The 54644-nt window shown below is 68.8% G+C and carries 54 protein-coding genes (2 of these 54 running past the window's edge); 29 read left to right on the top strand and 25 right to left on the bottom strand.

Going from position 1 to position 54644, the window contains the following annotated elements:
- The 3 genes in view from VPH43_RS17060 to VPH43_RS17070 are tightly spaced (each overlapping or abutting the next) and all read left to right on the top strand, a layout consistent with a single transcriptional unit that may run on beyond the window.
- Window positions 1-1270: the 3' portion of an alpha/beta fold hydrolase gene (locus tag VPH43_RS17060; protein WP_328578928.1), read on the top strand. The gene continues 245 nt to the left of window position 1, outside the view; 1270 of the gene's 1515 nt are visible here — the last part of the coding sequence; its start codon lies beyond the left edge, outside the window; its stop codon occupies window positions 1268-1270.
- The gene (locus VPH43_RS17065; protein WP_328578929.1) at window positions 1267-2061 is read left to right on the top strand and encodes an ABC transporter ATP-binding protein; all 795 of its coding nucleotides are present in this window, start codon (window positions 1267-1269) and stop codon (window positions 2059-2061) included. The genes VPH43_RS17060 and VPH43_RS17065 overlap by 4 nt, the downstream gene beginning before the upstream one ends.
- Window positions 2058-3221, top strand: coding sequence for an ABC transporter permease (locus VPH43_RS17070; RefSeq protein ID WP_328578930.1), 1164 nt, complete (start codon window positions 2058-2060; stop codon window positions 3219-3221). The genes VPH43_RS17065 and VPH43_RS17070 overlap by 4 nt, the downstream gene beginning before the upstream one ends.
- Before the next feature lie 114 nt (window positions 3222-3335).
- Here the strand turns inward: VPH43_RS17070 and VPH43_RS17075 are convergent, their stop codons facing one another.
- Entirely contained in the window at window positions 3336-3770 is a 435-nt protein-coding gene (locus VPH43_RS17075) for a hypothetical protein (RefSeq protein ID WP_328578931.1), read from the bottom strand.
- Window positions 3771-3891: 121 nt separating this feature from the next.
- Here VPH43_RS17075 and VPH43_RS17080 point away from each other — a divergent pair, with 121 nt between their 5' ends.
- Window positions 3892-4605 carry a helix-turn-helix transcriptional regulator gene (locus VPH43_RS17080; RefSeq protein WP_328578932.1) on the top strand — a complete coding sequence of 238 codons (714 nt, stop codon included), beginning with the start codon at window positions 3892-3894 and terminating at the stop codon, window positions 4603-4605.
- 345 nt (window positions 4606-4950) lie between these two features.
- Here VPH43_RS17080 and VPH43_RS17085 read toward each other — a convergent pair whose 3' ends face one another.
- On the bottom strand, window positions 4951-5223 hold the full coding sequence (locus VPH43_RS17085; RefSeq protein ID WP_442909305.1) for a YkgJ family cysteine cluster protein: 273 nt from the start codon (window positions 5221-5223) through the stop codon (window positions 4951-4953).
- A gap of 125 nt (window positions 5224-5348) precedes the next feature.
- On the opposite strand from VPH43_RS17085, the gene mnmG reads away from it, so the two are divergent.
- The 5 genes from mnmG to VPH43_RS17110 are packed head-to-tail and all read left to right on the top strand — an operon-like array spanning window position 5349 to window position 10256.
- Entirely contained in the window at window positions 5349-7313 is a 1965-nt protein-coding gene (gene mnmG, locus VPH43_RS17090; protein WP_328578934.1) for a tRNA uridine-5-carboxymethylaminomethyl(34) synthesis enzyme MnmG, read from the top strand.
- Window positions 7300-7992 (top strand): 16S rRNA (guanine(527)-N(7))-methyltransferase RsmG, encoded by a 693-nt coding sequence (gene rsmG, locus VPH43_RS17095; RefSeq protein WP_442909306.1) that lies wholly within the window; start codon window positions 7300-7302, stop codon window positions 7990-7992. The genes mnmG and rsmG overlap by 14 nt, the downstream gene beginning before the upstream one ends.
- Before the next feature lie 38 nt (window positions 7993-8030).
- On the top strand, window positions 8031-8648 hold the full coding sequence (locus tag VPH43_RS17100; protein ID WP_328578935.1) for a LysE family transporter: 618 nt from the start codon (window positions 8031-8033) through the stop codon (window positions 8646-8648).
- Between the two features lie 37 nt (window positions 8649-8685).
- Window positions 8686-9462, top strand: coding sequence for a ParA family protein (locus VPH43_RS17105; RefSeq protein ID WP_328578936.1), 777 nt, complete (start codon window positions 8686-8688; stop codon window positions 9460-9462).
- Window positions 9463-9467: 5 nt separating this feature from the next.
- Window positions 9468-10256 (top strand): GNAT family N-acetyltransferase, encoded by a 789-nt coding sequence (locus VPH43_RS17110; RefSeq protein ID WP_328578937.1) that lies wholly within the window; start codon window positions 9468-9470, stop codon window positions 10254-10256.
- A gap of 4 nt (window positions 10257-10260) precedes the next feature.
- On the opposite strand, the gene argC is transcribed toward VPH43_RS17110, so the two are convergent.
- Window positions 10261-11202, bottom strand: a complete 942-nt coding sequence (gene argC, locus VPH43_RS17115) for an N-acetyl-gamma-glutamyl-phosphate reductase (protein ID WP_328578938.1) — start codon at window positions 11200-11202, stop codon at window positions 10261-10263.
- 55 nt (window positions 11203-11257) lie between these two features.
- On the opposite strand from argC, the gene VPH43_RS17120 reads away from it, so the two are divergent.
- The 5 genes from VPH43_RS17120 (at window position 11258) to VPH43_RS17140 (ending at window position 17963) form a co-directional block, all read left to right on the top strand.
- The gene (locus tag VPH43_RS17120; protein WP_328578939.1) at window positions 11258-11788 is read left to right on the top strand and encodes an RBBP9/YdeN family alpha/beta hydrolase; all 531 of its coding nucleotides are present in this window, start codon (window positions 11258-11260) and stop codon (window positions 11786-11788) included.
- Window positions 11789-11802: 14 nt separating this feature from the next.
- Window positions 11803-12699: a ParB/RepB/Spo0J family partition protein gene (locus VPH43_RS17125; protein ID WP_328578940.1), complete on the top strand. Its 897-nt coding sequence runs from the start codon at window positions 11803-11805 to the stop codon at window positions 12697-12699.
- A 427-nt stretch (window positions 12700-13126) separates the two neighbouring features.
- A complete protein-coding gene (locus tag VPH43_RS17130; RefSeq protein WP_328578941.1) occupies window positions 13127-15052 on the top strand; it encodes a PrkA family serine protein kinase in 1926 nt (641 codons plus the stop codon).
- Between the two features lie 35 nt (window positions 15053-15087).
- A complete protein-coding gene (locus tag VPH43_RS17135; RefSeq protein ID WP_328578942.1) occupies window positions 15088-16374 on the top strand; it encodes a YeaH/YhbH family protein in 1287 nt (428 codons plus the stop codon).
- On the top strand, window positions 16371-17963 hold the full coding sequence (locus VPH43_RS17140) for a SpoVR family protein (protein ID WP_442909307.1): 1593 nt from the start codon (window positions 16371-16373) through the stop codon (window positions 17961-17963). Before VPH43_RS17135 ends, VPH43_RS17140 begins: the two co-directional genes overlap by 4 nt.
- Before the next feature lie 22 nt (window positions 17964-17985).
- Here VPH43_RS17140 and VPH43_RS17145 read toward each other — a convergent pair whose 3' ends face one another.
- The gene (locus tag VPH43_RS17145; protein ID WP_328578943.1) at window positions 17986-18975 is read right to left on the bottom strand and encodes a hypothetical protein; all 990 of its coding nucleotides are present in this window, start codon (window positions 18973-18975) and stop codon (window positions 17986-17988) included.
- Between the two features lie 110 nt (window positions 18976-19085).
- A complete protein-coding gene (locus tag VPH43_RS17150; protein WP_328578944.1) occupies window positions 19086-20507 on the bottom strand; it encodes an FAD-binding oxidoreductase in 1422 nt (473 codons plus the stop codon).
- Between the two features lie 111 nt (window positions 20508-20618).
- Here VPH43_RS17150 and VPH43_RS17155 point away from each other — a divergent pair, with 111 nt between their 5' ends.
- Together VPH43_RS17155 and VPH43_RS17160 are read left to right on the top strand one after the other, a co-directional pair.
- A complete protein-coding gene (locus tag VPH43_RS17155) occupies window positions 20619-20756 on the top strand; it encodes a hypothetical protein (RefSeq protein WP_328578945.1) in 138 nt (45 codons plus the stop codon).
- A gap of 30 nt (window positions 20757-20786) precedes the next feature.
- A complete protein-coding gene (locus VPH43_RS17160; RefSeq protein WP_328578946.1) occupies window positions 20787-21362 on the top strand; it encodes a cob(I)yrinic acid a,c-diamide adenosyltransferase in 576 nt (191 codons plus the stop codon).
- A gap of 53 nt (window positions 21363-21415) precedes the next feature.
- On the opposite strand, the gene VPH43_RS17165 is transcribed toward VPH43_RS17160, so the two are convergent.
- The 3 genes from VPH43_RS17165 to tldD form a co-directional block, all read right to left on the bottom strand.
- Complete coding sequence (locus tag VPH43_RS17165) at window positions 21416-21730, bottom strand: EF-hand domain-containing protein (protein WP_328578947.1); 315 nt, start codon at window positions 21728-21730, stop codon at window positions 21416-21418.
- Window positions 21731-21879: 149 nt separating this feature from the next.
- Window positions 21880-22998, bottom strand: coding sequence for a 3-deoxy-7-phosphoheptulonate synthase (locus VPH43_RS17170; protein WP_328578948.1), 1119 nt, complete (start codon window positions 22996-22998; stop codon window positions 21880-21882).
- A gap of 276 nt (window positions 22999-23274) precedes the next feature.
- Entirely contained in the window at window positions 23275-24738 is a 1464-nt protein-coding gene (gene tldD / locus VPH43_RS17175) for a metalloprotease TldD (protein ID WP_328578949.1), read from the bottom strand.
- A 172-nt stretch (window positions 24739-24910) separates the two neighbouring features.
- Between tldD and VPH43_RS17180 the strand changes: the two genes are divergently transcribed.
- A complete protein-coding gene (locus VPH43_RS17180) occupies window positions 24911-25249 on the top strand; it encodes a hypothetical protein (protein WP_328578950.1) in 339 nt (112 codons plus the stop codon).
- A gap of 8 nt (window positions 25250-25257) precedes the next feature.
- Here the strand turns inward: VPH43_RS17180 and rsmI are convergent, their stop codons facing one another.
- Window positions 25258-26181 carry a 16S rRNA (cytidine(1402)-2'-O)-methyltransferase gene (rsmI, locus tag VPH43_RS17185; protein ID WP_328578951.1) on the bottom strand — a complete coding sequence of 308 codons (924 nt, stop codon included), beginning with the start codon at window positions 26179-26181 and terminating at the stop codon, window positions 25258-25260.
- On the opposite strand from rsmI, the gene VPH43_RS17190 reads away from it, so the two are divergent.
- From VPH43_RS17190 to VPH43_RS17200, 3 genes are read left to right on the top strand one after another with little or no spacing between them, the layout of a single operon-like run.
- On the top strand, window positions 26174-26566 hold the full coding sequence (locus tag VPH43_RS17190) for a YraN family protein (protein ID WP_328578952.1): 393 nt from the start codon (window positions 26174-26176) through the stop codon (window positions 26564-26566). The two genes, rsmI and VPH43_RS17190, sit on opposite strands and share 8 nt — an antisense overlap.
- Before the next feature lie 51 nt (window positions 26567-26617).
- Window positions 26618-27214, top strand: a complete 597-nt coding sequence (locus tag VPH43_RS17195) for an SIS domain-containing protein (RefSeq protein ID WP_328578953.1) — start codon at window positions 26618-26620, stop codon at window positions 27212-27214.
- Window positions 27211-27852 (top strand): BON domain-containing protein, encoded by a 642-nt coding sequence (locus VPH43_RS17200; RefSeq protein ID WP_442909308.1) that lies wholly within the window; start codon window positions 27211-27213, stop codon window positions 27850-27852. The genes VPH43_RS17195 and VPH43_RS17200 overlap by 4 nt, the downstream gene beginning before the upstream one ends.
- 54 nt (window positions 27853-27906) lie before the next feature.
- Here the strand turns inward: VPH43_RS17200 and VPH43_RS17205 are convergent, their stop codons facing one another.
- The 3 genes from VPH43_RS17205 to VPH43_RS17215 form a co-directional block, all read right to left on the bottom strand.
- Entirely contained in the window at window positions 27907-28794 is an 888-nt protein-coding gene (locus VPH43_RS17205; RefSeq protein WP_328578954.1) for an NAD(P)-dependent oxidoreductase, read from the bottom strand.
- A gap of 213 nt (window positions 28795-29007) precedes the next feature.
- A complete protein-coding gene (locus tag VPH43_RS17210) occupies window positions 29008-30144 on the bottom strand; it encodes a PilT/PilU family type 4a pilus ATPase (protein WP_328578955.1) in 1137 nt (378 codons plus the stop codon).
- Between the two features lie 147 nt (window positions 30145-30291).
- Entirely contained in the window at window positions 30292-31335 is a 1044-nt protein-coding gene (locus tag VPH43_RS17215; protein ID WP_328578956.1) for a type IV pilus twitching motility protein PilT, read from the bottom strand.
- Between the two features lie 26 nt (window positions 31336-31361).
- Between VPH43_RS17215 and VPH43_RS17220 the strand changes: the two genes are divergently transcribed.
- Window positions 31362-32075, top strand: a complete 714-nt coding sequence (locus VPH43_RS17220) for a YggS family pyridoxal phosphate-dependent enzyme (protein WP_328578957.1) — start codon at window positions 31362-31364, stop codon at window positions 32073-32075.
- Here VPH43_RS17220 and VPH43_RS17225 read toward each other — a convergent pair.
- Entirely contained in the window at window positions 32062-32967 is a 906-nt protein-coding gene (locus tag VPH43_RS17225) for a DMT family transporter (RefSeq protein ID WP_328578958.1), read from the bottom strand. The two genes, VPH43_RS17220 and VPH43_RS17225, sit on opposite strands and share 14 nt — an antisense overlap.
- A 101-nt stretch (window positions 32968-33068) precedes the next feature.
- Here VPH43_RS17225 and VPH43_RS17230 point away from each other — a divergent pair, with 101 nt between their 5' ends.
- Entirely contained in the window at window positions 33069-33992 is a 924-nt protein-coding gene (locus tag VPH43_RS17230; RefSeq protein ID WP_328578959.1) for a helix-turn-helix transcriptional regulator, read from the top strand.
- Here the strand turns inward: VPH43_RS17230 and VPH43_RS17235 are convergent.
- Entirely contained in the window at window positions 33929-34933 is a 1005-nt protein-coding gene (locus VPH43_RS17235; RefSeq protein WP_328578960.1) for a pyridoxamine 5'-phosphate oxidase family protein, read from the bottom strand. The two genes, VPH43_RS17230 and VPH43_RS17235, sit on opposite strands and share 64 nt — an antisense overlap.
- Window positions 34934-34945: 12 nt before the next feature.
- On the bottom strand, window positions 34946-35566 hold the full coding sequence (locus VPH43_RS17240) for a glutathione S-transferase family protein (protein WP_328578961.1): 621 nt from the start codon (window positions 35564-35566) through the stop codon (window positions 34946-34948).
- A 99-nt stretch (window positions 35567-35665) separates the two neighbouring features.
- Between VPH43_RS17240 and VPH43_RS17245 the strand changes: the two genes are divergently transcribed.
- The 3 genes from VPH43_RS17245 (at window position 35666) to VPH43_RS17255 (ending at window position 39265) form a co-directional block, all read left to right on the top strand.
- The gene (locus tag VPH43_RS17245; protein ID WP_328578962.1) at window positions 35666-36583 is read left to right on the top strand and encodes a LysR family transcriptional regulator; all 918 of its coding nucleotides are present in this window, start codon (window positions 35666-35668) and stop codon (window positions 36581-36583) included.
- A 181-nt stretch (window positions 36584-36764) separates the two neighbouring features.
- Window positions 36765-37895, top strand: a complete 1131-nt coding sequence (locus VPH43_RS17250; protein WP_328578963.1) for a branched-chain amino acid ABC transporter substrate-binding protein — start codon at window positions 36765-36767, stop codon at window positions 37893-37895.
- A gap of 302 nt (window positions 37896-38197) precedes the next feature.
- A complete protein-coding gene (locus VPH43_RS17255) occupies window positions 38198-39265 on the top strand; it encodes a hypothetical protein (RefSeq protein ID WP_328578964.1) in 1068 nt (355 codons plus the stop codon).
- Between the two features lie 9 nt (window positions 39266-39274).
- On the opposite strand, the gene VPH43_RS17260 is transcribed toward VPH43_RS17255, so the two are convergent.
- A complete protein-coding gene (locus VPH43_RS17260) occupies window positions 39275-39736 on the bottom strand; it encodes an Lrp/AsnC ligand binding domain-containing protein (protein WP_328578965.1) in 462 nt (153 codons plus the stop codon).
- Between the two features lie 101 nt (window positions 39737-39837).
- Window positions 39838-40353, bottom strand: a complete 516-nt coding sequence (locus tag VPH43_RS17265; protein ID WP_328578966.1) for an Lrp/AsnC ligand binding domain-containing protein — start codon at window positions 40351-40353, stop codon at window positions 39838-39840.
- 96 nt (window positions 40354-40449) lie between these two features.
- Between VPH43_RS17265 and VPH43_RS17270 the strand changes: the two genes are divergently transcribed.
- On the top strand, window positions 40450-44064 hold the full coding sequence (locus VPH43_RS17270) for an L-glutamate gamma-semialdehyde dehydrogenase (protein ID WP_442909309.1): 3615 nt from the start codon (window positions 40450-40452) through the stop codon (window positions 44062-44064).
- Window positions 44065-44073: 9 nt separating this feature from the next.
- Here VPH43_RS17270 and VPH43_RS17275 read toward each other — a convergent pair whose 3' ends face one another.
- Window positions 44074-44454 carry a tautomerase family protein gene (locus VPH43_RS17275; RefSeq protein ID WP_328578967.1) on the bottom strand — a complete coding sequence of 127 codons (381 nt, stop codon included), beginning with the start codon at window positions 44452-44454 and terminating at the stop codon, window positions 44074-44076.
- 91 nt (window positions 44455-44545) lie between these two features.
- On the opposite strand from VPH43_RS17275, the gene VPH43_RS17280 reads away from it, so the two are divergent.
- Window positions 44546-45385, top strand: a complete 840-nt coding sequence (locus VPH43_RS17280; protein WP_328578968.1) for a LysR family transcriptional regulator — start codon at window positions 44546-44548, stop codon at window positions 45383-45385.
- A 48-nt stretch (window positions 45386-45433) separates the two neighbouring features.
- On the opposite strand, the gene VPH43_RS17285 is transcribed toward VPH43_RS17280, so the two are convergent.
- Both VPH43_RS17285 and VPH43_RS17290 read right to left on the bottom strand, forming a co-directional pair.
- Window positions 45434-46402, bottom strand: a complete 969-nt coding sequence (locus VPH43_RS17285; RefSeq protein WP_328578969.1) for a Bug family tripartite tricarboxylate transporter substrate binding protein — start codon at window positions 46400-46402, stop codon at window positions 45434-45436.
- A 66-nt stretch (window positions 46403-46468) separates the two neighbouring features.
- Window positions 46469-47743, bottom strand: coding sequence for a Glu/Leu/Phe/Val family dehydrogenase (locus VPH43_RS17290; protein ID WP_328578970.1), 1275 nt, complete (start codon window positions 47741-47743; stop codon window positions 46469-46471).
- A 201-nt stretch (window positions 47744-47944) separates the two neighbouring features.
- Between VPH43_RS17290 and proC the strand changes: the two genes are divergently transcribed.
- On the top strand, window positions 47945-48760 hold the full coding sequence (gene proC, locus VPH43_RS17295) for a pyrroline-5-carboxylate reductase (protein ID WP_328578971.1): 816 nt from the start codon (window positions 47945-47947) through the stop codon (window positions 48758-48760).
- Window positions 48761-48790: 30 nt separating this feature from the next.
- Here the strand turns inward: proC and ubiA are convergent, their stop codons facing one another.
- The 3 genes from ubiA to VPH43_RS17310 all read right to left on the bottom strand — a co-directional run bounded on the left by ubiA (window position 48791) and on the right by VPH43_RS17310 (window position 51911).
- On the bottom strand, window positions 48791-49672 hold the full coding sequence (gene ubiA / locus VPH43_RS17300; protein ID WP_328578972.1) for a 4-hydroxybenzoate octaprenyltransferase: 882 nt from the start codon (window positions 49670-49672) through the stop codon (window positions 48791-48793).
- 20 nt (window positions 49673-49692) lie between these two features.
- Window positions 49693-50145 (bottom strand): DUF2214 family protein, encoded by a 453-nt coding sequence (locus VPH43_RS17305; RefSeq protein WP_328578973.1) that lies wholly within the window; start codon window positions 50143-50145, stop codon window positions 49693-49695.
- A gap of 134 nt (window positions 50146-50279) precedes the next feature.
- A complete protein-coding gene (locus VPH43_RS17310) occupies window positions 50280-51911 on the bottom strand; it encodes a peptide chain release factor 3 (RefSeq protein ID WP_328578974.1) in 1632 nt (543 codons plus the stop codon).
- 101 nt (window positions 51912-52012) lie between these two features.
- On the opposite strand from VPH43_RS17310, the gene VPH43_RS17315 reads away from it, so the two are divergent.
- Window positions 52013-53896, top strand: a complete 1884-nt coding sequence (locus VPH43_RS17315; RefSeq protein ID WP_328578975.1) for a SagB/ThcOx family dehydrogenase — start codon at window positions 52013-52015, stop codon at window positions 53894-53896.
- A 10-nt stretch (window positions 53897-53906) separates the two neighbouring features.
- On the opposite strand, the gene VPH43_RS17320 is transcribed toward VPH43_RS17315, so the two are convergent.
- Together VPH43_RS17320 and VPH43_RS17325 are read right to left on the bottom strand one after the other, a co-directional pair.
- Window positions 53907-54533, bottom strand: coding sequence for a DJ-1/PfpI family protein (locus VPH43_RS17320; RefSeq protein WP_328578976.1), 627 nt, complete (start codon window positions 54531-54533; stop codon window positions 53907-53909).
- Window positions 54534-54540: 7 nt separating this feature from the next.
- Window positions 54541-54644, bottom strand: the 3' end of a protein-coding gene (locus VPH43_RS17325) for a Dps family protein (protein WP_328578977.1). 379 nt of this gene lie beyond the right edge of the window; 104 of the gene's 483 nt are visible here — the last part of the coding sequence; its start codon lies off the right edge, out of view; it ends in the stop codon at window positions 54541-54543.

Below are 54644 nucleotides of genomic sequence, written 5' to 3' on the forward strand. Positions count from 1 at the left end.
CGGGCCGGGGCAGAGTGCGATCGAGCTGGCCGGGCCGCTGGCCGCGGCGCATTCGCGCTTCCTCAACCGGCGCGACCTGGTGCTGGTGGACCAGCGCGGCACCGGCCGCAGCGCGCCGCTGAAGTGCGACGATGACGATGCCGGCCGCCCGCTGGCCCAGGCGCTGGACCCGGCGCAGCAGCAGCGCCAGCTTGCCGCCTGCCGGGATGCACTGCAGCGCCTGCCGCATGGCGACCTGCGCTTCTACACGACCACCCTCGCGATGCAGGATGCCGACGCGGTGCGCCAGGCCCTCGGCGTGGAGCGTTTCAACGCGATCGGCGCCTCCTACGGCACGCGCGCGGTGCTGGAGTACATGCGGCAGTTTCCGCAGCGGGTGCGGCGGGCCGTGATCGATGGCGTGGCGCCACCCGACATGGTGCTGCCGGCCGCGTTTTCCACCGACAACCAGGCTGCGCTGGACAGTGTGTTCAGTGCCTGCGAGGCCGACCCCGCGTGTGCGGCGCGTTATCCGCAGCTGCGCGCGCGCTGGCACGGGCTGCTGGAGAGCCTGCCGCGCGCGGTGAGCTTTCCCCAGCCGCTCACCGGACAACGGGAGACCGTGCTGCTGCAGCGCGACCTGCTGCTGTCCATGGTGCGCCAGCCACTCTACGTGCCGGCGCTGGCCGCCGGCCTGCCCAACGCCATCGCCGAGGCTTCGGCCGGGCGCTTCGATGCACTGGCGGCACTGGCAAGTGCCTTGCAGGGCCGGCACAAGGCCATGGCGATGTCCGAGGGCATGCACTTCTCTGTCGTGTGCGCCGAGGATGTGCCGCGGCTGGATGCCGCCACCGACTCACCGGGCGCGGACTTCCGCACCGGCTTTGCGCAGCTGTACCGCCAGGTGTGTGCGCAATGGCCGCGCGGCGAGGTTCCGACGGCCTTCTACCGCATGCCGGTGGCACGGGGCGCGACCCTGCTGCTGTCGGGCGCCAGCGATCCGGTCACGCCGCCGCGGCATGCCGAGCGGGCGGCCAAGGCGCTGGGCCCCAAGGCGCGCCACCTGGTCGTGCCGCATGCCGGCCATGGGGTGATGGGCATCGGCTGCCTGCGCGACGTGGTGTACCGCTTCGTGGACGCCGAGACCGACGATGCCGCGCTCAAACTCGATGCACGCTGCGTGGGCGAGCTGCCGCGTCCGCCGGCCTTCATGCCGCTGCTGCCGCCGGCACCCGCCGCCTCGGCGGCCACCGTGACACCGGTGGCACCCGCCGCCCGGAGGCAGCCATGATCGAGGTGCAGCAACTGGCCAAGCGCTTCAGCCACGGGCGCGGCCGCAAGGCCGGCACGGTGCGTGCGGTGGATGGGGTGTCGTTCACCGCGCCCGACGCGTGCATCACCGGGCTGCTGGGCCCCAACGGCGCCGGTAAGACGACCACGCTGCGCATGGTGGCCGCACTCGTGCGGCCGGACGCCGGCCGCGTCGTGGTGGACGGCATCGACGTGGCTGCCCGCCCGCGCGAGGCGCTCGCCCGCATGGGCGTGCTCAGCGACGCACGCGGGCTGTACCCGCGCCTCACCGCACGCGAGAACATCGTCTACTACGGCCGCCTGCACGGCATGCGCGACGAGGCCGCACAGGCGCGTGCACAAACGCTGGCCGACATGCTGGAGATGCGTGCGCTGCTGGACCGCCGCACCGAGGGCTTCAGCCAGGGCGAACGCATGAAGACCGCGCTGGCGCGCGCGCTGGTTCATGACCCCGCCAACATCATCCTCGACGAGCCCACCAATGGGCTGGACGTGCTGGCCACCCGCAGCCTGCGCGAGGCCTTGCGCAGGCTGCGCGACGACCATGGCAAGTGCATCGTGTTCTCCACCCACATCATGCAGGAGGTGGAGCGCCTGTGCGATCAGGTGGTGGTCGTCTCGCATGGGCGCACGGTGGCGCAGGGCACGGTGGCCGAGCTGTGCGTGCGCGCCGGCCATGACGACTTTGAAGAGACCTTCGTGCGCCTGGCCTTCACGCCGCAGGAGCAGGCCGAAGGCGGCGCCGTGGTTGCGATGGGGAGCAAGGCATGAAGGCCGCCTGGACCGTGTTCTGCAAGGAGCTCATCGATGCGCTGCGCGACCGCCGCACGCTCATGATGGTGATGCTGTCCTCGGTGGCGATGGGGCCTGTGCTGCTGGTGGCCTTGTCGGCGCTGGTGGCGCAGATGGAAGAGCGTGCCGAGCAGCGCCAGCTGCTGGTGGCCGGCATGGAGCGTGCACCCACGCTGCGCAACTACCTGCAGCGCCAGACTTACACCATCCAGGCCGCGCCGGCGGACTACGAGGAGCAGTTGCGCAAGAGCCGCCTCGCCCACCCGGTGGTGGTGATCCCTCCCGAGTTCGAGGCCGAGCTCGCGCGCGGCGAGTCGCCGCTGGTGGAGGTGGTGAGCAGCAGCGCCAACCAGCGCGCGCAAGGCGGCGTGGGCCGGGTGGCGCAGCTGCTGCGTGGCTTCACCAGCGAGCAGGCCACCTTGCGCCTGACCGCGCGGGGCGTGGCCCCTGCGCTGCTGGAGGTGCTGCAGGTGCAGGACCGCGACCTCGCCAATCCGCAGACCCGCGCCGCCCAGCTCACCGGCATGCTGCCGTTCTTTGTGCTGATGGCCGTGCTCTATGGCGCGCTCAACGCGGCGCTGGATACCACGGCCGGCGAGCGCGAACGTGGATCGCTGGAGCCGCTGCTGATGAACCCGGCCTCGCGCTGGGCGCTGGTGGTGGGCAAGTGGGGGGCGGTCGCGAGCGTGGGCATGTTGATCGCGGTGCTGTCGTGTTTCAGCTTCCTTCCGGGCCAGTGGCTGCTGCGCAGCGAGTCGCTGGCGGCGCTGTTCCAGTACGGCCTGCGCGAAGCGGGCCTGTTCCTGGTGCTGCTGGTGCCGCTGGCCGCGGCACTGTCGGCCCTGATGATGGCGGTGGCCATCCGCTGCAAGACCTTCAAGGAAGCGCAGGCCAACAACACCGTGATCATGCTCGGCGCCTCGTTGCTGCCGCTGATGACCTTGTTCAACCAGGAGGGCGAACAGCCCTGGCATCTGTGGGTGCCCGCACTCGCGCAGACCACGCTGATGAACCGCGTGCTCAAGGGCGAGGCCTTCGGCGCGCTGGATGCGCTGGTGCCGCTGGCGGTGAGCGCCGTGGTCGCCGCGCTGTGCCTGGCCTTCGTGGCGCGGCAGCTGAAGCAGGCGGCGCTGCGCTGAAAGGGCGGCGTCGGTCGCAGCCGCGTGGCGCACCCGGGCCGCGCGGTACGGCCGCTCAGTGCCTGGTCACGCCCGGCTCATGGCGCGGCAGGGCTCTGCAGCCCGAACCGCGGCTCAGTGCGCCGCGGCGCGGTAACTCACGGCAGCCGCGCGGCTCACTGGAACGCGGCTGGGGCGCTCGTCCTGAAACGAGAGCGCACGCTGCACTTCGTCCTGCCAGGGCAGGGCGTGCACGATCTGGTTGAGATGGCGGGCGGCTTCCCAGGCGGTGAGCACCTCGCCCTCCGGGCCCAGCAGGCGCAGATTGGTGACCACCGACATCGGGTCGGCCATGGCCACGATGCCAGGCATCACCTGCACCCAGTCCCATGCGACACCGGCTTCGCCATCGCTGGACGAGCCGCTCCAGACCGTCTGCCCGGAGAACGGCGTGGCATTGTTCCCGGGACTCAGCACCCGCGTGCCGAGATGGAACAATTGAAGCTTGCCGGAAGCGTTCGCCTGCCACAATACTGGCGGCCAGGCGCGCAAGGTCCACGGAGGGGTCATGGTGTACATCCTGTCTGTGTATGACCGAAGTTTTCGGCACCCGGGCTCCGCTTTCCAGCTGTAAACCTTGTCAGGGCACTCGTTCGAGGCCCCGCGCATCAACAGAAAGTCATACCGTCGAATGCTGCAGGGTGGATACATGTCGGTGCTGCAGGCCCGGGACCGCAATGAGTTCCGGGACGAGGTGGTGCGCTTCACGCGCCAGCTCGGGTTCGAGCGCATGGCGGCGCTCACGGTGGTGGACCAGAGCATCGGCCAGTCGCAGTTCATCGTGGTCGACAACGCGCCCGAGGCCTATGCCGGCGTCTCCAGCGATCCCACCAAGAGCCGGCTCGATCCGGTGTTGCAGCACACCAAACACCACAGCGTGCCCATCGTGTGGAACCGCGACACCTACCGTCAGAAAGGCCTGACGGAGCTATGGGAAGAGCAGGCGCAATACGGCTACGCCACCGGCATCGCGATGGTGCTGCACATGCCGGAGGGGCGCCACTTCGGCCTGGGCGTGGTGCGGGACCAGGCGTTGCCCGCCGACCCCTCCGAGCTCACCCGCATCGTGGCCGACCTGCAGCTGTTCACCGTGTGTGCCCAGGAGGCCGCGCTGCGCCTGCTGGTGCCGCCCACGCTGCAGCCGGAGCGCCCGGCGCTCACGCCGCGCGAGCTCGAAGCGCTGCGCTGGACGATGGAAGGCAAGACCGCCTGGGAAGTGGGCGCGATCCTGGGCATCAGTGAACGTACCGCGGTGCTGCACGTGAACAACGCGATGCACAAGCTGGGCTGCGTGAACAAGCACCAGGCCGTGGTGAAGGCGCTCAAGCTCGGCCTGATTCACTGAGCCGCGTGACCTCGGTGCGAATGCACCCTGTAAGGTCTGACAGTACCCCCGCGTCGCATCCGCTGCTGGAATACAGGTCATGCGCAAGACATGCGCAAGATCCCCCAAACCGGAGCAGCGCCATGCAGATCGTCCACACCGTTTCCCACACCACCGACTTTCCGCGTACCGGCGGCTGGTAAAGCCTTTTGCTCCGCGCACTGTCGTTGCGCGGGGCCCCTGGTGTCCTTGCCGGCCGGCTGTTCGTAGCGGTCGTCCGGTTCCGGACAGGTTCGGCCCAGCCCGCTCGGCCGGCCCCTCTCTTTGAAGCGCCTCCTGCCTTGTGCAGCGGGCGCTTTTTTTTGGTCACGCCGGCTGCTGGGTCGCCGGCGCCGTCTGCTGTTCCAGGTGGCCCAGCCACGCCATCGCCTGCTCACGCGAGCCCGCACACAGGTCGGGGCTCGGCCTCAAGGACAGGCACACCGCCGGGCGCTCGGGCTGGCCGAACAGGCGGCAACGCTGCTCGGCATCCAGCTGCACGCAAGGCTCGCCCGCGGGTTTGCCGTCGGGCATGCCCGGGATGGGCGATGAGATTGATGGTGCAGTGCAGCATGCGCCGCACCGCGGGCGGCAGTGCATGGCGGACATTATTCCCTGCCGGGCCCTGCGATCCCGGCCGGCGTCATGACGCCCGAGGTGGCGCCGCCTAAAATCGACGGTTTGCCGACGCAATCTCGTGTCGTGCTGGAAGCGGGTGGCCCAAGGTGTTGTATCCCAAGGAATTTGACGTCATCGTCATCGGTGGCGGCCATGCCGGCACCGAGGCCGCACTGGCCGCGGCGCGCATGGGCTGCAGCACCTTGCTGCTCACGCACAACATCGAGACCCTGGGGCAGATGAGCTGCAACCCCTCGATCGGCGGCATCGGCAAGGGCCACCTGGTCAAGGAGATCGATGCGCTGGGTGGCGCGATGGCCGCCGCCACGGACGAAGCGGGCATCCAGTTCCGCATCCTCAACGGTTCCAAGGGGCCGGCGGTGCGGGCCACCCGGGCCCAGGCCGACCGGGTGTTGTACAAGGCGGCGATCCGGCGCCGGCTCGAGAATCAGCCTAACCTGTGGTTGTTCCAGCAAGCGGTGGACGACCTGGTGCTCGAAGGCGACCGGGTGGTGGGCGCGGTCACGCAGGTGGGCATTCGCTTTCGCGGCCGGGCGGTGGTGCTGACGGCTGGCACCTTCCTCGACGGCCGCATCCACGTCGGCTTGCAGAACCATGCCGCCGGACGCGCCGGGGATCCGCCGGCGGTCAGCTTGGCCGCGCGCCTGCGCGAACTCGAGCTGCCACAGGGGCGGCTGAAAACCGGCACGCCGCCGCGCATCGATGGCCGCAGCGTTGACTTCTCCCGGCTCGTCGAACAGCCGGGTGACCTGGACCCGGTGCCGGTGTTCAGCTTCCTCGGGTCGGCGGACCAGCATCCGCGCCAGGTGCCCTGCTGGATCACGCACACCAACGAACGCACGCACGAGATCATCCGCTCCGGCTTCGACCGCAGCCCGATGTTCACCGGCGTGATCGAGGGCGTGGGGCCGCGATACTGCCCGAGCATCGAAGACAAGGTGAACCGGTTCGCGGACAAGGATTCGCACCAGATCTTCCTGGAGCCGGAAGGCCTGACGACGCACGAGTTCTATCCGAACGGCATTTCCACCTCCTTGCCGTTCGACGTGCAGCTGGCGGCGGTGCGGTCGATGGTGGGCCTGGAGCAGGCGCACATCCTGCGCCCGGGCTATGCGATCGAGTACGACTATTTCGACCCGCGCGGCCTGAAGGCGAGCTTCGAGACGCGCGCGATCAACGGGCTGTTCTTTGCCGGGCAGATCAATGGCACCACCGGGTACGAGGAGGCGGCGGCGCAGGGGCTGTTTGCCGGCGCGAACGCGGCGCTGCAGGTGCGCGGCGAGCGGGCCTGGGTGCCACGGCGTGACGAGGCCTACCTGGGGGTGCTGGTCGACGACCTGATCACCAAGGGTGTGACGGAGCCGTACCGGATGTTCACCAGCCGGGCGGAGTTCCGCCTGCAACTGCGTGAAGACAATGCCGACATGCGGTTGACCGAAAAAGGCCGTGCGCTTGGCTTGGTCGACGATGTGCGCTGGGAGCAGTTCGCCCGCAAGCGCGACGCTGTTTCACGTGAAACAGAGCGGCTGCGGTCGGCATGGGTGCACCCACGCAACCTGCCCGCCGTGGCCGCCGAACAGTGGCTGGGCAAAGCGCTGGAGCACGAACACAGCTTGTGTGACTTGCTGCGGCGGCCCGGTGTCAGCTTCGACACGGTGGAGGCCATTGCGAAAGTTGCCCGACCGGAAGTGGGTGTTTCACGTGAAACCTTGAATGCGGAGCTCGGTGTGCAACTCGCCGCCGCCGTGATCGAACAGGTCGAGGTGGCCGCGAAGTACGCCGGCTACATCGACAAGCAGGTGGAGGAAGTAGAGCGCGCGGCTCACTACGAACATCTGCGGCTGCCGGAGGACCTGGACTATGCCGAGGTGACGGCGTTGTCGTTCGAGGTGCGGCAAAAGCTCAACCAACACCGGCCGGAGACCTTGGGCCAGGCGGCCCGCATCTCCGGCGTGACACCCGCTGCGATTTCGCTGCTGCTGGTGCATTTGAAGAAGAAGCGCTTCAAAGGCTTCTCGCCATCCGCTGCGGTGGTCAATGCAGCCGCGTGACGAGGCCGGCGGAGGGCCGGGAAACACGCAACCCAGCCCCACCGAGCTGATCGAAGCTGCGGCGCGTTTGGGCATGGCGCTGGATCCGAGCGCGGCAGAGCGGATGTTGGCCTATCTCCAGCTGCTTCAGCGCTGGAACGCCACCTACAACCTGACGGCGGTGCGCGACCCCGGGCAGATGTTCAGCCACCACCTGCTGGACTGCGTGGCGGTCGTGCCACCGTTGCGCCGGCATCTCGCCGGAGCGGCTGGTCGCCTGCTGGACGTGGGCAGTGGCGGGGGTTTGCCAGGCGCGGTGATCGCCATGCTGATGCCGGAGGTTCAGGTGAGTTGCGTGGACACGGTCGGCAAGAAGGCCGCCTTCATCCGGCAGGTGGCTGGAGAGTTGGGCCTGCGCAACCTGAATGCCGTCCACGCCCGTGTGGAGCAACTGGATGGACGCTTCGACGTCATCACGTCCCGGGCCTTTGCCAGCCTGCCCGACTTCTGCCGCCTCACCCGACCCTTGCTCGCCGAGCAGGGCGCCTGGATGGCGATGAAGGGAAAACTGCCCGCTGACGAGATGGCGGCCCTGCCCAGCAACATTGCGGTGTTTCACGTGGAACATCTCGCGGTGCCCAGCCTGGATGCGGAGCGCTGCCTCGTGTGGATGCGGCCAGCGCCGGCCGCTGGCGCCTGATTGCCCGCACAATCGCAGCCAGGGAGCTCCTCTTTTTTATGCTGGGCATCACAGACTACGGTGCGTTCTGCGCCGCGATCGTCGTCTTTCTCGCGCTGCCAGGCCCGGGCACTTTTGCCTTGCTCGGGTCCACCGCCAAGGGTGGGTTCCGGGGTGGAGCGGCTGCCACCCTGGGGCTGATCGCGGGCGACCAGGTGCTGATGTGGCTGGCCGTGGGTGGCGTTGCGGCACTGCTTTCTGCCCACCCCGGCTGGTTCCGGCTGGTGCAATACGCCGGGGCGGCTTACCTGGTGTGGTTGGGCCTGCGCCTGCTGTGGCCCCGGGCCGCAGGCGCGCAGCGCGCCGTGGTGGACATCCGGCCGCGGCACTATGCCCGCCAGGCCTTCCTCATCACCCTGCTCAATCCGAAGGCCATCCTGTTCTACATGGCCTTCTTCCCGCTGTTCATCCGGCCGGGGGCGCACCAAGGCATGCTGACCTTCACGGCGATGGCCCTCACCATCGCGGGCATTACGGCGGTGTACTGCCTCAGCCTGTGCGCCCTGGCCGGCGCGGTGGCGCGCCAAGTGCGCACGCATCACCGCATGGCGGCCTGGCTGGAGCGCCTGACCGGCGTGTTCCTGATCGGCTTCGGCCTGCGGCTGGTGCGCGACTAGCGCGCCAAACAGCCTCCCTTCCTTTTCCTGACCCCACATGGCCCGAATCTTTTGCATTGCCAACCAGAAGGGCGGCGTCGGCAAGACGACCACCACCGTCAATCTTGCGGCCGGCCTCGCCCTGGTGGGCCAGCGCGTGCTGGTGGTGGACCTGGATCCGCAGGGCAATGCCACGATGGGGTCGGGTGTGGACAAGCGCCAGCTCACGCTGTCGGTGTACGACGTGCTGCTGGAATCGGCTGGCATCGAGGAAGCCAAGTCGCGCTCGGAGAAGGGCGGCTACGACATCCTGGGTGCCAACCGGGAGCTGGCCGGGGCGGAGGTGGAACTGGTGGAGCTTGAGCGCCGCAACGAACGCCTGCGCACGGCAATCAAGCCGGTGGCCGACCTGTATGACTTCGTCCTCATCGACTGCCCGCCCTCGCTCAGCCTGCTCACCTTGAACGGCCTGTGCAGCGCCCACGGCGTGATCGTGCCCATGCAGTGCGAGTACTTTGCGCTGGAAGGCTTGAGCGACCTGGTCAACACCATCAAGCAGGTACACGCCAACCTCAACAAGGACCTGCAGATCATCGGGCTGCTGCGCGTGATGTTCGATCCGCGCATCACCTTGCAGCAGCAGGTGAGCGACCAGCTCAAGGCCCACTTCGGCGACAAGGTGTTCAACAGCGTCATCCCGCGCAACGTGCGCCTGGCGGAAGCGCCAAGCTACGGCCAGCCCGGCGTGGTGTTCGATCCGCAGTCCAAGGGGGCGCAGGCGTTCATCGAGTTCGCGCGCGAGATGGTGGAGCGTGTGCAGGCCGTGGCGGTTTGAGCACCATGCTGCCTGCGCTGAACCCCGATTTCCCTGCCGATCTGCTCTCCCGAGTCGAGGACGCAGGCCTGAACGCCTCGGCGCCGCCCCAGCAGCGCTGGCTGGACGGCTGGCTGGTGCGGCTGTCGCCGGGCAAGGCCAAACGCGCACGCTGCATCAACGCGGTGTCGACTGGCCGCCTGCCGCTGGACCAGCGGCTGGCGCAGGCGCGTGCGGCGTATGCCGAAGCCGGCCTGCCCCTGATGCTGCGCATCACGCCGTTCACCGCGCCGCAGGACCTGGACGCCTGGCTCGCGGCCCAGGGCTTCGAGACCTTGGACGACACGCGGGTCATGGTGCTGGAGTCAATTAACGGCTTGGGCGGCGGCACCTTGCCGCCCGGCTGCCGTCTGCAGGCCGCCACGGCGCCGGCTTTTGCTGAATGGGTGGGCGCCCAGCGGGGCTCACCGCAAGCGCAGCGGGCCGCGCATGCCGAACGCCTGTTGAACTCGCCGGTGCCTTACCGCGGCTTCCTGCTGATGCGTCACGACGAGCCGGTGGCGGGTGGCCAGTTCGCCATCGAAGGGGAGGTGGCGGGGTTGTACGACGTGTTCACCGCGCCCGAAGCCCGCGGCCACGGTTTGGCAAGCGCGCTCTGCCAGGCGGTGCTGGCGCAGGCCGCGAGCGCCGGCGCACGCATCGGCTACCTGCAAGTGGAGCAGGACAACGCCCCGGCCCGGGCCATCTACCGCCGCCTCGGGTTCCGCGACGCCTACAGCTACTTCTACCGCACGGATTCCGCTGCCGCGCAGTAAGCGCTCACAAGCCCAGCGCCTCGTCCACGCCGAGGTGCAGGTTCATGCACTGCACCGCGGCGCCGCTCGCACCTTTGCCCAGGTTGTCCAGGCGCGCCATCAGCACCGCCTGCGTGTTGGTGGCGAACACAAAGATGTCCACCCGGTTGGTGTCGTTGCAGCCCTGCACGTCGAAGTAGCCCTCGTCCAGCGTGGCGGCATCGCTGAGCGGCATCACGCGGATGAAGCGCTCGCCGGCATAGTGCTGTTCCAGGGCGGCCTGCAGGCGCGGGCCGTCGGTGCCAGGCGCCAGCTCGGAGAAGTGCAGCGGCAGCGTCACGGCCAGGCCCTTGTAGAAGCTGCTCACGATCGGCAGGAACACGGGCGGGGTGGTGAGCCCGGTGTGCGCCATCATTTCCGGAATGTGCTTGTGCGCCAGCTTCAGCGCATACGGCCGCGGCGACGCCAGGCGCGGGTCGCCGCCGGCCTCGTACTGCTCGATCATCTTCTTGCCGCCACCCGAATAGCCGGTGATCGAGGTGGCCGACACCGGCAGGCCGCGCGGCACCAGGCCGGCGTCGACCAGCGGGCGTAGCAGCAGGATGAACCCGGTGGCATGGCAGCCGGGGTTGGCGATGCGCTTGGCGCGGCGCAGGCGGTCGCGCTGCCCGGGGGCCAGCTCGGGCAGGCCGAACACCCACGAGGGGTCGGTGCGGTGGGCCGTGCTGGCGTCGATCAGGCAGGTGTTCGGGTTGTTCAACAGCAGCACCGCTTCGCGGGCGGCGGTGTCCGGCAGGCACAAAAAGGCGACGTCGGCCTCGTTGAGCAGGCGGGCGCGCTCGGCCGGGTCCTTGCGGCGGTCGGGGTGGGCGCGCAGCAGCTCGATGTCGTCGCGTTTCGACAGGTACTCATGGATGCGCAACCCGGTGGTGCCCTCCTGACCATCCACGAACACGGTGTGCTTCATCGCCGGACCTCTCACGCAAAATCAATACTGAACATCAAAGCATAAGGCAACCCGCATGCACGGCACGCGCATCCTGCTTCTTCCCGGCTGGCAGAACTCCGGGCCGGACCATTGGCAAAGCCGCTGGGAACGCCTGCACGGGGACCAGCGCGTCGAGCAGGCCGACTGGGAATGGCCACGCCGCGGCGACTGGATGGCGCGCCTGGACGAGGTGCTGCAGGCCAGCGACACATCGGCCGTGCTGGTGGCGCACAGCCTGGGCTGCCACCTGGTGGCAGCCTGGGCAGCCCATTCGCGCCACACCGCCCGGGTGCGCGGCGCGCTGCTGGTCGCCATCCCCGACGTGGAGCGGGCCGACATGCCGCCGCAGCTGCACAACTGGCGACCCATCGTGCGCCAGCGCCTGCCCTTTGCGGCGCTGGCCGTGCTCAGCACGGATGACCCCTATGGCGATCTCCCACGCACCGAGGCGATCGCCGGCGCCTGGGGCGCACCGGTGCAACTGGCCGGCCCGCGCGGTCACCTCAACGGTGACTCGGGTCTGGGCGACTGGCCCGAAGGCCGGGCGCTGCTGCAGTCGCTGTAGCGGAGAATCCCTGCATGGTCACCAAAAAACCCAAGGGCCTCGGCCTCGGCCTGGAAGCCTTGCTCGGCCCCAAGGTGTCGGAGGCGTCCGCGCCCCAGCGCGAGGGCGAACCCACCGTGCTCAAGCTCGATCAGCTGCAACCCGGCAAGTACCAGCCGCGCACCCGCATGGACGAGGGTTCGTTGTACGAGCTGGCCGAGAGCATCAAGTCGCAGGGCATCATGCAGCCCATCCTGGTGCGTCCGTTGGGCGGCCAGCGCTACGAGATCATTGCGGGCGAGCGCCGCACGCGAGCCGCCAAACTGGCCGGCCTGAGCGAAGTGCCGGTGCTGGTGAAGCCGGTGCCCGACGAAGCGGCGGCCGTGATGGCGTTGATCGAGAACATCCAGCGTGAAGACCTCAACCCGCTGGAAGAGGCCCAAGGCCTGCAGCGCCTGGTGCATGAATTCAAGCTCACGCACGAGCAGGCGGCGCAGGCCGTGGGCCGCTCGCGCAGCGCGGCCAGCAACCTGCTGCGCCTGCTGAACCTGGCGCCGCCGGTGCAGCAGATGCTGATGGCGGGTGACCTGGACATGGGCCACGCGCGCGCGCTGCTGTCGCTCGACAGTGCGCAGCAGATCCTCAGCGCCAACGAGATCGTGGCCAAGAAGCTGTCGGTGCGCGACGCCGAGAAGCTGGTGGCGCGTGCCGGCAACGTCGGCCGCCAGAGCCCGCTGCTGCGGGTGAAGAAGGACAAGCCGCGCGATTTGGTGCGGCTGGAAGAATCCCTGGCCGACCGGCTCACGGCCGACGTGGAAATCCGCATCCAGCGCCGCACCTCGCGCGGCGAGCAGGGTGAGATCGCCATTCGCTTCGGCTCACTTGACGAGCTGAACGGGCTGCTCGAAAAACTGGGTGTGCGGGACGCCTGAATCAGGGTTCGTCCCGCGCGCATTGCGGGGGTGAACGTGAAATTTCTCTGTGCAACGCCCCCGGTTTGGGAACACAGTAGCGTTGACAGACACCAAACAACAAACACATCGGTAGGCGCCGGCCCTGTGAGCGGCGTTGAACGATGAGGGAATTGGCAGCGGAGTCATCATGCAGGGCACGGTCCTTGCTGAGTCTCCAGCGCGGAGCGGCGAATTGTTGGGCATAGCCCTCGCTTCTCGGTGCATCGCCGCCCCGCGGTTGGAGCGATGCTGGAGACAACAAAGAACTGAAGAACACGAGTCACTGAAGACCGGAAAGCTCTGATGGCGCCCGGGCCCGTACCTCAAGGCCGGGACTTCATCAGAACTTCCCAGACGCCGGTGTGGCTACATCACGGCCACCGACGCCTTCCTACAGGAGGTCCGCATGGACGACGTGATCAGCAGTTTTACCGCGCGCTACGAGCGCACCCGCGAGGAGGAGTTGTCCCTCGAAGACTACCTGGCGGAGTGCAAGCGCAATCCGCTGGCGTATGCCACCGCCGCAGAGCGCATGCTCAAGGCGATCGGCGAACCGCAGACGGTGGACACGCGCAACGACACGCGCCTGTCCCGGCTGTTCGCCAACAAGGTCATCAAGATCTATCCCGCCTTCGCCGAGTTCTACGGCATGGAAGACGCCATCGAGCAGGTGGTGAGCTACTTCCGCCATGCGGCGCAAGGGCTGGAAGAAAAGAAGCAGATCCTCTATCTGCTGGGCCCGGTCGGTGGGGGCAAGAGCTCCATCGCCGAGCGCCTGAAGCAGCTGATGGAGCAGGTGCCGTTCTATGCGATCAAGGGATCGCCGGTGAACGAGTCACCGCTGGGCCTGTTCGACCCCGCGGAAGATGGCCCGATCCTCGAAAAGGAATACGGCATCCCGCGCCGATACCTCAACCGCATCCTGAGCCCCTGGGCGGTGAAGCGGCTGGAGGAGTTTGGCGGCGACATCCGCAAGTTCAAGATCGTCAAGCGCTACCCCAGCGTGCTCAAGCAGGTGGCGGTGGCCAAGACGGAGCCGGGCGACGAGAACAACCAGGATATCTCCAGCCTGGTCGGCAAGGTCGACATCCGCAAGCTGGAGACCTATGCCCAGGACGACCCGGACGCCTACAGCTACAGCGGTGGCCTGTGCCTGGCCAACCAGGGCCTGCTCGAGTTCGTGGAAATGTTCAAGGCACCGATCAAGGTGCTGCACCCGCTGCTCACGGCCACCCAGGAAGGCAACTTCAAGGGCACCGAAGGCTTTGGCGCGATCCCGTTCGACGGCATCGTGCTGGCGCACAGCAACGAGAGCGAGTGGAAGGCGTTCCGCAACAACAAGAACAACGAGGCCTTCCTCGACCGCATCTACATCGTCAAGGTGCCGTACTGCCTGCGTGTGAGCGAAGAGGTGAAGATCTACGAGAAGCTGATCCGCGGCTCCTCGCTGGCCGACGCCACCTGCGCGCCGGGCACCTTGAAGATGATGGCCCAGTTCGCCATCCTCACGCGCCTGAAGGAGCCGGAGAACTCGTCGCTGTTCAGCAAGATGCTGGTGTACGACGGGGAGAACCTGAAGGACACCGACCCGCGCGCCAAGAGCTACCAGGAGTATCGCGACTACGCCGGCGTGGACGAAGGCATGAGCGGAATCAGCACGCGTTTCGCGTACAAGATCCTGTCCAAGGTCTTCAACTTCGACTCGCAGGAAGTGGCGGCCAACCCGGTGCACCTGATGTACGTGCTGGAGCAGCAGATCGAGCGCGAGCAGTTCCCTGCGGAGCTGGAGCAGAAGTACCTGGCGTACATCAAGGAGCACCTGGCCACGCGTTATGCCGAGTTCATCGGCAAGGAGATCCAGACCGCCTACCTGGAAAGCTACAGCGAGTACGGCCAGAACATCTTCGACCGCTACGTCACCTACGCCGACTACTGGATACAGGACCATGAGTACCGCGACACCGACACCGGCGAGGTGTTCGATCGCTCGGCGCTCAATGCGGAGCTGGAAAAGATCGAGAAGCCGGCCGGCATTGCGAACCCGAAGGACTTCCGCAACGAGATCGTCAATTTCGTGCTGCGGGCGCGGGCCAACAACGCCGGCAAGAACCCGGCGTGGACCAGCTACGAGAAGCTCCGCACGGTGATCGAGAAGAAGATGTTCTCGAACACGGAAGAGCTGCTGCCGGTGATCAGCTTCAACGCCAAGGCGAGCGCCGACGAGGCGAAGAAGCACGAGGACTTCGTCACCCGCATGGTGCAGAAGGGCTACACGCCGAAGCAGGTGCGCCTGCTGTGCGAGTGGTACCTGCGCGTTCGCAAGTCCAGTTGAACGAGCGCGGCCCGCAGTAGAAAAGGACGTCGTGCATGCTTCAGCAGATCATCGACAGGCGGCTGGCCGGCAAGAACAAGTCGATCGGCAACCGCGAACGCTTCCTGCGCCGCTACAAGGAGCAGATCCGCGAAGCGGTGCGGCGCGCGGTGGACGGACGCGGCATCCGCGACATGGAGCGTGGCGAGGACATCCAGATCCCCAAGCGCGACATCAGCGAGCCGGTGTTCGGCCATGGCCAGGGCGGCGTGCGCGAGATCGTGCATCCGGGCAACCAGGAGTACGTGAAGGGTGACCGCATCGAGCGGCCGAAAGGCGGCGGCGGTGGCGGCTCCGGCAAGGGCAAGGCGAGCGACCAGGGCGAGGGCGAGGACGACTTCGTCTTCCACCTCTCCAAGGAAGAGTTCATGCAGGTCTTCTTCGAGGACCTGGCCCTGCCCAACCTGGCGCGCACCCAGCTGGCCGAAACGCCGGAGTGGAAAAGCCATCGCGCCGGCTACACCAGCGATGGCACGCCGAACAATCTGCACGTGGTGCGGTCGATGCGCGGGGCCATCGGCCGCCGTATCGCCATCGGCGCCGGCTCGCGGCAGGAGCTCAAGCAGCTGGAGCTGCATCTCGAAGAGCTGCTGAAGGACCAGCGCCCCGGGGATGCCGAGCAGATGCAGGCCATCGCCGAGACACAGGCCAAGATCCTGCTGCTGCGCGAGCGCATCGGCCGCATCCCCTACCTGGACCCGATCGACCTGCGTTTCCGCAGCCGCGTGCGGGTGCCGGTCCCGACCTCGAAAGCAGTGATGTTCTGCCTGATGGACGTGTCCGGCTCCATGGACGAATCGCGCAAGGATCTCGCCAAGCGTTTCTTCATCCTGCTGTACCTGTTCCTCACGCGCCACTACGAGAAGATCGACATCGTCTTCATCCGCCATCACACGCAGGCGCAGGAAGTGGACGAGCAGAACTTCTTCCATGCCACCGAAACCGGCGGCACGGTGGTGTCCTCGGCGCTGGTGCTGATGGAGGAGATCATCCGCACCCGCTACCCCAGCAGCGAGTGGAACATCTACGGCGCGCAGGCCAGCGACGGCGACAACTGGCACCACGACAGTGGCCGCTGCCGCGAGCTGCTGGCCGACAAGCTGCTGCCGCTGTGCCGCTATTACGCCTATGTGCAGGTGGCCGAGGAAGAGCAGAACCTCTGGGAGGAATACACCCAGCTGGTGGGCGAGGTGAAGCATTTCGCGATGCGCAAGGTCACCGAGGCATCGCAGATCTACCCGGTGTTCCGGGACCTGTTCAAGAAGGAAGGGGCGCCCGCATGAGCGAAGCCGCACCGCGCGCGGAAGAGCAGCATCTCGGCCGCCGCAAGCCCATGCCATTGAAGACGATGATCCCGCTGAAGGAGCGGCCGCTGCATCCGCTGCCGGCGCCCAGCGACTGGACCTTCGAGGTGATCCACGAGTACCACGAGGTCATCAAGGCCACGGCGGCGCGCTACGGCCTGGACACCTATCCGAACCAGCTCGAGATCATCACCGCCGAGCAGATGATGGACGCCTACGCCAGCGTGGGCATGCCGGTGAACTACCGGCACTGGAGCTACGGCAAGGAGTTCATCGCCACCGAGAAGAACTATCGGCGTGGCCACATGGGCCTGGCCTACGAAATCGTCATCAACTCGAATCCTTGCATCAGCTACCTGATGGAAGAGAACTCGATGGCGATGCAGGCCCTGGTGATCGCGCATGCGGCCTATGGCCACAACAGCTTCTTCAAGGGCAACTACCTGTTCCGCATGTGGACCGATGCGTCGTCGATCATCGACTACCTGGTTTATGCGAAGAACTACATCGCCGAGTGCGAGGAGCGCCATGGCATCGACGCGGTGGAGGAGCTGCTCGACAGCTGCCACGCGCTGCAGAACCACGGCGTGGACCGCTATCGCCGGCCGCAGAAGCTAAGCCTGGCGCAGGAACAGGCGCGCCGCGAGGACCGCGAGGCCTACGCGCAGCAGCAGATCAACGACCTGTGGCGCACCCTGCCCAAGAAGGCGGAGAAGGCGGAAGAGGCCTCCAACGAACGGCGCTTCCCGAGCGAGCCGCAGGAGAACCTGCTGTACTTCATCGAAAAGAACGCGCCGCTGCTGGAGCCCTGGCAGCGCGAGATCGTGCGCATCGTGCGCAAGGTGGCGCAGTACTTCTACCCCCAGCGCCAGACCCAGGTGATGAACGAAGGCTGGGCCACCTTCTGGCACCACCGCCTGCTGAACACGCTGTACGACGACGGTTACCTCACCGACGGCGTGATGATCGAGTGGCTGAAGTCGCACACCAACGTGGTGTACCAGCCACCGGTGGGCCACCCGGCCTACAGCGGCATCAACCCGTATGCGCTCGGCTTTGCGATGTACACCGACATCAAGCGCATCTGCGAGAAGCCCACCGAGGAAGACCGCCTCTGGTTCCCCGACATCGCGGGCAGCGACTGGCTGCCCACGCTCGACCATGCGATGCGCAACTTCAAGGACGAGAGCTTCATCGGCCAGTACCTTTCACCGCAGCTGATGCGCGAGTTCCGGCTCTTTGCCATCCTGGACGACGAGAAGGAAAACGAGCTGGAGGTGGCGGCCATCCACGACGAGCAGGGCTACCGCCGGCTGCGCGAAACCCTGGCCCACCAGTACGACCTGGGCTCGCGGGAGCCCAACATCCAGGTGTGGAACGTCAACCTGCGCGGCGACCGCTCATTGACCCTGCGCCACACGCAGCACAACGACCGCCCGCTTCACGACACGGCGCAGGAGGTGCTCAAGCACGTCGCCCGCCTCTGGGGCTTCGGCGTGCACCTGGAGAGCGTGAATGGCAAGGGCGAGTTGACGCGGCGCTGGAGCGTGCAGCCGCCGCAGGAGTGAGCGGCTGCACGGTGGCGGCGCTTCAGCCGCCGTAGTTGGACCAGGGCTGGCCGGTGAGCGTGGCGCTTGGCGTGGTGGCACCGGCAGGGTAGAACTCGAAGTCCACCAGGTCACCCGGCCGTGCCCGGACGACAAGAGCGTCACCGGCCGCGTCCCGCATGCGCAGGCTGCCGCTGGTGGGGTGGCCATCGGCCGCCAGCACGAAGGGCTGGGGCTGGTCGAGCAGGTAGGTTTCACCGCCCAGCCCCAGGCGGCCGGTGATCGAGAAGCTGCCGCTGCCGTCGCTGGCGAACTGCCCGCTGAAGGTGGTGTTGTAGACGACGGTCTGGCCGCTGGTGGATGCGGTCATGTCGGTGAAGCTCATGCTCACGCTGGTCATGCCGCCAGAAGCCGGTGCGTAGGACATCTGGAACTGCCCGCTCATGCTGTCCGCCCCCACACTCAGGGCGTTGAAGCTGCCGCTGGCCTGCAGGGCGCTGGGAATGCCCTGGCCGTCGATCTGCAGGCCTTGCAAGGTCATGGACAAGCCGCCATTGGCGGCCGGTTCGTCGGCGGTGAACGCACAGTTGCTCAGCATGAGGCTGATGCTGTCGCCGACGCTGAGCTGGCCGTTGTTGTCGGCGTCGTTGAAGGTGATGGTCACGGAGCCGCTGGAATCGCAGGCCACCGTGTCGCTTGTCACCGCCGTCACGCGCGCCTGGCCGCCGGCGCGCAAGGCGACTGCACGCGCGGACACCACGCTGCGCAAGGCGGTGCGCACGGCGCTTGTGCTGGCGCCCTGGGCCGTGCCGCCGCTCGCGCCGGAGACGTCCGCACTGCCCGCCACATTGACCACGGTGCGCGCAAGCGGCGTGGCCAGGCTTTGGTAGTTGCTGACGCTCACGTCAGAGCCGGCAGACGCGCCGCTGGACGTGCTTGAGCTGTCGCCGCCGCCTCCACCACAGGCTGAGAGGAGGGTGGCGCAGGCCAGCGCCACGGCGAGCAGGGGGCGGGATGCGGAATGTCGCGGCATGTCGGTATCCGTGGGTGGCTGAGGAAAGCGCCGATTTTCGGCGTGGCCCCAGGCCTTCCGCACCCCCGACCGGGGGGAGTGCCGTGCGGAGTGCACAGCCCGCGGCGCTTTCAGGCCGCGAAGATCTTCCCCGGGTTCATGATGTTCTTCGGGTCCAGCGCCTGCTTGAGCGTGCGCATCATCGCCACGGCGCCGGCGCCGGCTTCATCCACCAGGAAGCCCATCTTGTGCAGGCCGATGCCGTGCTCCCCGGTGCAGGTGCCTTCCATACGCAGCGCGCGCTGCACCAGCTGCAGGCTCAGGCGCTCCGCGGTGTCGCGTTCGGCGGGCAGGTTCGGGTCCAGCAGGTAGCCCATGTGGAAGTTGCCATCGCCCACGTGGCCCACCACGAAGTAGGGCAGCCCGCTGGCATCGGCCTCGGCCATCGTCTCCGTCACGCACTCGGCCAAGCGCGAGATTGGCACGCAGGTGTCGGTGGTGACGCAGCGGCAGCCGGGCTTGGTCTGCAGCGCGGACAGGTAGGCGTGGTGCCGCGCCGCCCACAACCGGGTGCGTTCCTCCGGCGTGGTGGCCCACTGGAAGGCTTCGCCGCCATGGTCCAGGGCGAGCTGCTGCACCGTGTCGGCCTGCTCCTGCACGCTGGCCGGGCTGCCGTGGAACTCCATCAGCAGCATGGGCGCTTCGCGCAGGTCGAGCTTGTCGTGCCGGTTCACCGCGCGGATGGCGTTCACGTCGAGCAGCTCGCAGCGCGCGATGGGCACGCCCACCTGGATGATCTCGATGGTGGTGGTGACGGCCGCTTCGACGCTGGGAAAGTGGCACACCGCTGCGAGGATGGCCTCGGGGAGCGGGTAAAGCTTGAGCGTCACCTCCGTCATCACGCCCAGCGTGCCCTCGCTGCCCACGAACAGGCGCGTCAGGTCGTAACCGGCGCTGGACTTGCGCGCTCGCGTGCCGGTGTGGATGACTTCGCCGGTGGCGGTGACCACGGTGAGGCCGAGCACGTTTTCGCGCATGGTGCCGTAGCGCACCGCGTTGGTCCCGCTCGCGCGCGTGGCGGCCATGCCGCCGATGGACGCGTCGGCGCCCGGATCGATCGGAAAGAACAGGCCCGTGTGCCGGATCTCGTCGTTGAGCTGCTTGCGGGTGACGCCGGCCTGCACGGTGACGGTCTGGTCCTCCGGGTTCACGCGCAGCAGGCGGTTCATGGGCGTCAGGTCGATGCTCACGCCGCCCTGCACCGCGAGCAGGTGGCCTTCCAGCGAAGAGCCGGCGCCATAGGGAATCACAGGCACCGCATGCTCGTGCGCCAGCGCCACCACCGCAGCCACCTCCTCGGTGCTGTCGCAGTACACCACCACGTCGGGCGGCGGCACGTCGAAGGGCGACTCGTCGCGGCCGTGCTGCTCACGCACCGCCATCGCGGTGGAGCAGCGTGCGCCAAAGCGCTGCTGCAGCGCCTCCAGCATGGCCGCCGGCAGAGGGCGGCGCTCGATCTGCGGCAGATGGTGGCTCGGCAACGGCGCATTCATGGCAGCCCCTTCGAAAGGTGAACCTGATTCTAGGCACCGGCTCTTGCGGCTTGTGCTTGCAACCCTGCAGTGTCAATATGCCGTCGGGCCGACCAACCATTGGAGGTTCCCATGACCGAGACCGGATGGTGGATCCTGTTGAGCCTGGCGCTCGCCTTGCTGTGTTTCAGCGCCGTGCGCACCGACGTGTGGGCCGCCTGGCTGCACGAGCGTTTCGATCCCTGGCTGCAGCGCATCCGGCATCACTGAGTGCCGCTGAAGCCGGTCTAACATCGCCGGATGGCGAATCGACTTTCACAAATCGCGACCCGCACCGGCGACGACGGCAGCACCGGCCTGGGTGACGGCAGCCGGGTGCGCAAGAACCACTTGCGCGTGATGGCGATGGGCGACGTGGACGAGCTGAACTCCCAGCTCGGTGTGTTGCTGTGCGAGCCGCTGCCCGATGACGTGCGCGAGCTGCTCGTCACGGTGCAGCATGAGCTGTTCAACCTGGGTGGCGAGCTGTCGATCCCGGGCTACACGCTGCTGAAGGCCGAGGCGGTGGAGCGGCTGGATGCCGCGCTGGCGCACTACAACGCCCAGCTGCCGCGCTTGAAGGAATTCATCCTGCCGGCGGGAACCCGCAGCGCTTCACTGGCCCATGTGGGGCGCTCCGTAGCGCGCCGGGCCGAGCGCGCGGTGGTGTCGCTGGGGCAGGAAGAGCCGATCAACGACGCACCGCGCCAGTACCTCAACCGCCTGTCGGACCTGCTGTTCGTGCTGGCCCGCGTGCTCAACCGTGCCAACCTCGACGGGCTGGGCGGCGACGACGTCTACTGGCACAGCGAGCGCCTGCAGCAGATGGGCGACTGAAAAGCCAACGGCCGGTGCATCACTGCACCGGCCGCCGTCAGGCTGGGTCCTGTTTACTTCGCTGCGGGTGCCGCAGCGGCCACACCGGCTTCGAATTCAGCGGCGCTGATGATCCCGTCGCTGTCCTTGTCCAGCTGGGTGAACTTCTCGGCCACGGCGGGCAGGGCGGCCGCTTCTTCACGCGACAGCTTGCCGTCGCTGTTGGCGTCGGCGCGCTTGAAGGCCGCCTTCACGGCCGAGCCGTCCGCCTGGGCGGGAGCGGCCTGGGTGCTGTCGGCGGCTTGCGTCGCGGCGGTGGCCTGCGCGTTGGCGCCCAGGGCCAGGGCGGCGAGCGAAGCGGCGACAGCAAGCTTGTGCAGAGAAACCATTGAAACGTCCTCGGTGAGTTGGTTGAGAGAGGCGCCATTTCAACGAGCCCGGCCCGTCAAAGCCAGCTTCTTTGCCTGCGGTTGCCTCGCTCACCACTTCTCCGGGCCTGGTTACACCACCTTGCGTCGAGTGACCTCTGCGCGCTGCTTCAGCCCCGGCGCCGTTTCACCGCCTGGCTCAGCACCTCCAGCACGGTCAGGGAGTCGTCCCAGCCGATGCAGGCGTCGGTGATGCTCTTGCCGTATTCAAGCGCTGAGGCGTCGTCCTTGCCGGGGGAGAACTTCTGTGCGCCGGGGGTGAGGTGGCTTTCCACCATCACACCAAAGATCTGCCGGCCGCCCGCTTCGATCTGGCGGGCGATGTCGCGTGCCACGTCCACCTGCTTCTCGTGCTGCTTGCTCGAATTGGCATGCGAGCAGTCGATCATCAGGGTGCAGGGCAGCTTGGCGGCCTCCAGGTCCTTGCAGGCCGCGGCGACGTGGGCGGCGTCGTAGTTGGGCGCCTTGCCGCCGCGCAGGATCACGTGGCAGTCCTTGTTGCCCTTGGTCTCCACGATGGCCACCTGGCCGTTTTTGTGCACCGAGAGAAAGTGGTGCGGCCGCGCGGCGGCCTGGATCGCGTCGGTGGCGATCTTGATGTTGCCGTCGGTGCCGTTCTTGAAGCCGATCGGCGCCGAGATGCCCGAGGCCAGCTCCCGGTGCACCTGGCTCTCGGTGGTGCGGGCGCCGATGGCGCCCCAGCTGATCAGGTCGCCGATGTATTGCGGCGAGATGACATCGAGGAATTCACTGCCGGCCGGCATGCCCAGGCGGTTGATCTCCAGCAGCAGCTGGCGCGCGATGCGCAGGCCCTCGTCGATGCGGTAGCTCTCGTCGAGGTAGGGGTCGTTGATCAGGCCCTTCCAGCCGACGGTGGTGCGCGGCTTCTCGAAGTACACCCGCATCACGATCTCCAGCGTGTCCGCATGGCGCGTGCGCTCGGCCTTGAGCTTCCTGGCGTACTCCAGCGCGGCGATCGGATCATGGATGGAGCACGGCCCGATGATCACCAGCAGCCGGTCGTCCTTGCCCTGCATGATGCGGCGGATGCGCTGGCGCGTGTCCACCACCAGCGTCTCCATCGCCGTGCCGCGGATCGGGAAGAAGCGGATCAGGTGCTCAGGCGGCGGCAGCGGCATGATGTCCTTGATGCGTTCGTCGTCGGTCTGGCTGGTGCGGTCCGTGGGTGCATACCAGCCCTCGGCGGCCTGGGTGGATTTCGCGTTCATGGGTGGGCTTCTCCTCGGGGCGGGTGTGTGCGTGATGACGAAAAAAAACCGCCGGGTACAGACCCGGCGGTTTGAGGATTCGGTGCGCTTTGCTTTTTTGGCCTAGGCGCTTGCCTCTCCTGCCGCCGGATGACGGTGCGAGAAAAACCAAAAGCCAAAAAAGTAGACGCGGGCGGCGGAGCGCATGGGCGCGAATGTAGCACGCCCCTTGTGCGGTGCGTCAAGCGGCCGCGCTGGCTGGCGAAGGCAGGATTCGCGCGCCACGAACGCGCTACCTCAGGCGGTGCCGCCCACGGTGAGGCCGTCGATGCGCAGCGTTGGCTGGCCCACGCCGACCGGCACGCTCTGGCCTTCCTTGCCGCAGGTGCCGACGCCGCTGTCCAGCTCCAGGTCGTTGCCGATCATGGTCACGCGGGTCAGCGCGTCGGGCCCGTTGCCGATGATGGTGGCGCCCTTCACCGGGTACTGGATGCGGCCGTTCTCCACCCAGAACGCCTCGCTGGCGGAGAACACGAACTTGCCGCTGGTGATGTCGACCTGGCCGCCGCCAAAGTTGGTGGCATACAGGCCGCGCTGGATGGAAGCGACGATCTCGTCCTTGCTCTTGTCGCCGGCCAGCATGTAGGTGTTGGTCATGCGCGGCATCGGCACATGCGCATAACTCTCGCGCCGGCCGTTGCCGGTGGGGTTCACCTTCATCAGGCGGGCGTTCATCGAGTCCTGGATGTAGCCGCGCAGGATGCCGTCCTCGATCAGCACGTTGCGCTGGCTCGGGTTGCCCTCGTCGTCCACGTTGAGCGAGCCACGCCGGTCGGGCAAGGTGCCGTCGTCCAGCACGGTCACGCCCTTGGCGGCCACCCGCTTGCCGATCATGCCGGCGAAGGCGCTCGAACCCTTGCGGTTGAAGTCGCCTTCCAGGCCGTGGCCGATGGCTTCGTGCAGCAGCACGCCGGGCCAGCCCGGGCCCAGCACCACGGTCATCTCGCCGGCGGGCACCGGGCGCGATTCCAGGTTGGTGAGCGCGGCGTTGACGGCCTGGTCCACGTAACTGTCGATCACGGCGTCCTGGAAGTAGCCCAGGCCAAAACGCCCGCCGCCGCCGCCGGAGCCCACTTCGCGCCGGCCGTTGTGTTCGGCAATGACGGTGACCGACAGGCGCACCAGCGGCCTCACGTCGGCGGCGCGCGTGCCGTCGGCGCGCGCCACCATCACCACGTCATATTCGGCGGCCAGCCCAGCCATCACCTGCACGATGCGCGGGTCCTTGGCGCGGGCGCGCTTTTCCACCTTCTCCAGCAGCGCCACCTTCTGCGCGCTGTCGAGCGTGCCGATCGGGTCGGTGGGCGCATAGAGCACCCGGCTGCGCGCCACCAGTGGCCGCCCGGGCACCTTCACGCGCCGGCTCTGGCCGGCGGCGGCGATGGTGCGCACGGTGCGGGCAGCGTCCAGCAGGGCCGCTTCGGAGATGTCGTCGGAGTACGCGAAAGCGGTTTTTTCACCGGCCACCGCACGCACGCCCACGCCCTGGTCGATGCTGAAGCTGCCGCTCTTGACGATGCCTTCCTCCAGGCTCCAGCCCTCATGGCGCGTGGTCTGGAAGTACAGGTCCGCATCATCGATGCGGTGCTCGCTGATGGTGCGCAGCGCGCTCGACAGGGCCGATTCGGTGAGGTCGAAGGGTTCGAGCAGCAGCGACTGGGCGATGCCCAGGCGTTCGATGGTGGGTTCGCGGGCAATCATGCGGATCATTGTAGGAGTGGGTCTCCCGGCGTGCCGACGGAAGGGGCAGGTGAAACCGCCCCACGCAACATATCTTTACCGCCGGACGAACGTCCCGTGTGTGCGCGCATCGCCCGGCCTGCGTTGAGCACGGGCGTGATGTTGTGCGCACAACAACCCCAAGGAGAACCGCATGAGCAAATCCCTCGTCGCCGCCCTCGCCCTGTCATTGGTGTCGCTGGGCAGCATGGCGCAAACCGCACCCGCTGCTGCCGCGTCCACGCCGCACATCGACAAGCGCCAGGCGGCACAGCAAAAGCGCATCGAGAAGGGGCAGGCATCCGGTGCCATCACCGAGAAGGAAGCGGCCCACCTGCAAAAGCGCGAGGAGCACGTCAGCAACGTCGAAGACAAGGCCAAGGCCGACGGCACCGTCACCTCGCAGGAGCGCAAGCGCATCCGCCACGCCGAGCGCCGCACCAGCCGCCACATCGGCGCCCAGGCGCACGACAAGCAGGCCAGTGGTCAGTAAAGCGAGCGCTAACTGTCGGCAGACGACTGGCGCAGCGCCAAAGCCCGCTGATAGAGCGCGTTGCGCGGCGCGCCGGTCAGCCCGGCCGCCAGGCTGACCGCCTGCTTCAGCGGCAGCTCGCCAAGCAGCACGGCGAGCGCCCGTTCCGCTTCGGGCGGCAGGGCGTCGTCGGCCGCCCTGGCCGCAACGGGCGGCGCATGCAGCACCAGCACGAACTCGCCGCGCGACCGGTTGGCGTCGGCGCCCAGCCACGCCGGCGCGCCGCCCGCTTGCATGGTGGCGATCTCCTCGAACTGTTTGGTAATCTCCCGACAGACAGTGAGCGCACGCTCCGGCATGTTCGCAGCCAGTTCCCGCAGCAGCGCCTCGATGCGATGAGGCGCTTCGAAGAGCACCGTGCTGCCCGGCTCGGCCACCAGCGCCTGCAGCGCCGCCTGGCGTTCGGCACCCTTGGGCGGCAGGAAGCCGACAAAACGGAAGCTGGCGGCGGCCACGTCGCCCGCGGCGCTGAGGGCGGTCACCACGCTGCTCGCACCAGGCAAGGGCACCACGCGGTGGCCGGCCGCACGCACCGTCTGCACCAGGCGGGCGCCCGGATCGCTGATCGCCGGCGTGCCGGCGTCGCTGGCATAGGCCACCCGCTCGCCGCGCGCCAGTCGCGCCAGCACCTGGGGCGCGGCCTCGGCCTCATTGTGTTCGTGCACCGCCAGCAGCGGCTTGTCCAGGCCCAGGTGGCGCAGCAGCCCGGCGGTGACCCGCGTGTCCTCGCAGGCCACCGCATCCACCAGCGCCAGGGTGTGGATGGCGCGCAGGCTCAGGTCGGCCAGGTTGCCGATCGGCGTGGCGACCAGGTAGAGCGCCGCTGTCGGATACTGCTGGCCGCCAGCCGCCGCCTGGGCGGCCTGCAACAGCAACGGGGTGGGAATGTTCAAGGTGGGCCTGCGCGATCAGAGCACCAAGGGGCGGGGCGACGAGGCCGAGGAACTGGCCTTGCGGCACCTGCTGCGCCAGGGCCTGGCGCTGGTGCGGCGCAATTATCGGGTGGCCCGCGGCCCGCATGCGCGCGGCGGTGAAGTGGATCTCATCATGAAGGCCGCCGACGGCACGCTGGTGTTCGTGGAAGTGCGTGCGCGCCGTGGCGATTCGCATGGCGGCGCGGCGGCCAGCGTCACCGGCCTGAAGCAACGGCGCATCGTCTACGCGGCGCAGCACTTCCTGCAGCGCCTGGCCAACATGCCACCCTGCCGTTTCGACGTGGTGGCGATCGACGGCGACACGGTGCAGTGGCTGCAGGCCGCCTTCGATGCACCCGCCTGAGCCGGCTGCGCGCGCCGTTCGTGCAGAACTGCGCAGTTATCATCGGCTCCCATGCTCGAACAGCGCATACAGCAGCAGTTTTTCGACAGCGCCGATCTCAAATACCAGGCCGCCGAGGCGCTGACCCGCCCGATCGCGGATGCGGCTCAGGCGGTGCTGGGCTGCATCACGGCCGGTGGCAAGCTGCTGTTGTGCGGCACCGGCGCTTCCGCTGCCCAAGCCCAGCATGTCGCGGCGCAGTTCATGGGCCGCTTCGAGCGTGAGCGTCCCGGCCTGGCGGCGCTGGCGCTCAGCGCCGACAGCGCGGTGCTCACCAGCGTGGCCGACGAGGGCGACTACGCCCAGATCTTTGCCAAGCAGGTGCGTGCGCTCGGCAACCCGGGCGACCTGCTGCTGGTGCTCAGCCACCAGGGCGGCTCGCCCACGCTGCTCACCGCGGTGGACGCGGCACACGAACAGGACATGACGGTGATTGCATTCACCGGCAACGGCGGCGGGCTGCTGGGCGCACGCCTGGCCGAGACCGACGTGCACATCTGCGTGCCGCACGAGCGGGCGGTGCGCATCCAGGAGGTCCACAGCCTGGCGCTGCACTGCATCTGCGATGCCGTGGACCTGCAATTGTTGGGTGAACAGGACAACGCATGACCATGAAGAACTCTCTGCGCAGCGCCATCGTGCTGGGCGCCACCGCCTCCACCCTGCTGCTGTCAGCGTGTGCGCCGCTGCTGCTGGGCGGCGCGGCCGTGGGCGGCGCCCTGGTGGCCACCGACCGCCGCACCTCCGGCACGCAGGTGGAAGACCAGGCCATCGAGCTCAAGGCCGGACAGCGAGTGGGCAACCTGCTGGGCGACAAGGGCCATGTCAACATCACCAGCTACAGCCGCCAGGTGCTGATCACCGGCGAGGTGCCCACCGAGGCCGACCGTGCAGCGGTGGAGAAGGTGGTGCAGGGCATCGAGAACGTGCGTTCCACCGTCAACGAGCTCGCGATCGCCGGCAACGCCTCGCTCACCTCGCGCTCCAACGACGCCATCCTCACCAGCAAGGTGAAGGCGACCTACGTGGATGCGAAGGATCTTCAGACACACGCGATCAAGGTGGTCACCGAGCGCGGCGTGGTGTACCTGATGGGCCGTGTCACCGAGCGCGAGGCGGCTCGAGCTGCCGACCTGGCGGCCGGCATCAGCGGCGTGCAGAAGGTGGTGCGGGTGTTCGAGGTGGTGAGCGAGGCGGAGCTCGCCACCGGCGCGACGGCCCCGGCCTCCGCCCCCAAGCAGCCTTAGGAACCTATCCGCTGCAACGCAGCTTGCGTTGGCGGCGCACAGGTCCTACCAAGTTCAACTCAGGCGGCGGATCAGGCTGGACGTGTCCCAGCGGTTGCCACCCATCGCCTGCACCTCGGCATAGAACTGGTCGACCAGCGCCGTCACCGGCAGCCGGGCGCCGTTGCGGCGCGCCTCGTCGAGCAGCAGGCCGAGGTCCTTGCGCATCCAGTCGACCGCGAAGCCGAACTCGAACTGGCCGTCGACCATGGTCTTGCCGCGGTTGTCCATCTGCCAGCTCTGCGCCGCGCCCTTGCCGATCACGTCCAGCACCAGCTTCATGTCCAGGCCGGCCTTCTGGCCGAAGGCAATGGCCTCGGACAGGCCCTGCACCAGGCCGGCGATGCAGATCTGGTTCACCATCTTGGCGAGTTGGCCGGCCCCGCCCTCGCCCACCCGGGTGACCGCGCGCGCATAGGCCATTGCCACCGGCTTCATCGCTTCGAAAGGCTGTTCGTCGCCGCCGCACATCACGGTGAGCGCACCGTTGACCGCACCGGCCTGACCACCGGACACCGGCGCATCGATGAAGTGCAGCCCGCGCTCGCGCGCCGCGGCGTTGAGCTCGCGCGCCACTTCGGCGGACGTGGTGGTGTGGTCCACGAAGATGGCGCCGGCCGGCATGCCGGCAAACGCGCCTGCATCACCCAGCGTCACCGCGCGCAGGTCGTCGTCATTGCCCACGCATGCGAACACGATGTCCGCGCCTTCCGCCGCCTCGCGCGGCGCCGGAGCGTGTCCGCATCCGAACTCCGCGCACCAGGCCTGCGCCTTGGCCGCGGTGCGGTTGTAGACCGCCACCTGGTGCCCCGCACGAGCCAGGTGCCCCGCCATGGGATAGCCCATCACGCCCAGGCCAAGGAAAGCCACCTTCCGCGGCACCGTCGGTTCGTAGGTCTTCATTTGCACTCCACGCAAAACAGGTTCGGCAGAGTGTAGGCCGCGATGAAAGCAAGCGCCCCCGTTCAGCAACCTTGCAGGGCACGCATGTTTGTCCCCCGGGGACAGGCCGCAACGCGGCCAGGGGAGCGACGGTGGAAAACGAGCGAGCCCGGGACGGGTTGCCCGGCCCGGGCTCGAACCCCCATGGGGGGTGGCCGCCAGGCGGCCGGGGGTTCACACAATAGTGAGATGCTCGGTACCGGCGGCGAGGTCCGAGTTGCGGGCGCGCTGGCTGTTGAGCTTGATCTGCAGGCGCAGGTCGTTCACCGAGTCGGCGTTGCGCAGGGCATCCTCGTAGCTGACCATGCGGTTCTCGTACAGCTCGAACAGCGCCTGGTCGAAGGTCTGCATGCCGAGCTCGCGCGAGCGTTTCATCAGCTCCTTGATCTCGCCCACCTCGCCCTTGAAGATCATGTCGGAGATCAGCGGCGTGTTGAGCAGGATCTCCACCGCGGCCACCCGGCCCTTGCCTTCCTCGCGGGGCAGCAGGCGCTGCGACACCAGCGACTTCAGGTTCAGGCTCAGGTCCATCAGCAGCTGCGCGCGTCGCTCTTCGGGGAAGAAGTTGATGATGCGGTCCAGCGCCTGGTTGGCCGAGTTGGCGTGCAAGGTGGCCATGCAGAGGTGGCCGGTCTCGGCAAAGGCCACCGCATGTTCCATGGTCTCGCGGTCGCGGATCTCGCCCATCAGGATGACGTCGGGTGCCTGGCGCAGCGTGTTCTTCAGCGCCTGCTCCCAGCCATCGGTGTCGATGCCCACCTCGCGCTGGGTGACGATGCAGTTCTTGTGCGGATGCACGAACTCCACCGGGTCCTCGATCGTGATGATGTGGCCGTAGGAGTTCTCGTTGCGGTAGTCCACCATCGCGGCCAGCGAGGTGCTCTTGCCCGAGCCGGTGGCGCCCACAAAGATGACCAGCCCGCGCTTGGTCATCGCCACGTCCTTCAGCACGCGCGGCAGGTTCAGGCTGTCGATGGTGGGCAGCGTCTGCGGAATCGTCCGCATCACCAGGCCCACGTTGCCCTGCTGCATGAAGGCGTTGACGCGGAAGCGCCCGATGCCTTGCGGCGACACCGCGAAGTTGCACTCCTTGGTGCGCTCGAATTCGGCCGCCTGCTTGTCGTTCATCACCGAGCGCGCGAGCGCCAGCGTGTGCTGCCCGGTCAGCGGCTGCGGCGAGACCTTGGTAACCTTGCCGTCCACCTTGATCGCGGGCGGGAATTCGGCCGTGAGGAAGAGGTCGGAGCCGTTGCGCGACACCATCAGGCGCAGCAGGTCGTTGATGAATTTCGAGGCCTGGTCGCGTTCCATTCAGCGACTCCTTCCAATGGAGTGAGCGCGGCAAGGATGGCATGCCGCGGTGAAAGCCAAGCGGGACACCGCGGATCCGGCTTCGCCGGGCCGCTGGTGTCGCCCCCTGAGGGGGCGGCCGTCAGGCCGTAGGGGGGGAGCCATGGTCTAGCCGGGGAAGTTCTCGGGGAACTTCGCCTTGCCGCGCGCTTCCGCGGGGGAAATGACGTTGCGGCGCACCAGGTCCGCCAGGTTCTGGTCCAGCGTCTGCATGCCCAGGTTCTGGCCCGTCTGGATGGACGAGTACATCTGCGCGATCTTGTTCTCGCGGATCAGGTTCTTGATGGCCGAGGTGCCCAGCATGATCTCGTGCGCGGCCACGCGGCCGGAGCCGTCCTTCAGCTTGCACAGCGTCTGCGAGATCACCGCGATCAGCGACTCCGACAGCATGGAGCGCACCATCTCCTTCTCGGCCGCGGGGAACACGTCGACGATGCGGTCCACCGTCTTGGCGGCGCTGGACGTGTGCAGGGTGCCGAACACCATGTGGCCGGTTTCGGCCGCGGTGAGCGCGAGGCGGATGGTTTCCAGGTCGCGCAGCTCGCCCACGAGGATGGCGTCCGGGTCCTCGCGCAAGGCCGAGCGCAACGCGTTGTTGAAGCCCAGCGTGTGCGGGCCCACCTCGCGCTGGTTGACCAGGCACTTCTTGGATTCATGCACGAACTCGATCGGGTCTTCCACCGTCAGCACGTGGCCGTACTCGTTTTCGTTCAGGTGGTTCACCATCGCGGCCAAGGTGGTGCTCTTGCCCGAACCCGTGGGGCCGGTCACCAGCACCAGGCCGCGTGGCTTGAGCGCCAGCTCGGCAAACACCTTGGGCGTGTTCAGCTGCTCCAGCGTGAGGATCTTGCTCGGGATGGTGCGGAACACGGCGCCCGCGCCGCGGTTCTGGTTGAACGCGTTGACGCGAAAGCGCGCCAGGCCCTGGATCTCGAAGGAGAAGTCGCACTCCAGCGTGTCTTCGTAGATCTTGCGCTGCTGGTCGTTCATGATGTCGTAGACCATGTCGTGCACTTGCTTGTGCTCGAGGGCTTCGACATTGATGCGGCGCACGTCCCCGTGCACCCGGATCATCGGTGGCAGGCCTGCAGACAAGTGCAGGTCCGAGGCCTTGTTCTTGACGGAAAAGGCCAGCAGTTGGGTGATGTCCATTGGGGGAGATTTAAGCTCGAAGGATTATGGCGAGCATCTTGCAGAACTTACAACAAGTGCAGCAGCGCATTGCCAATGCATGCGCCGTGGTGCAGCGGCCCGTGCAAACGGTCACGCTGCTGGCTGTAAGCAAAACTTTCGATGCCGACGCGGTGCGCGAGGCCTTTGCCGCGGGCCAGCGCCGCTTCGGCGAAAACTACGTGCAGGAAGCACTCGAGAAGATAAGCGCGCTGGCTGACCTGCGATCGCAACTGGAGTGGCATTTGATCGGGCCACTTCAGAGCAACAAGACCCGCGTGGTGGCCGAAGCCTTCGACTGGGTGCACTCGGTGGACCGGCTGAAGGTGGCGCAGCGCCTGTCGGACCAGCGCCCCGCGCACCTGCCGCCGCTGCAGCTGTGCCTGCAGGTCAACATCAGCGGCGAGGCCAGCAAGAGCGGCCTCGCACCGGCCGAGGTGGCCGAGGTGGCGCATGCGGTGGCGGCCTTGCCGCGAGTTCAGCTGCGTGGGCTGATGGCCATTCCGGAGCCGACCGCCGACTTCGACGCGCAGCGTGCGCCGCACCGCGCCTTGTGCGAGCTGCTCGCCCGCCTGCAGCGTGATGGCCTGGCGCTGGACACCTTGTCGATGGGCATGAGCGCGGACCTCGAAGCGGCCGTCGCGGAAGGCGCCACCCTCGTGCGCGTGGGCACGGCGATCTTCGGCGGCCGGCCTCCCGCCGCGGCCTTCAACGCGCCTTGAACGCCAGGCGGCGTGGCAGCGGGCCGCGCCAGAACACCACCACATTGCCGGCCAGCACCAGGGCCAGGCCGAGCAGCGCCGCGGCTGTCCACTGATAACCCTCGACCCAGGCCGACACGTTGAGCGCAACCACCGGGAACAACACGGTGCAATAGGCCGCCTTGTCCGCGCCCAGCCGGCCCACCAGCGTGAGGTAGGTGGTGAAGCCGATCACCGAGCCGGGGATGGCAAGGTACAGCCAGGCGCCGATGTAGGTGAACGACGGATCGAAAGCCATCGGTTGTCCGCTCGCCAGTGCATACAGCGCAATCGCGCTGGCCCCGATGGTCATCGCCCAGGCATTGGTCTGCAACGGCGTCTGGCCCTGGCGCTGCATCGCGCCCGAGAGCAGGTTGCCGAGAGAGAAGCAGTAGGTGCCGGCCAGTGCCAGCCCCAGGCCCCACAAAGTGTCCGGCCGGCCCATGCTCTTGATCGCTTCGCTGCCGAACAGCAGCAGCAGACCGCCCAAGCCCAGGCAGCCGCCCAGCAGCACCTGGCGTGCGAGCGGCCGGCCGTGAAACAGGCGGCCATTGAGCGCGTTCCACAGCGGCGCGGTGGAAAAGCACACCGCCACCAGCCCGCTGGCAATCCAGCGGCTGGCGTGGAGGAAACACATGAAGTTCAGGCAGAACAGGCACAGGCCCTGGCACAGCAGCAGCGGCCACACGCTGCGTGGCGGCAGCCGCCATTGGCGGCGCCAGGCCAGCCAGAGCATCAGCACGGCGGCGGCGAGCCAGAACCGGTAGGCGATGGACCAGGGGATGGGCACGATGCCGATCTGCAGCTTCAGCGCGATCCAGGTGGTGCCCCAGATCAGCACGGTGGCCAGGTACAACAGGGCGGTGGAGCTCATGCGTGCAGTCTGGCGCGCCACCCGGTGTGAACGTGGCAAGAAGCTGCGCATTTGCGAGTGCGCGGCGCACGCAGCCGACGGGGCGCGCGTAAGCTCCTGCCATGGCGAGCCCCACCCCGGCCGGACTCGGTGTCCACGACGAACTGCTGCGCTCGCGCGCGACGCGGCTGCGTGCGGCCGCCGTCGGTACCGAAGGCGCCTGGCTGGTGCAGTGGCGCAATGCGGACACCGAAGCCGCCTACCACCAGCCCGGCCACCACACCTTGTCGCTGTACCTGCAAGGCGGCGAGGCGGTGCGTTGCCTGGACGAGCCGCAGGCGCGCGGTGCGCCCGACAGCCTGTGCTGCATGCCGGCCGACCATGTGTCGCGCTGGGACGTCCGCGGCTCGCTGCAGCTGCTGCACCTGTACCTGCCGCGCCTGCCGCTGGCCGAAGCGGCCGAACGCTGGTTCGACCTGGACCCGCGCTGGGCCACGCTGCAGGACCGCATCTACTTCCAGGATCCGGTGCTGTCAGCGCTGGGCCGCCGTGCCGCCGCGCTGGATTGGAACGACACCGATGGCGGCCTGCAGCTGCAGCAGCTGAGCTTGCAGATGCAGGCGCGCCTGCTGCTCCAGCACAGCGGCACGCGCCGTGCGGCGCCGCAAGTGCGCGGCGGCTTGTCGCCGCTGGCGCGCCGGCGCGTGCTGCAGCGGGTGGAGGACGCGCGCGGCGCGGAACTCACCCTGCGCGAGCTGGCCGATGCGGCCTGCCTGTCCGAATTCCACTTCGTGCGCATGTTCAAGCTCAGCTTCGGCATGACGCCGCATGCCTGGGTGATGCAGCGCCGGCTGGCGCATGCGCGCGAGCTGCTGGCGGCCGGCCGCCTTTCGTTGCAGCAGGTGGCCACCCAGGCGGGTTATGCGCACCTGAGCCACCTCAACGCCGCGCTGCGCCGCGCGGGGCTCGGCTCGGCGGCCCGTTATCGCGGCGCTGCGGCGGCGCTGTCGTCCCAGGTGCCGGTGGCGGCCAGCTGGGGCGCGTAGTCCACCTCGCTGGCGCGCAGCGGCCAGGCGCCGGGCCACCAATGGCCCTCGTCCACACGCAGGCGCAACAGCCGCTGTGCACCCGCAAACGAGTGCAGCTCCGGGCCGTCCCACAGCACCTCGGCCTGGGCCGTCAGCATCAGCAGGTCGCCACGTGTCCAGTCGATGAAGAGCAGGCCGGCCAGCGGGTTGGCCGCGATGTTGCCGAGCGTGTTGAAGAAGAAGTTGCCGATGAAGTCGGGCGCCGTCAGCACCGTGCGGCCGCCGACCTGCTGCACATGCACGAAGCCCGGCTTGCCGCCGCGGTGCGACACGTCCACGCCGCCGTGAGCGGCTTGCTGCGGCAGCCCGGCGTCCGGTGAGGCCGTCGCGATGAAGAAGGTGTCCGCCTGCGCGATGCACTGCGCCGCATCCGGCGGCAACGCCTGGGTGAACGCCACCGGCTGGGCAGGCGTAGCCGGCACCGGGCGAAGATCGCGTGCCTGGATGTACTTCGGGCAATTGCCGAAGCTCTGGCGCACGTGCACCTGCAGGTGGCCGGCATCCGCGGCGCCCAGCACCCCGTTGAGCCGGTTGCGCCGCCGGGTGGCCGGCTCGATCCCCAGCAGCCCGACGGCCGCACCCGCGTGCAGCGGCAGCTCAAGCGAGGCGGGCACCAGCGGCCGGGCCGCGATGGCAAGGGTGGCCGCATCGGGTGTGTGCACGAAACCGGGTTCGCCCACCAGCACGCTGGCCCAGGGCCGGCGTTGCGCATCCAGCGCGCCCAGCAGCATGAACGGCAGCTTCTCGAACAGCTCGCGGTGCTGCTCCGGCATCTGCGTCCGCACCACCTTGTACCCCACCGCCGCCATGCGCTCCCGCACGCCGGCGCGGGCCTGCTGGGCCTGCTCACCCGGGTGGAAGGGCGGTGCGGCGTGCGGCCAGCCAGGAAGCTCCGACATCGAGGGCCCCCTTCAGGCGGTGAGCGCAGGCGCGTCGGGCAGCCGCTGCATGCCGACAAAGCCGGGCAGGGCCTCGATGCGGGCGAGCCAGGTGCGCAGCTGCGGATACGGCTGCAGCGACACACCACCTTCGGGCGCATGGGCGCTGTAGGTGTACATGGCGATGTCGGCAATGGTGGGCGTGTCGCCGGCCAGGAACGGCTGGGCCGCGAGGTGCTTGTCCATCAGTTCGAACAGCCGGGTGGCTGCCTGGAGCCGCTGCGGGTCGCGCGGCCGCTTGAACAGCACCTCCACGCGCGCCATGCCGGGGCCGTTCACCAGCTGGCTGGCCGACACGCTGAGCCAGCGTTGCACGGCCGCGGCGCGCAGCGGGTCGCCGGGCAGCCAGCGCCCGTCGCCATAGCGCAACGCCAGGTACACCAGGATGGCGTTGCTGTCGGCAATGGTGTGCTCGCCGTCTTCCAGCACCGGCACCTGGCCGAACGGGTTGCGGGCCAGGAACTCCGGCGTCTTGTGCGCGCCGGTCACCAGGTCGACCTCCACGGTCTCGAAGGGCAGCCCGAGCAGCGACAGCATGAGTTGGGCACGGTGGGCGTGGCCGGACAGGGCGAAGCGGTACAGGCGAATGGTCATCAGGTCCTCCAGGGCGTGTTTGCCGACGGGTGGACGATAGGCATTCCAAAGTGAAAGCAGAATCACCGCGATCCGAACTTCAGCATTACGCTAGGCGGAATGGCAGATCTGGATCAATTGCGCGTGTTCGTGGCCGTGGCCGAGGCCGGCGGGTTTGCGCCAGCGGCTCGCCTGTTGCGGGTGTCGCCACCGGCGGTGACAAGGGCGATCGCCGGGCTGGAGCGCCACCTGGGTGCACGCCTGCTGCACCGCACCACCCGCATGGTGCGGCTCACCGAGGTGGGGGAGCGCTTCGTGCAGGACGCGCGCCGCATCCTCGGCGAGCTGGCGGAAGCCGAAGCCTCCGCGCGCGGCGCCCACATCGAACCCCAGGGCGAGCTGGCCATCACGGCGCCGGTGATGTTCGGCCGCCTGCATGTGGCCCCCACGCTGCTGGCGTTCCTGGCCGAACATCCCAAGGTGCAGGCGCGGGTGATGTTCGTGGACCGCGTGGTGCACCTGATGGAAGAAGGCTTCGACGTGGCGGTGCGCATCGCCAGCCTGCCGGATTCCTCGTTCACCGCCGCCCGGCTGGGCACGGTGCGCCGCGTGGTGGTGGCGTCGCCGGACTACCTGGCGCGCCATGGCGCGCCGGCGTCGCCCGCTGAGCTGCCGCAGCACCAGGGCGTGGGCTTCGGTGGCTCCGGCGGCAGCTTCACACGCTGGACGTTTGCCGCACCGGACGACCGGGTGGTGCGGGAAACCGCCCAGCCGCAGATGCCCCTGCGGCTGAACTCCGTGGATGTGGCGATCGAAGCCGCGCTGGCGGGCCACGGGCTCGCGCGGGTGCTGTCCTACCAGGTGCGCGACCACGTGGCAGCCGGCCGCCTGCGCTACGTGCTTCAGCCCTTTGAACCGCCGCCGGTGCCGGTGCACCTGGTGTACCCGGAAGGCCGCAAGGCCGCGGCCAAGGTCCGCGCCTTCATCGACTTCGCGGCCGCGCGCCTGCGCGGCCATCCGGCGCTGAACGAAGCCTGACCGCCGTGTTGCGGGCCCGGCCGTTGAATTCGCGCTTTGCGGGCTGCGGAAGCGAAGAATCCACGGCCCGAGGGCTGCAAATCGGAGTGCGGGCGGCCCGCTTGTGTCCAACACTGCGCGCTGTTCGTCCACAATGCGGCGCCTGCCGTGTTCGCGGCGGACCATCACTCCAGGAGACAACATGACATTCGCACTCAAGACCACGGTGCTGGCCGCAGCCGCACTGTTCGCCGGCGCGGTGAGCGCCCAGGAAATGGTCGTCAAGATCGGCCACGTCGGTCCGGTCTCCGGCGCCCAGGCCCACTACGGCAAGGACAACGAAAACGGCGCCCGCATGGCGGTCGAGGACCTCAACGCCAAGGGCGTGACCATCGGCGGCAAGAAGGTGAAGTTCGAGCTGGTCGCCGAAGACGACGCGGCCGACCCCAAGCAAGGCACCGCCGCCGCGCAGAAGCTGTGCGACGCCAAGGTCAACGGCGTGGTGGGCCACCTGAACTCCGGCACCACCATCCCCGCCTCGAAGATCTACAACGACTGCGGCATCCCGATGATCACGCCGTCGGCCACCAACCCCAAGCTCACCGAGCCGGGCTACAAGACCACCTTCCGCCTGCTGGCCAATGACAACGCCCTGGGCGCTGGCCTGGCGCTGCACGCGGCCAACAACCTCAAGCTCAAGAAGATCGCCGTCATCGACGACCGCACCGCCTACGGCCAGGGTGTGGCCGAGGTGTTCAAGAAGACGGCTGCCAGCAAGGGCATCCAGATCGTGGACGAGCAGTTCACCACCGACAAGGCCACCGACTTCATGGCCATCCTGACGGCCATCAAGAGCAAGGCGCCGGACGGCATCTTCTACGGCGGCATGGACCCGCAAGCCGGCCCGATGCTGCGCCAGATGGAGCAACTGGGCCTGGCCAACGTCAAGTTCTTCGGCGGCGACGGCATCTGCACGGCCAAGCTGGCTGAACTGAGCGGTGGCGCCAAGACCCTGGGCAACGTGGTGTGCGCCGAAGGCGGCTCCTCGCTGGAGAAGATGCCCGGCGGCAAGACCTGGAAGACCCGCTACGACGCCAAGTACCCGGGCCAGTTCCAGGTGTACTCGCCCTACACCTATGACGCCACCATGGTGCTGGCTGACGCCATGCAAAAGGCCGGCTCCGCCGACCCGAAGGTCTACCTGCCGTTCCTGGCCAAGAGCGACTTCCAGGGCGTGACCGCCAAGGTGGCTTTCGAGCCGAATGGCGAACTCAAGAACCCCGCCATGACCCTGTACTCGTACAAGGACGGCAAGAAGGTTCCGCTGAACTGATCCAACGGCTCGCGCCGACCGATTCGAAGGGTGCCGCGAGGCACCCTTTTTTGTTGCAGCGCTGCGCCGGCTTTTGGCGAACAATGGCCCATTGACCCGTCGAGGGTCCGATGGCTGCACACCCCACGGCAAACGCTTTTCGCCGGCGGCGCTTTCGGGCGCTGGTGGGCGCGGCTGTGCTGCTTGCCGTGGCCTGGCCGCTGCCGCTGCAGCGGGCCAGTGTGCCCGGCATGCGGCCCGCAAGCCCGGTGGTGCGCGTGGTGCCGCAGCCCCAGCCAGTTGCGGCGCCCGCTCGACCCCCTGTGCCTGCCTCGCCTCGGCGTGATCCGCCCGGCGCGGTGGTGCCGGTCGGCCTCAGCGCCTCGCCGGATGCGCAGGTCTGCGGCTTCGGCTCGGTCGCCCTGGCCGATGACGACCCCTTCGGGGTGCAGCACATCCCCGCCGGCCTGCGCCGAGCCGCGCTGGACTGGGCCGACGCGCAGATGCTGGCCAGCCCGGACGAGCAGGTGCGCGCGGCCGCCCTGCTCATAGGCGCACGCTCGCGCGAGGGTGAGGCGGTGCAGCGCATCGATCGCCTCGCGCGCCTGGCCGCCGGCACGCGGGACGCCGCGGTGTACGCGATGGCGATCGAAGGCTGCCGTGCCCTGCGGGCCGACGAAGCCGGCGCCTGCCAGTTGCTCAACCGGGCCCAATGGGCGCGCCTGGACCCGGACAACGCGGTCCCCTGGCTGGAGCTGGCGGCCGAGGCGCATGAGCAGCAGCAGGGCAGCGCGGAAGCCGAAGCCATGTACCGGGCGGCGCTGGCCCGCCGCAGCGAGATGCCGGCGGGGTTGCTGCCGCGCCTGGTGGAGCGGGCCCTCGGTGGCCAGCCCCATTCTCTTGGCCTCACGCTGGCCTTGTCCGCCAGCTGGAGCGTGCAGGCGGCCTGGAGCCTGCCGCCGGCCGACCAGGCCTATCGCTACTGCGCTGGCGACGCGTTGGAGCAGCCCGGCCGCCAGACCGTGTGCGCGGCGCTGGCCGACACCCTGGCCTACCGCGGCTCCAGCGTGCTGGACCTCGCGGTGGCCGCTGCGCTGGCGCATCAGCTGCACTGGCCGGAGCAGCGCCTGCGCGCGCTGCAGCACGAGCGGGATGCGCTCAGCGATGCCAGCCGCTTCCAGGCCGCCGCCCTGGACCTCAGCTGTGAAAGCGTGGACCGCCTGCAGGGCTGGATGCAGCGCCTGGGCCAGGGTGGGGAACTGCAGGCCGCGCGGGCGCTGGTGCTGGCCAGCGGCACGCCGATCGAGGAGTGGAGCCGCCAGCACCGGGTGAACATCGAGCTGGCCACGGCCACCGCCCAGGCGGTGGCGGCCTCGGCCGCCGGGCCGTGAAGCACCGCCCTACAACGGGATCTTGGCGGTGCTCTTCACCTCTTCCACCACCGCGTAGGTGCGGATGCTGCGCACACCCGGCAGGGCCCACACCACCGAGGCCACCAGGTCACGGTAGGCCACCATGTCGGCCACGCGGGTCTTGATCAGGTAGTCGAAGCCGCCGGCCACTTCATGGCATTCCAGGATCTCGGGCCGCGCCTGCACGGCCGCCTTGAAGGCTGCGTTCACCTCCACCCCGGCCGTGGTGAGCTGCACCTCGGCAAACACCAGCAGTCCCGCGTTCAGCAGGCCGGGGTTGAGCACCGCCTCGTAGCCCACGATGTAGCCCTCGCGCAGCAGGCGCTGCATGCGGTCGTGCACGGCCGCCGGTGACAAGCCCACCGCCTGCGCGAGTTTCAGGTTCGACAGCCGCCCATCGTCCTGCAGCAGGCGCAGGATCTTCGCGTCGATGGCATCCACGGGGTGCATGCCGCAACGGTGCCGCAGCCGGCCCCGGGCTTGTCACCGAGTTGGGGTGCCGGCGGCGGAGATGATTCCGATTTCGCCAGCTTGCACCGCGAGCGCCGCTGCTACAGCGGCAGCACGGTGGTGTTTTTCACCTCTTCCATCACCGTGTAGGTGCGGGTCTCGCGCACGCCCGGCAGGCTCCAGATCACCGAGGCGATCATCTCCCGGTAGGCGCCCATGTCGGCCACCCGGGTCTTGATCAGGTAGTCGAATCCGCCGGCCACCAGGTGGCATTCCAGGATCTCGGGGCGTGCCTGCACGGCGGCCTTGAAGGTGTCCATCACGTCGGGCGCGGTGCGGTCCAGCAGCACCTCGATGAACACGAGCATGCCCGCGCCCAGCTTGGATGGGTTGAGCCGCGCCTCGTACCCCAGGATGTAGCCCTCCCGCGTGAGCCGCTTCACCCGCTCCAGCACCGCGGTGGGTGACAGGTGCACGGTTTCGGCGAGCTTCAGGTTGGAGATGCGCCCGTCCTTTTGCAGCACGCGCAGGATGCGGGCGTCGATCTTGTCGATGCCGCGCTCGCCGGGGCGCTCCGGGCCGCGGGCCGCAGAAAGGTTGGGGTCTTGGGCGTCCATGGCGACGAATTATCCATGGCCTTTCGAAAAACTCCGAATCTATTGCTGAAGAAGGGCGCCTATGCTGCACGATCATCTGAACCACGGAGCCGCGTCATGAGCCCCGCCACCACCGCCCCCTTCCCCGCGCCGCCGCAGCGCGCCCGCCTTCCGTTCCCCTACCGGCCGGAGCTGGACGTGGTGCAGCAGGCGCTGCAATCGGTGCGGGCGCAGCTGGACTGGCCGGCGGCGGTGCGCGCCGCCACGCCCTGGGTGCAGGCGGTGCGCGATAAGCCGGCGCCGTTCTGGGCGATGGAATCGCTGCTGCGCGAGTACCCGATCTCCAGTGCCGAAGGCCTGGCGCTGATGCGGCTGGCCGAAGCGCTGCTGCGCGTGCCCGATGCGGAAACCGCGGTGGCGCTCACCGCCGACCAGCTGGGCAAGGCCCAGTTCGATGGTGGCAGCGAAGGGCCGCACAAGATGCTGGCCAGCCTGTCGGCCAGTGCCATTGCGCTGTCGAAGAGGTTCCTGCCCGATGCACAAGGCCAGTCCGGCCTGCTGAGCCGGCTGGGCGCGAAGACGGTGGTGGGCGCCACCGTGCGCGCCATCCAGCTGCTGGGGCGGCAGTTCGTGCTGGGCCGCTCCATCGGCGAGGCAATGGACGAGGCCTCGGGCCAGCGCAAGGCAGCCGCTGGCAGCCTGCGTTTTTCCTACGACATGCTGGGCGAAGGCGCCCGCACCGAACACGACGCCGAGCGTTATCTCGCGGCTTACCGCCATGCGATCGAGTCCATCGCGGCCGGCCGCGTGGCCCCGTCGCCCGAGGGCGCGGACGGCATCTCCATCAAGCTCTCGGCCCTGTTCTGCCGCTACGAGGACGCGCAGCGCGATCGGGTGTTCGCGGTGCTGCTGCCGCGGGTGTGGTCGCTGATCGAGCTGGCGGCCAAGGCGAACCTCAACCTCACGATCGACGCGGAAGAAAGCGACCGGCTGGAGCTGTCGCTCGACGTGCTGGACTCGCTCAGCGAGCGCATCGCCACCGCGTTCCCGCAATGGCGCGGCTTCGGCCTGGCGGTGCAGGCCTACCAGACCCGCGTGCTCGCGGTGGTGGACGAAGTGGCCCGCATCGCGCGCAGCCATGGCCTGCGTTTCATGGTGCGCCTGGTCAAGGGGGCGTACTGGGACGGCGAGATCAAGCGCGCGCAGGAACTTGGCCTGCCGGGCTACCCGGTGTTCACGCACAAGCAGCACACCGACATCGCCTACCTGGCGGCAGCGCGGGCGCTGCTGGCGCACAAGGACGTGATCTATCCGCAGTTCGCGACCCACAACGCCGGCACCATCGCCGCCATCCTGCAGATGGCGCAGGCGGCGGACGCACCCTTCGAGATGCAGCGCCTGCACGGCATGGGCGAAGGCATCTACCGCGAGGTGCTGAAGAACCCGGCGATCGCCTGCCGCGTGTATGCGCCCGTGGGCGAGCACCGCGACCTGCTGGCCTACCTGGTGCGCCGTCTGCTGGAGAACGGCGCGAACTCGTCCTTCGTGCACCAGCTGGCCGACGAGCAGGTGAGCCCGCAGGAGCTGCTGGCCTCGCCGCTGCTCGGTGTGCAGCCGCAGCCGTCGCAGCCGTTGCCGGTGGCGCTGTACGGTGCCGCCCGGCGCAATTCCACCGGCGCGGACCTGGCGGTGATCGCGCAACGCGAGCCGCTGCAGGCCGCGGTGGCGGCCACTGTGGTGCCGCCGGTGGTCGAGGCGCAGGCGGCCGATGTGGAGGCCACCATGGCGCGGCTGCACGCCGGCTTCACTGCCTGGAATGCACGCCCGGTGGGTGAGCGTGCCGCCATCCTGCAGCGTGCCGCGGACGCGCTGGACGCGCGCCTGCCGGAGTTCTGCGGCCTGCTGGTGAAAGAGGCGCACAAGACGCTGGGCGACTGCGTGGCCGAGGTGCGCGAGGCGGTCGACTTCCTGCGTTATTACGCGGTCGAAGCGCAGCAGCACCTGGGCGCCGAACGCGGCCGAGGTGTCTTCGTGTGCATCAGCCCGTGGAACTTCCCGCTCGCCATCTTCGCGGGCCAGGTGGTGGCCGCGCTGGTGGCGGGCAACACCGTCGCGGCCAAGCCGGCCGAGCAGACCCCCGCGGTGGCGCAGGCCATGGTGGCGCTGCTGCACGACGCCGGTGTGCCGCCCGATGCCCTGCAGCTGCTGCACGGCCCGGGCGAGACGGTGGGTGCGGCGCTGGTGGCGCATGTGCACACCGCGGGCGTGTGTTTCACCGGCTCCACCCAGGTGGCGCAGATCATCAACCGCTCCCTCGCGGCCAAGGACGGACCGATGGTGCCGCTGATTGCGGAGACCGGTGGCCTCAACGCGATGCTCGTGGACTCCACCGCGCTGCCGGAGCAGGTGGTCGACTCGGTGGTGCTCAGCGCCTTCCGCTCCGCCGGCCAGCGCTGCAGTGCCTTGCGCCTGCTGTGCGTGCACGAGAGCATTGCCGAGGGCGTGATCGAGATGTTGCGTGGCGCCATGGCCGAGCTGGTGGTGGGCGACCCCGCGCGCTACGAAACCGACGTGGGCCCGGTGATCGACGACGAGGCCTTCCAGAACATCGGCGCGCAGGTGCAGCGCCTGAAGCGAGAAGCGCGGCTGCTGGGCGAAACGTGGGTGGACTCCACCGTGCCTCGCCTGGTGGCGCCGGTAGCCTTCGAGCTGCAGCGCGCCGCCGACCTGCGGCAGGAGATCTTCGGCCCGGTGCTGCACGTGGTGCGCTGGGGTGGCGAGGTGGACGCGGTGGTCGACGAGATCAATGCGCTGGGTTATGGCCTCACCTTCGGTGTCCAGACCCGCATCGATTCGCGTGCGCGCCGCCTGGCCGACCGCGCGCGCATCGGCAACGTGTACGTCAACCGCAACATGATCGGCGCGGTGGTGGGCGTGCAGCCGTTTGGCGGCGAAGGCCTGTCCGGCACCGGCCCCAAGGCGGGCGGGCCGCACTATTTGTGGCGCTTCGTCGCGCCGGCAGCGCGCAGCACGCGGCCCGTGTCCCGGGGCGCGGCCGTCCCCTCCCGCAGCGACGTGCCGGCCTTGGATGCCGAACTCGCCGCGCTGGCCAGCGCGCAGGCCGGTTGGGCCGAACGCGGCGTGGCGCAACGCCTTGCCTGCCTGCAGGCGCTGACCCGTTCGCTGCCGGACACCGCCGCGCAGGCCTGGGCACGCGCGCTCGATGGCGCTGAAGCGGCACTGGCCGATCGCGAGCTGCCCGGCCCCACGGGCGAGAGCAACGAGCTGCGCCTGCATGCGCGCGGCATCTTCGTGTTGCTGTCCGATGGCGCTTCGGCGGCCGACATGGCCAGCGCCGTGGCCAGTGCGCTGGTGACCGGCAATGCGCTGGTGCTGACGCAGGCCGCCGACTGGCCGGCGCTGCAGCAGACCTGGGCCCACGCGGAAGGTGTGCGCGACGTGCTGAAGCTGCTGCCGGCGTCGGCCGCGCAGCCCTTGCTGGAGCAGCCCGGCATCGCGGGTGTGTGGGTGGCCTCGGACGAGGCGGCGCGTGCGGCCTGGCGCCGGCTGGCGCGCCGGTCTGGCGCGATCTTGCCGATCGTGACGGCTGCCGATACCAGCGACCCGCGTCAGCGCTACCGTTTCTGCGCCGAGCAGACGCTCACCATCAACACCGCCGCCGCGGGCGGCAACGCGGCGCTGCTGGCTGGCATCCCGGCCGGCGGGGTGTGAAGCGCTTGCTCAGGTGTGGATCAGCCGGCCGCCGGCGAACGACCAGTTCTCCCAGGTCGTTTCCTTGAAGCACACCATCACGTGCTCGGTGTTCAGGCCCAGGGCGGCGAGGCTGGCCATCAGGTCGGCCAGCAGCTTTTTCTTCACCTTCACGCTGCGGCCCGCCGACCACAGGATCTCGATCAGCGCGAAGTCCTCGCCGCGGTCTGATTCGAGGTCGGGATAGCGCGCGTCGTAGCGGAAGTTGTCGGCCCCCAGCTCCAGCACGCGGTGGAACCGGTCGGTTTCCGGCACGCCCGATGCGACGAGCGCGCGGTGCACCGCATCGAGGATGCCCGCATTGCGGGCGGCGGGCTGGTGGCTGCGCACGGTGAGCGTGACAAGCGGCATGGTGGGCTCCTGTGTGTTGACAGGCTCACTGTAGGGCGCGAGCATGCTGCAGTGAAGCGGAATGATCCGCAGACATTCAGCAGGCCTTCAGATGAATCACCTCGACCCCGCCTGGCTGCACAGCTTCGTCGCGATCGCGCGCAGCGGCTCTGTCACCGCCGCGGCGCGCCAGGTGCATCGTGCGCAGTCGGCCGTGAGCAGCCACCTGCGCCAGCTGGAAGGTGCGGTGGGCACCCGGCTGGCCGAACGCAGCACGCGCTCGCTGGCGCTCACCGCCGAGGGCGAACGTTTCCTGCCCTATGCGCAGCGGCTGCTCGCGCTGCAGCAGGAGGCGCGGGCGGCGGTGCAACCGCGCGCCGACGCCGGCGTGCTGCGTGTGGGCATCAGCGAGTACTTCCTGCCTGCGCGGCTGGACGGGCTGCTCGCCGTGCTGGACGACGCTGCCGACGGGCGGCGCCTCGAGCTGCTGTGGGCTGGCTCCGCGGTCTTGCGCCGCCTGTGGCAGGGCCATGAGGTCGATCTGGCGGTGGTGTCGGGCGTGGAGCCCGCGCCGGTAGCGGGCTCGCGCCTGCTGCGGCGCGAGCCGCTGGCCTGGGTGGCCTCGCCGGCGCTGGTGTTGCCGGCGCACGGGCCGGCGCCGCTGGTGCTGCTGGGGCCGGACTGCGCACTGCGCGACATCGCGCTGGCGGCCTTGTCGCGCACCGGGCGGCCGCACGCGGTGCGGCTCACCTGCAGCGGCAGCCAGGGCGCGGTGGCCGCCATACGCGCCGGCTGGGGCGTGGGCTGCCTCAACCACGCCGCCATTCCGGCCGACCTGGTGCGTCTGGACTGGCCTTCGCCGGGCCGGCTGGATTTCCACCTGCTGGCCCGCCCGGCGGCCCGGCGCCCGGGCGCGGCACTGGCCGCGTGGGCGCGTTCAGGCGGGCAATGAGGTCGGGTTCGCCGGGTGCAGCGCCCGCCGGTCAGTCCCGAGTGACCATCACTGATCGAGCTTCAGCCCGATCTTGTCGATGATGGCGCCCCAGCGCTTCATGTCGGCGGCCACGGTGTTGCGGAAGTCCGCCACAGTGCCACCGCCGGCCTGCAGCCCCTGCGCGTCGAAGCTCGCTTTCACGGCCGGGTCATGCAGCACCGCATTCACGTCGGCGTTGATCTTCTGCACCACCGCGTCGGGCGTGCCGCTGGCCACGAACAGGCCGTTCCAGATCATCGCGTCCACGTGAGGCAGGCCGCTTTCCACCAGGGTGGGCAGCTCCTTCAGCGACTCCATGCGCTGGCGCCCGGTGGTGGCGATCAGGCGGATCTTGCCGCCCTTGGCCAGCGGCAGCAGCGCCGGTGCGGCGGCAATCAAGGCATCGGTTTCGCCGGCGGCGACGCTCATGCCCGCGGGCGGCGAGCCGTTGAACGGGATGTGCGTGGCCTGGGCGCCGGCTTCGGCGAGCAGCAGCTCCATCGTCAGGTGCGACGAGCTGCCCTGCCCGATCGAGGCGTAGTTCATCTTGCCGGCCTTCTGCCTGGCCAGGGCCACGAACTCCTGCGGCGTCTTCACCGGCAACGCCGCGTTCACGGCCAGCACGTTGGCCTGCAGGGTGGTCATCACGACCGGGGTGAGGTCCTTCACCGGGTCGTAGGGCATCTTCTTGTACATGAAGGGCGCGAAGGCAATTGGGCCGTTGAAGCCCACCGCAATCGTGTGGCCGTCGGCCGGCGCCTTGGCCGCCACGTCCACGCCCAGCATGCCGCCGGCGCCCGGCTTGTTGTCCACCACCACCGCTTGGCCCCAGCGGTCCTTCAGCTTGTCGGCCAGCAGGCGCGCCACCACGTCCAGCGAGCTGCCAGCGGGCGCGGGCACCACGATCTTCACGGCATGGGTGGGCCAGGTGGCCTGCGCCTGCGCTGCGAACGGCAGGGCAGCGGCAAGGGCGACGAGCAGGCGGCGTTGCAGCATGGTGTGTGAGGCTAAAGTGAAAAAGGCCCCGAAGGGCCCTCGATCGTACCTGTCACTACCAGTGCTTCAGGGATACAGGCCACGTTCTTCACGGGCCATGAGGATCCGTTCACAGGCCACTGCGAAGGTCGCGGTGCGCAGGCTGATCTTGTGGCGGTCGGCCGTGTCCCAGATCTTCTTCAGCGCGTCGACCATGATCTTGTCCAGCCGCACGTTGATCTCGTCCTCGCTCCAGAAGAAGCTCGAGAAGTCCTGCACCCACTCAAAGTAGGAGACGGTCACGCCGCCGGCATTGCAGATCACGTCCGGCACCACCAGCACGCCGCGGTCGGCCAGGATGTCGTCGGCGCTGGGCACCGTGGGGCCGTTGGCGCCTTCGAGCACCAGCTTGGCGGTGATGCGCTCGGCGCGCTTGGCGTCGATCTGGCCTTCCAGCGCGGCCGGGATCAGGATGTCGCACTTGACGTCCCAGAACGCCTCGTTGTCGATGCGCTCGGCGCCCTTGAAGTTGCCCACACCGCCGTCGCGCTTGAGCACCGGCATCAGCTCGGCCAGGTCCATGCCGTTGCTGTTGACGATGGTGCCGGTATGGTCCTGCACCGCCACGATCTTGGCGCCTGCTTGTGCAAACAGCTCGGCTGCGGACGAGCCCACGTTGCCGAAGCCCTGCACGGCCACGCGCGCGCCGTCCAGCGGCATACCGATGCGGCGGGCGGCTTCGCGGCCGGTGACGAACACGCCGCGGCCGGTGGCCTTCACGCGGCCCAGCGAGCCGCCCAGGTGGATCGGCTTGCCGGTGACCACGCCGGTGGCGGTGCCGCCGACGTTCATCGAGTACGTGTCCATCATCCAGGCCATGATCTGGCCGTTGGTGTTCACGTCGGGCGCTGGGATGTCCTGCTGCGGGCCGATGATGATGCCGATCTCGCTGGTGTAGCGGCGCGTCATGCGCTCCAGCTCCTTCATCGACAGCTTGCTCGGGTCGACGCGGATGCCACCCTTGGCGCCGCCGTAGGGCAGGTTCACTGCGGCCGTCTTCACCGTCATCCAGGCTGACAGCGCCATCACTTCTTCCAGCGTCACGTCGGGGTGGTAGCGCACACCGCCCTTGCCCGGGCCGCGCGACATGTTGTGCTGCACGCGGTAGCCTTCGAAGTGGGCCACGGTGCCGTCATCCAGCTCGATCGGGATGTCGACGATCAGCGTGCGCTTGGGGCGCTTGAGGGTCTCGCCCCAGCGGGCCAGGTGGCCCAGGTAGGGCATCACGCGGTCGACCTGGGAGAGGTAGGTGCCCCACGGACTGTCGGCGGTGGGATGGACGAAGGAAAGAGGGCTGCTCATGGCATGGTCCTAACGATGTTTTCGGTTCACGGAATCTTGGTTCGCGCCGCCTCGTGAGCGGGCGACGCCGTGTGCCGCGCACTGTAGGCGTCTTGTCACCGGATTTGTCACGGAGCCCCATGCGACCTTTGCATGACCCCTGCGAGTGCCTCTCATGCCGCATCAGGGTTTGTGCCGAATCCGCCTCACTACACTCGCCGCATGGACACCTCGCACATCCTCTTCATCGGCGGCGGCAACATGGCCAGCGCCATCGTCGGCGGCCTGCTCAAGGCCGGGCGCCCCCCGCAATCCATCAGCGTGGTCGAGCCTTTCGAGGCCCAGCGCGACCGCCTGCAGGCGCAGTACGGTGTGCACACCCTCGCCGCCGCGGATGCCGGCCTGGCGCGGGCCGGCCTGGTGGTGTGGGCGGTGAAGCCGCAACTGTTCCGCGAAGCGGCTGCGCCGTGTGCGCCGTTCGTGGGCCAGGCCCTGCACCTGAGCGTGATGGCCGGCATCCGCAGCGACGCGATCGCCCAGGCCACAGGCAGCGAGCGTGTGGTGCGTGCGATGCCCAATACGCCCGCGCTGATCGGCCTCGGGATTTCCGGTCTTTTTGCACGGCCTGCGGTGAGCACCGATGACCGCGCGCTGGTCGAGCAGGTGCTGCAGCCCACCGGCACCACCTGCTGGGTCGAGCGTGAGCAGGACCTGGATGCCGTGACGGCCCTGTCCGGTTCGGGCCCTGCGTACGTCTTCTACTTCGTCGAAGCCATGATGCAGGCGGCGGTGGAGATGGGCTTGAGCGAAGCGCAGGGCAAGCAGCTCGCGCTGGCCACCTTCGCCGGCGCCACCGCGCTGGCCCAGCAGTCGGAAGATCCGCCCGCGCTGCTGCGCGAACGGGTCACCTCCAAGGGCGGCACCACGCATGCGGCACTGAGCTCGCTGGAGCGTGCGGATGTGAAGGCGGCCTTCGTGGCCGCGCTCAAGGCCGCCCAGCAGCGCGCCAGGGAGCTGGGCGACGAGTTCGGCGGCTGACGCGGGCCCGGCGGCTCGCGCGTGCGGCGCTCAGCCGCGCAGCAGGAAGTCCAGTACGATGCCGGCGAACACCGCGAAGCCCACCCAGTGGTTGAGTCGGAAGGAGCGGAAGCAGCCGTCCCGGCTGCGCTCGCGGATCAGGGTGAAGTGCCACACCGCCTGCGCCACGCCGGCCACGATGCCGGCGACGAAGGCCGCGCCCAGGCCCTGGCTTAAGCCCAGCGCCAGCCAGAACGCAAAGTAAAGCCCGTAGAAGCCCATCACCGCGGCCACGTCGAAGCGGCCCAGCGTGAGCGCGGAAGTCTTGATGCCGATGCGGATGTCGTCGTCGCGGTCCACCATCGCGTAAGCGGTGTCGTAGGCCAGCACCCAGAACAGGTTGCCGATGAGCAGCCACCACGCCAAGGCCGGCACACGCGACTGCACGGCCGCAAACGCCATCGGAATGCCGAAGCTGAAGGCTACGCCCAGCACCGCCTGCGGCATCGACAAAAAGCGCTTGGTGAACGGATAGACGAGGGCCACGGCCAGCGCCGCGAAGGACCAGCCGATGGTGGCCGCATTGGTGGTGAGCACCAGGCCGAAGGCCACCAGCGCCAGCACCGCGCCCAACGCCAGCGCCTCTTTCACCGACACCGCGCCGCTGGTCACAGGCCGCTGCGCGGTGCGCTTGACGTGGCGGTCGAACTCGCGGTCGGCCACGTCGTTCACGCAGCAGCCGGCGCTGCGCATCAGCACCGTGCCCAGCGTGAACACCGCCAAAAGGTGCCAGCCCGGAAAGCCGTGCGCGGCCAGCCACAGCGCAGAGAGCGTGGGCCACAGCAGCAGCAGCCAGCCGGCCGGGCGATCCCAGCGGATGAGGTTCAGGTAGTTCTGCAGGCGAGACGGGGCGGGGGCGGCAGACGCGGTCATTCCGCTAGTCTAGGGCGCCACTACATGCCCACACCCTTGGCCATCAGCGACGCGCACAGCAGGAGCGGCACCAGCAGCACGATCTCTGCATTCAGGCTGCTTGAGATCATCCGATGCTGCGTGTCGGTGACCTGCGGCGCCCGACCGGCCTTGAGGTCCGGCCCCCACTTCAGGAAGCGGATGGTCGGATAGACGGACAGCAGGCCGATCAGGATGAATAGCGTGAGCTTGGCGTGGAACAAGGGCGACTGCGCATAGAAGGACCAGCCCTTCTCGAACAAGGCGGCGCGCGTGAAACCCGCCACCAGCAGGGCGGCCGCAAACACGCCGTACCAGCGATCGGCCAATACGAGGCGGCGCGCCTCCCGCGCGGTGAGGTTGCGGCTGTAAGTGAACCACTCGAAGAACAAGGTGGCCGCGATGCCGAAGGCGGCCACGAAGTGGGCGTAGGCGACGAGGGCGTTGGCAAGCACCGGCAGCTCCGAAGTTGAGTCGGTGCTGACTGTGCCGCGGCACGGCGCCTGCCGCCGCCCTGTTGCGACGAACTGCCGATGCCCGGCGTGAAACGTCGTTGGTGCGCCGCCACCGTGGGCGGCGCTTCCCTCGGTCAGATCTGCTTCTGGAACACCAGGCCCGCATGCTCACGCATCGCGTGGAAGCGGATCTTGGGCCAGTTGTCCTGCATGGCGCGCAGCTCGCCGGCGTATTCGAGCATCACGCAAGGCGCGTCCACCGCGTCCAGCGCGACGCGGTGGGCGTTGCCGTCGATGTAGCGCTTGAGCTCCTTTTCGTCGGCCGCCGGGCCGTCGCCGGTCTCGGCGGTGACCCAGCGCGCCACGGTGTAGCGCGCCGGCTGGATGCGCGCCTTCACGCCGTATTCATGCTCCAGCCGGTGCGCCACCACTTCGAACTGCAGCTGGCCCACCGCGCCCAGCAGCAGCATGCTGGCCGCCACCGGGCGGAAGACCTGGATCGCGCCCTCTTCGCCCAGCTGGGTGAGGCCGGCGCGCAGTTGCTTGGTCTTCAGCGGGTCGGCCACCTCCACGGTGCGGAACATCTCGGGCGCGAAGAACGGCAGCCCGGTGAACTGCAGCGCTTCGCCCTCGGTGAGCGTGTCGCCCAGCTGCAGCACGCCGTGGTTCGGGATGCCGATGATGTCGCCGGCAAACGCCTCGTCCAGCAGCTCGCGCCGCTGCGAGAGAAAGCTCACCACCGTGTTGGGCCGCAGCTCCTTGCCGGAGCGCACCACCTTCAGCCGCATGCCGCGTTCGAAGTGGCCGGAGGCCACGCGCACGAAGGCGATGCGGTCGCGGTGCGCCGGGTCCATGTTGGCCTGGATCTTGAACACCACGCCGGTGAACTTGGGCTCCTCCGGCTTCACCTCACGCTGGATGGAAGGGCGCACGCCGGGGGGCGGTGCGAGGTCCACCAGCGCGTCCAGCACCTCCTGCACGCCGAAGTTGTTGATCGCCGAGCCGAAGAACATCGGCGTCTGCTGGCCCGCGAGGAACTGCGCTTCGTCGAATGACGGGGAGGCATCGCGCACCAGCTCGATCTCATTCTTGGCCTGCTCGTACTGCAGGCCAAAGCGCTGCGCGTAGATCGGGTTGTCCAGGCCCTGCAGCATCTCGTCGTCGTTGTGCGCGCGGTCCTCGCCCGGGCTGAACACCCGCATGCGCTCTTCGCGCAGGTCGAGCACGCCGTGGAAGGCCTTGCCCATGCCCACCGGCCAGGTGAAGGGCACCACGCTCATGCCGAGTTCGCGCTCGATCTCGTCCATCAGTGCCAGCGGCTCCTGCACCTCGCGGTCCATCTTGTTCACGAAGGTGAGGATGGGCGTGTTGCGCGCGCGGCAGACCTGCAGCAGGCGCCGGGTCTGCGGCTCCACGCCGTTGGCCGCATCAATCACCATCAGCGCCGCGTCCACCGCGGTCAGCACGCGGTAGGTGTCTTCCGAGAAGTCCTGGTGGCCCGGGGTGTCCAGCAGGTTGATGACGCAGTCGCGGTACTCCATCTGCATCACGCTGGAGGCCACCGAGATGCCGCGCTGCTTCTCGATCTCCATCCAGTCGGACGTGGCATGGCGGCTCGCCTTGCGACCCTTCACCGCGCCGGCGATCTGAATGGCGCCGGAGAACAGCAGCAGCTTCTCGGTCAGCGTGGTCTTGCCCGCGTCCGGGTGGGAAATGATGGCGAAGGTGCGCCGGCGGCGCACCTGGGTGGGGATGTCGGCGGACATGGAAGCGAAGGCCCTGCGCCGCGGTGGCGGCAGGTGGGGCGACGGGGTGGGAACCCTCTATTATCGACGGACCCCCCGGCCCGTTGCCGGGGCGGTTGCATGTGAACAAGCTGTTCTGGGTCATGCTGCCGCTGCTGGCCGCCTTCGCGTGGCTGGGGCAGCGCTGGCTGCGCGGGCGGGCGCCTTCGCGCCATGCCATGAACGTTGGCATCAGCCTGTTGCTGATGGCCTATGTGCTCGCCACCGCGGGGCTGGGCCTGTTCTGGATCGCCAACCAGCAGCTGCCGGTGTTCGACTGGCACTACCTGTTCGGCTACGGCACCTTGCTGCTGGTGGTCGTGCACCTGGCATTCAACTTCCGCGTCGTCTGGCGTTTCCTACGCGGGCCGCGGGCGGCGGCGGTTCCCGCATCGCCCGCGCGGCGCGGCTTGCTCGCGGGGCTGGGCGCGCTGCTGGCGGGCGCGCTGGGCATTGCGCTGGGGCTGCGGCACGGCCGCAGCGAGGTGCGCATCGAGGCGGCGGCGGGCCCGTACGCCGCGCCGGCGGCTGGTGCCCTGGCGGCGGTGGAGCGGCTCCACGAGTTCTCCTCGCATTCGCGCGCGGGAGTCATGCTGCGGGCGCCCAGCGTCGATTGGGGGGCACCGCCCGTCGCCTTCAAGCGCTACCCCGATGCCATGCGAGTGGCCCTGCCCGGGCCTCGCATGGCGCGGGGCCGGGCCGTCACGGAACTCGGTGGCCTGGGCGCCGTGCTCTGGCATACCGCCGGCGTGAGCGCCGAACAGGGTGGGTTGAAACTGCGCGCGTCGCCCTCGTCGGGCGCCTTGTTCGCCACCGAGCTGTATGTCGCAGGCGACGGTGTGCAGGGCCTGGCACCCGGGCTGTGGCACTACGACGCGCTGGGCCACGCGCTCGAACGAAGCGCGCCGGCCGATCGCGCCGCTGCACTGATGGCGGCTGCGGCTGCGCCCGGGCGGCCGGTGGCGCTGGTGGTGGCCACCGCAGTGTTCCGCCGCACCGGGCAAAAGTACCGCGACCGGAGCTACCGCTACGAATGGGCGGACCTCGGGCATGCACTCGAGAACCTGCGGCTGGCGGCGTCGGCGGTCGGTGGATTCGCCCGGCTGCTGCCGGCGTTCGACGAGACCGAGGCGGGCGCCGCGCTGGGACTCGACAACGCGCAAGAGGGTGTGCTCGCGCTGGTGGCGCTGTATGCCGGCGCACCGCCGAAGGCGGCCGTGCAAACCCAGCCCTTGTGGCAGCCGGTCGCGCTGTCGCCCACGCTGGGCGGCTTGCCCCTGGGCGTGACGGCGGCCGCGCATGCATTCACCGCATTGCGCGCCGCCTCGGCCGGTGGGCAACCCGCACGCGAGCCTGCCGCCTCGGCGGCGGCGGTGCCGACGCAGCCCGCCAGTGCGTTGCTGCCTCGCCTGCCACCGCTGCGGCAGGATGCGCTGGGCTTGATCGCCACGCGCCGATCCAGGCGCCGCTTTGCCGCCGAGCCACTGCCGCTGGAAGCGCTGGCCGCGGTGTTGCAGCGCATGGTGCTGGGCGAGGCGCCCTTGTTGTCCGACGCGACACGCGTGTACGTGGTGGCGCACGCGGTGGCCGGCCTGCCCGCGGGCGCCTACCGCTACCGGGCCGAGGCCCAGGCGCTGCGGCCCACCCGCGCGCCGGCGCTGCTGCGGGACACGGCCCGCGCGGCGGCCCTGGACCAGGATGTGATCGGCGATGCGGCGGCGGTCTGCGTCATCGCGCTGGACCGCGCGGCGCTGGCGGCCGACCCCCTGGGGCCGGGGCGCGCTTACCGCCATGCGTTCATCGAGGCCGGGCTGCAGGGCGAACGCCTGTACCTGGAGGCCGAGGCGCGCGGCCTGGCGGCCTGCGCCGTGGGTGCGTTCTACGACGACGAGGCGGCCCGGCTCGTTGCGCTGGACCCGGCACAAGAATGGGTGCTGCACTTCGCGGCGCTGGGGCCGCGGGCGTGACCGTGCGCTATCAGGCCGGCGTGGAGAGGAAGGGCTTGACCACGCCCATCACCTGCTCCACGTAGGCCTGTTTCTGGCCCACCGGCGCCACGTAGTGCAGCGCCTTCTCCGCCGCCTCGGTGCCGGCCTTGCGTGCCATCAGCCAGGCGGCCAGGTACACCGACGACATGCAGCCGCCGGAGGTGGCCACCGGCCCGCGTGCGTGGAAGGGCTCGTCCAGCACCAGCACGCCGGCTTCCACCAGCCAGGGTTTGGTGGTGAGGTCGGTGCAGGCGGGCATGGTGCCCAGCAGGCCCAGCCGCGCCATCAACAGGGTGCCCGAGCATTGGCCGCCGATCAGCTGGCGCAGCGGGTCGATCTGCAGCCGGTCCAGCAGGGCGCTGTTCTCCGCGATGGCGCGGGTGTAGATGCCGCTGCCGAAGATCACCGCATCGGCTTCGTTGGCGAACTCCAGCGGCTGCTGGGCGGTGACGGTGACGCCGTTCATCGACGTCACCTGCGCCGAGGGGCTGGTGATCTCGGCGCTCCAGCCCTCCGCACGCAGGCGGTTGATCAGGCCCAGCGCAATGAACGAATCGAGTTCGTTGAAGCCGTCGAAGGTGAGGATGGCGACGCGGGTGGAGGAGGTGGTGGCCATGGGCCGCTCATTCTTCCAGCAGCGACCTCAACATCCAAGCAGTTTGTTCATGCACCGTCAGGCGCTGCGTGAGCAGGTCGGCGGTGGGTTCGTCGCTGGCCTTGTCGGCCA

It is taken from the genome of Ideonella sp. BN130291 (assembly GCF_036231905.1).
Taxonomy (GTDB): Bacteria; Pseudomonadota; Gammaproteobacteria; order Burkholderiales; family Burkholderiaceae_C; genus CAMLIZ01.

What these genes read in the sequence shown, in the direction of transcription:
- VPH43_RS17065 (WP_328578929.1), top strand. Translation starts at nt 1,267, where the DNA reads ATGATCGAGGTGCAGCAACTGGCCAAGCGCTTCAGCCACGGGCGCGGC.
- VPH43_RS17070 (WP_328578930.1), top strand. Translation starts at nt 2,058, where the DNA reads ATGAAGGCCGCCTGGACCGTGTTCTGCAAGGAGCTCATCGATGCGCTG.
- VPH43_RS17075 (WP_328578931.1), bottom strand. Translation starts at nt 3,770, where the DNA reads ATGACCCCTCCGTGGACCTTGCGCGCCTGGCCGCCAGTATTGTGGCAG.
- VPH43_RS17080 (WP_328578932.1), top strand. Translation starts at nt 3,892, where the DNA reads ATGCTGCAGGGTGGATACATGTCGGTGCTGCAGGCCCGGGACCGCAAT.
- VPH43_RS17085 (WP_442909305.1), bottom strand. Translation starts at nt 5,223, where the DNA reads ATGCACTGCCGCCCGCGGTGCGGCGCATGCTGCACTGCACCATCAATC.
- rsmG (WP_442909306.1), top strand. Translation starts at nt 7,300, where the DNA reads ATGCAGCCGCGTGACGAGGCCGGCGGAGGGCCGGGAAACACGCAACCC.
- VPH43_RS17100 (WP_328578935.1), top strand. Translation starts at nt 8,031, where the DNA reads ATGCTGGGCATCACAGACTACGGTGCGTTCTGCGCCGCGATCGTCGTC.
- VPH43_RS17105 (WP_328578936.1), top strand. Translation starts at nt 8,686, where the DNA reads ATGGCCCGAATCTTTTGCATTGCCAACCAGAAGGGCGGCGTCGGCAAG.
- VPH43_RS17110 (WP_328578937.1), top strand. Translation starts at nt 9,468, where the DNA reads ATGCTGCCTGCGCTGAACCCCGATTTCCCTGCCGATCTGCTCTCCCGA.
- argC (WP_328578938.1), bottom strand. Translation starts at nt 11,202, where the DNA reads ATGAAGCACACCGTGTTCGTGGATGGTCAGGAGGGCACCACCGGGTTG.
- VPH43_RS17120 (WP_328578939.1), top strand. Translation starts at nt 11,258, where the DNA reads ATGCACGGCACGCGCATCCTGCTTCTTCCCGGCTGGCAGAACTCCGGG.
- VPH43_RS17125 (WP_328578940.1), top strand. Translation starts at nt 11,803, where the DNA reads ATGGTCACCAAAAAACCCAAGGGCCTCGGCCTCGGCCTGGAAGCCTTG.
- VPH43_RS17130 (WP_328578941.1), top strand. Translation starts at nt 13,127, where the DNA reads ATGGACGACGTGATCAGCAGTTTTACCGCGCGCTACGAGCGCACCCGC.
- VPH43_RS17135 (WP_328578942.1), top strand. Translation starts at nt 15,088, where the DNA reads ATGCTTCAGCAGATCATCGACAGGCGGCTGGCCGGCAAGAACAAGTCG.
- VPH43_RS17140 (WP_442909307.1), top strand. Translation starts at nt 16,371, where the DNA reads ATGAGCGAAGCCGCACCGCGCGCGGAAGAGCAGCATCTCGGCCGCCGC.
- VPH43_RS17145 (WP_328578943.1), bottom strand. Translation starts at nt 18,975, where the DNA reads ATGCCGCGACATTCCGCATCCCGCCCCCTGCTCGCCGTGGCGCTGGCC.
- VPH43_RS17150 (WP_328578944.1), bottom strand. Translation starts at nt 20,507, where the DNA reads ATGAATGCGCCGTTGCCGAGCCACCATCTGCCGCAGATCGAGCGCCGC.
- VPH43_RS17155 (WP_328578945.1), top strand. Translation starts at nt 20,619, where the DNA reads ATGACCGAGACCGGATGGTGGATCCTGTTGAGCCTGGCGCTCGCCTTG.
- VPH43_RS17160 (WP_328578946.1), top strand. Translation starts at nt 20,787, where the DNA reads ATGGCGAATCGACTTTCACAAATCGCGACCCGCACCGGCGACGACGGC.
- VPH43_RS17165 (WP_328578947.1), bottom strand. Translation starts at nt 21,730, where the DNA reads ATGGTTTCTCTGCACAAGCTTGCTGTCGCCGCTTCGCTCGCCGCCCTG.
- VPH43_RS17170 (WP_328578948.1), bottom strand. Translation starts at nt 22,998, where the DNA reads ATGAACGCGAAATCCACCCAGGCCGCCGAGGGCTGGTATGCACCCACG.
- tldD (WP_328578949.1), bottom strand. Translation starts at nt 24,738, where the DNA reads ATGATTGCCCGCGAACCCACCATCGAACGCCTGGGCATCGCCCAGTCG.
- VPH43_RS17180 (WP_328578950.1), top strand. Translation starts at nt 24,911, where the DNA reads ATGAGCAAATCCCTCGTCGCCGCCCTCGCCCTGTCATTGGTGTCGCTG.
- VPH43_RS17190 (WP_328578952.1), top strand. Translation starts at nt 26,174, where the DNA reads ATGTTCAAGGTGGGCCTGCGCGATCAGAGCACCAAGGGGCGGGGCGAC.
- VPH43_RS17195 (WP_328578953.1), top strand. Translation starts at nt 26,618, where the DNA reads ATGCTCGAACAGCGCATACAGCAGCAGTTTTTCGACAGCGCCGATCTC.
- VPH43_RS17200 (WP_442909308.1), top strand. Translation starts at nt 27,211, where the DNA reads ATGACCATGAAGAACTCTCTGCGCAGCGCCATCGTGCTGGGCGCCACC.
- VPH43_RS17205 (WP_328578954.1), bottom strand. Translation starts at nt 28,794, where the DNA reads ATGAAGACCTACGAACCGACGGTGCCGCGGAAGGTGGCTTTCCTTGGC.
- VPH43_RS17210 (WP_328578955.1), bottom strand. Translation starts at nt 30,144, where the DNA reads ATGGAACGCGACCAGGCCTCGAAATTCATCAACGACCTGCTGCGCCTG.
- VPH43_RS17215 (WP_328578956.1), bottom strand. Translation starts at nt 31,335, where the DNA reads ATGGACATCACCCAACTGCTGGCCTTTTCCGTCAAGAACAAGGCCTCG.
- VPH43_RS17220 (WP_328578957.1), top strand. Translation starts at nt 31,362, where the DNA reads ATGGCGAGCATCTTGCAGAACTTACAACAAGTGCAGCAGCGCATTGCC.
- VPH43_RS17225 (WP_328578958.1), bottom strand. Translation starts at nt 32,967, where the DNA reads ATGAGCTCCACCGCCCTGTTGTACCTGGCCACCGTGCTGATCTGGGGC.
- VPH43_RS17230 (WP_328578959.1), top strand. Translation starts at nt 33,069, where the DNA reads ATGGCGAGCCCCACCCCGGCCGGACTCGGTGTCCACGACGAACTGCTG.
- VPH43_RS17235 (WP_328578960.1), bottom strand. Translation starts at nt 34,933, where the DNA reads ATGTCGGAGCTTCCTGGCTGGCCGCACGCCGCACCGCCCTTCCACCCG.
- VPH43_RS17240 (WP_328578961.1), bottom strand. Translation starts at nt 35,566, where the DNA reads ATGACCATTCGCCTGTACCGCTTCGCCCTGTCCGGCCACGCCCACCGT.
- VPH43_RS17245 (WP_328578962.1), top strand. Translation starts at nt 35,666, where the DNA reads ATGGCAGATCTGGATCAATTGCGCGTGTTCGTGGCCGTGGCCGAGGCC.
- VPH43_RS17250 (WP_328578963.1), top strand. Translation starts at nt 36,765, where the DNA reads ATGACATTCGCACTCAAGACCACGGTGCTGGCCGCAGCCGCACTGTTC.
- VPH43_RS17260 (WP_328578965.1), bottom strand. Translation starts at nt 39,736, where the DNA reads ATGCACCCCGTGGATGCCATCGACGCGAAGATCCTGCGCCTGCTGCAG.
- VPH43_RS17265 (WP_328578966.1), bottom strand. Translation starts at nt 40,353, where the DNA reads ATGGACGCCCAAGACCCCAACCTTTCTGCGGCCCGCGGCCCGGAGCGC.
- VPH43_RS17270 (WP_442909309.1), top strand. Translation starts at nt 40,450, where the DNA reads ATGAGCCCCGCCACCACCGCCCCCTTCCCCGCGCCGCCGCAGCGCGCC.
- VPH43_RS17275 (WP_328578967.1), bottom strand. Translation starts at nt 44,454, where the DNA reads ATGCCGCTTGTCACGCTCACCGTGCGCAGCCACCAGCCCGCCGCCCGC.
- VPH43_RS17280 (WP_328578968.1), top strand. Translation starts at nt 44,546, where the DNA reads ATGAATCACCTCGACCCCGCCTGGCTGCACAGCTTCGTCGCGATCGCG.
- VPH43_RS17285 (WP_328578969.1), bottom strand. Translation starts at nt 46,402, where the DNA reads ATGCTGCAACGCCGCCTGCTCGTCGCCCTTGCCGCTGCCCTGCCGTTC.
- VPH43_RS17290 (WP_328578970.1), bottom strand. Translation starts at nt 47,743, where the DNA reads ATGAGCAGCCCTCTTTCCTTCGTCCATCCCACCGCCGACAGTCCGTGG.
- proC (WP_328578971.1), top strand. Translation starts at nt 47,945, where the DNA reads ATGGACACCTCGCACATCCTCTTCATCGGCGGCGGCAACATGGCCAGC.
- ubiA (WP_328578972.1), bottom strand. Translation starts at nt 49,672, where the DNA reads ATGACCGCGTCTGCCGCCCCCGCCCCGTCTCGCCTGCAGAACTACCTG.
- VPH43_RS17310 (WP_328578974.1), bottom strand. Translation starts at nt 51,911, where the DNA reads ATGTCCGCCGACATCCCCACCCAGGTGCGCCGCCGGCGCACCTTCGCC.
- VPH43_RS17320 (WP_328578976.1), bottom strand. Translation starts at nt 54,533, where the DNA reads ATGGCCACCACCTCCTCCACCCGCGTCGCCATCCTCACCTTCGACGGC.